Raw genomic sequence first — 57,671 nt, forward strand, 5'->3', positions numbered from 1 at the left:
GTTGATAACCTCTCACCACTTGATGGCTTGCAAATACTCGTTGTAGATGACAATGCCGATACGCGTGAGTTAATTGCCTTCATTCTTGAACAGTCTGGAGCGCAGGTGACGGCGGTTAGCTCAGTAGGTGAAGCCCTGGAAGCGGTAGTACGATTAAAACTAGATGTTCTAGTTAGTGATATCGGAATGCCAGATGAGGATGGTTATTCTCTGATTCGGAAAGTGCGGGCGCAGGAAGCAGAGCAAGGGGAGAAAATTCGAGCTGTAGCACTAACGGCGTTTGCTAGAGATGAAGAGCGCAGGCTGGCTCTGCAAGCTGGATTTCATGTTCATCTATCCAAGCCAATCGAGCCAGATGAGTTGGTGACAGTAGTAGCGAACCTTGTCAAAGGCAGCAAACAAGCTTAATGCACAATTGAAGAAGAATTCAGAATGCAGAATTCAGAATTCAGAATTCTGAATTCTGAATCAAGATGCTTGCGGACTCACTCTCTGTGGCGCTATCCGCCAGTACTTCGACCCAACTCTTGGAGACGCTGCGCGTAGCTTGCTTCCCCGTAGGGGTACGGCACTGGCTCTGGGCAGGTGTTACCCTGAGTTTGTCGAAGGGCAAGCTCAGTAACCATCGTACAGAATACCTTTCCTGTATTCTGACGACTGATACCGTTTCACTTTAATAATGATACAAATACGTTGGTAGGGGCACAGCAATGCTCATTGGTGTTAACTTAAGCCTAAACTTGTTTAAAATCTCGTTTCCAGCCTCTTGCTGGAAATGCAGCTGATTGCGGCTCTGTCGCAAGTCTTGAGGCGGCAGCCCCCTCGGAATGCATTCCCAGTCTCCGACTGGGAACGAGACAATCTCTAAATGCTGCTTCTAGACTCGCATGAGCAATGCTGTGCCCCTATGAGAAATCTATATGTATTAGGGTTTGTCTGAAATGGTATGTCTCCTGAATTCTGTTCGATAAATAAATTTGTAGAGACGTTGGATTACAACATCTCTACACGCCGGAAAATCTCACCAATAACCTTAACTAAACAGTAAGGAATTAGAGTTTCTGAGAGTTCTTGCCTAAGTAATGGCTTAGTACAGTTTTGCGTAAAAGCGTAGCGTTTCTAATTGCAGAGGAACGCATTGGCATTATCAGCCGACGCATTGGCATTATCAGTCAACGCATTGGCATTGTCAGCTAACGCATTGGCATTGTCAGCTAACGCATTGGCATTGTCAGCCAACGCATTGGCATTGTCAGTCAACGCATTGGCATTGTCAGTCAACGCATTGGCATTGTCAGTCAACGCATTGGCATTGCAGGGTATTGCCAAATAGAATTCGCTACGAATTAATCAAATGCTGTACTTAGTTAAGGGAATTTAGCGTGATTTCATTCTACGACTGTTACTGAAGCCGCTTCATTTGATGGAGCTATACCGGGTAATTCAAGACAGTATCCAGCACCATACACTGTCTTGATATAGCGAGGGTGGCGGGGATCTGGTTCTAGCTTGGTTCTCAAGTGGCGAATATGGACTCGAATCGTTTCAATGTCGTCATCAGGATCGTAACCCCAAACTTCTCTGAGGATTTCGCTGGGGGAAACTGTTTGACCGTGGCGTTGCAGCAAGCAGTGAAGTAGCTCAAATTCCAAATGAGTCAATTTCACTGTCTCATTGAACCATATTGCCTCAAATCTTTCGGGAACGAGGGTGAGTGAGCCATAGTTGAGAATCTCACTATGCTTTGCTGCTTGGGGAATGCGGTCAGTACGCCGCAAAAGTGCCCGCACTCGCGCCAGCATTTCTTCAACTTCAAAAGGCTTGGTGAGGTAGTCATCTGCGCCAGCATTGAAGCCTTCTACCTTATTCTGAGTTTGGCTCAAAGCCGTCAACATTAACACGGGAATCTCAGAGGTGCGATCGTCACGACGCAGGCGTTGGCAAACGGTAAACCCATCTACCCTGGGCAACATCAAATCGAGCATGATCAAGTCTGGTTGTAACTGGAGAGCCAGTGCTTGACCTTTAATGCCGTCTTCAGCTTGACTAACATCGTAGCCAGCCATTTCCAAGTTGACGGCAACTAGTTCTGAAATCGCTGGGTCATCGTCTATGACTAGAATCCTCGGCATTCTTAAAAATTATTACTACTGATTAAGGATAAATAACAACCTTTGTATAGATACAAAGATTTTTGAGTCGATTATCAAAAGGTTTTTAAATCTTACATAAATATTAAGATTAAATGACTGTGAAATCAAGACTCAACTACACGAAATCTTATAGTCTATGATGTGTTATACTCCGCCCTACAATCCGTCTTGGTTTTTACAAAACGGTGTGATCATGACTGTATACACCGCTTTGTGGGGAAAACGTTTCTGGGAAAGTACTATTCAATTACCAGAACCGTCTTATCATGAGAAAATTTTTATTGGTGGCCAAGGTGTGCCAATTTTTGGCTTGGTTGCCATCCCTGAAAATGCTCATAGCACCATTATCGGTACTTATGGCATCACTGGGGAGTTAGAGACAGAATGGTTTTTGAGAGTGCTAGGACGTAAGGCTTACGCTCAAGGATACGCTGTGGTGTTATTTGATTGGCGTGCCCACGGCAAAACTGCCCAATTTTCGCCGACTCTGACTTCTGATGGTTTGTATGAGGGGGAAGATTTTGTTCGCATCGCCGCCGCAGCTAAGGCAATGGGATGTCCGGGAAAATTTTGGTTTACAGGATATTCTTTAGGAGGGCAATTGGCGCTATGGGCGGTGAAGGTCGCTCTTGAGGTGATTAGGGAGCATGGAGATTTAGGACTAGAAGATAGTGATATTGGTGGTGGTATGGTGATTTGTCCCAGTTTGGATTCTGAGCGATCGCTATCTTATCTAGTTAAAAAGCCCTTCGGCAGATATTTGGAAGCGGGGATTGCACAGAATTTAAAAAAACTGGCATGGCGAATACATGATGCTCATCCGGGAAGCATTGACCCAGCAGCAATTGAACGGGCGAACAGTATCTGGGGTTTTGACAATGAACTAGTAATTAACCGACTAGGTTTTCCTTCTGTGGAAGCATATTACCAAGCTAGTAGTGCTTTACAAATATTGCCGCAAATCTCGAAACCGACTTTGATTTTATATGCTGCTGATGATCCACTTTTTGATCCAGCCATCATCCCAGAATTACAAGAAGGCTGCGATCGCAATCCCGTAATAGATTTGTTGCTCACTCAGTACGGCGGTCATGTTGGCTATTTGAGTAGCAAAAATTGCCAGCGCCAAGCACAAGATTCTGACCCTTGGTGGGCATGGAATCGGGTTTTACAATGGTTGGAGAAACAGCGTAATTCGTAATACTCGCCTTTGGCAACAGGCAAGCTACGTAATTCGTAATTAAGATTAGTCAGATTAAATCTAATGGGGTATCCTTGGTACGTCTACTGCGTATACAAATGTAAACATGAGAGAGATGGTGAAATAAGAAGCTGGATACAACCAAATCCTAGTTTGATTGCATTCAAACTCTATGCCCTGCCGTATACACTTGCCTACTAATAGCAGCGTGATATTCTGTCCGTCAACATTCTTTAATTATGTTGATTTCTAATTTTTTTACGCCAAGCAATTACTGGCTTTTCAAAACAGAAAAAACCTACTGCTGAAATAAATGTAGAAAATAATAGCATTAGCAAAATCCATTTTGAGTTCCACTGTATCTCTAGTTTCTCAAATTCAAAAATAACTAAGTAATGAGATAAAAATAATCCGTAAGATAGGTTGCCAAAAAACTCATCGAAATATGTTTTTTTAATTTTTATTAATAAAGGTATCATCAGAATCCCCAAGATTAATCCTATTAATACTTCTCGATTGTAGGGCAATATTAAAGGGGTATGTAAAAAAGTTGCTGCCAATAATAAACAAGAAAAAATTAATGTGTACTTTACTGGTTGATTTGTAGTAATATTGTTATTTTTATATAAAAAGCTCCCACAAAAAAATATAAATATTGTTCCAAATATTAATCTATAACCAAAATAATCTGTGTTAATAATTCCTAAGTAAGCCATTAAAAAAATCATATATGATAATAAGAAAAAAATCTTTTCTAATTTATATATTAAAAAAAAAGGAATTAAGATATAAAAACATCCTTCAAGACCCAGCGACCATGCAGGTGGAATAATCATGAATTTCTCTCCTACCCAAGGAATCATATAAAATCCCATAGGTATTATCAAAAGATTTTGTAATAATCCAATCTCTGTAGGTTTACTAAGATAATGTGAGTTTAATCCAAAAATAGAATAAATAATTAAAACTGCTATTATGTTAAATAAATACTGCGGATAAATTCTCAAAATCCTATCGAGATAGAACCAAACAATTTTTTTAGGATCAAAATAATTTTTAGATATCAAGGCTGTCATTACATATCCACTTATAATCAAGAATGAGATTACGGCTATCACCCCGGGGTTTAAGCCGTTTATAAGTACTCCTGTATGACTTATGGCAACAAAGATTGATAATAGGAAACGATAGATTCCCATTAGACGTCTCCAAAAATAAAATTACTTAGTATTATTCTAGTATAAGTTTACGATCGCACAAATATTCAGGAGGCAGGAGGGAAAAAGGAAGAGGGTTTTAGCCTAGTTTATCTTTATTTACATAGTTTGGTTTTATTATGCCAACTTAACTTAATTACAAATTACGAGTTATCATGACTGCTGATCATCTCTGGCTACCTGCACCGACAGATTTAACTTTGTTACAGGATGAGATTCATGTTTGGCGCATAGAACTTGACCAACCAGAACCACAGCTGCAAAATTTAGCAGCGACTCTTTCCAGTGACGAAATAGCTCGTGCTGAACGGTTTTATTTTCCAAAGCATCGGCAGCATTTCATCGCTGGTCGCGGTATTCTCCGAACTATATTAGGTCGCTATTTGGGTATCAAGCCGTCACAAGTGCAGTTTAATTATCAACAGCGTGGCAAACCAGTATTAGCAGATAAATTTGCCGATAGTGGACTGGCGTTTAACTTGTCTCATTCCCAAGAGTTAGGTTTGTGTGCGGTGAATTGTACTCGCCCAATTGGTGTAGACCTAGAATATATTCGCCCGATGTCTGATTTAGAAGCTCTTGCCAAACGGTTCTTTTTACCGAGAGAATATGAGATGTTGCGATCGCTATCTCCCAACCAACAGCAAGAAATATTTTTCCGTTACTGGACTTGTAAGGAAGCTTATTTAAAAGCAACTGGAGATGGACTATCCCAGCTAGAGCAAATTGAAGTATCGCTGACTCTCACAGAACCAGCCAAGTTAGAGATAACTGAAGACTGGAGTCTTTTTGAACTAATACCTGCTAACAACTATGTTGCTGCTATTGCTGTAGAAAATTTTGGCTGGCACTTGAAGTCTTGGCACTATTAATCCTAGTTATTAGTTATTCTTCCCCAATGCCCCATGCCCAATGCCCCATGCCCAATGCCCTCTATTTATCTTCCTGCATACTTCTAACAATTTTTGTCACCAGGTTTCTGGGTACAAATCTGACGCTTTTTGCAAGTATTGCATTGAGTAAACCAGGAATGACAATGGTTTGACCCTTCATTAGGGCGCGAAAACCAACTTCGGCTACTGTTTTTGCATCCATCATCTTCTTGCCTTTGAGCAACTTAGAGTCTGCCATTCCGGTTCTTTCATGAAAAGCAGATGCGGTTGAGCCTGGGCAAAGAACTGTCACAGTCACACCTGTACCTTCTAATTCATTTGCGATCGCTTCTGAAAAAGATAAGATATAAGCTTTACTAGCAAAATAAACCGCCATCAAAGGGCCTGGTTGAAAAGCAGCAGCCGAGGCAACGTTTAAGATTTTTCCCTCACCTTGCTTTACCATGTGCTTCACGAATAGCTTAGTTAAATGGGTGAGACACACCAAATTTACCTGTAGCATTTCCAATTCAGTAGCTAGGTCTGTTTCGTGAAATAATCCATAAATACCAAATCCGGCATTGTTCACCAGTACATCAACCTTAATATCGGCTTTTTGCAACTCTGTGAAAATTTCTTCAGGAGCTATTGGTATAGATAGATCCTTAACAATAGTTTTAACAAGAATTCCAAATTCTTTTTGGAATTTAACTGCAATTTCTACAAGCTTTGCCCCGTTTCTGTCTACTAAGACAAGATTGTAATCATGAGCAGCAAAAATAGATGCTAATTCGTAGCCAATTCCACCGGCTGCCCCAGTAATGAGAGCAGTTTGTTTGCTCTGTCTTTGATGTGTTGTGTTCATGTAAGAATGTTAGTGGATTCAACTTGATGAAGCTGCATTGCATTTACAGTGGTTCCCGCTCTACAATTAAGTACGCGTAATATCTGAACCGACAAGAAATATCTTGAGTTATTACCCTTTGAAATGCTTGTGTGGTGCATTCAATAGATGTAGCAGTCCAAAGCTAAATTTAGGACTTATGCATCGAAAAAATTTGGACTTAAAGGAGTTCAGTTATTTCAGACTGCTAGCGATCTGCTCTATGTACACGTATTTGATTACTCACAATAGTGGGTAAAATCAAACTTTAATGCCTGACACTAACCATTCTATCCTCGATTGCTTCTGTCAAGGTGTAACTTCTAAAAATTTACATTATTGAGCATAAAAAAACAGGGCAATCATATTGCCTCTGGTGGTGTATGAGTTGTAAACTGGAATCTTAAATATTGGCTGTTCAGTAGTACTGAGTCCTAAAGAACATGGGTTAAACAAAATTTTTGTAGGGTGTGTTATGGCTTCGGTAACGCACCGAAAATATCCGGGTTAGGAACGTCGATTAAATAAAATGCAAAACTTCATCCTGTCTCTAGCTTCCCTCTCCAATATATCGGAGAGGCATTGAGGGTAAGGTAAGCCAGGGACATTGTATGTTATTTAATTCTTATTCCTTAGTGCGTTACGTTACTAACACATCCTACGCAAATTGTGAATTATTAAGCGATATTTAAGAAACCACTTTGAATCAAGTAGGCGGTATAAGTCATAAACAATTGAGAGTCAATTGGAGGACAAGCAATAGAACTACCTGCTAGTGCATGAAGAGTATCTTGGCAGCTAATATGGGGTCTTCTAGCTTGTAAGTATAAATCAGGAATAGTCAGTTGTTCATCAGACCAACGTTCCAGTAAAAAGGGTCGCAGAGTGTACAAAGGATTGTCCACAGAAGACACATTATTGATTAACTCTGATTGCCATTTTTCGTAGGGAATCATCTCAACTGAATAACCAAATGAGCGTATCCACTCAACTAGCATTTTCAAAGCGGCAGGTTGGGGATGTTGTAAATTGAAAGCTTTACCTATGGATTCTTTTTGGCGTGATAGATAAACGATCGCTTTACTTACATAGTCCACAGGAGACATATCTAACATATAATCTACATCAGGGAAATATCCCATTTGTAGACAGCCCTTAGTCATCAAATTGATAAAGTCATGTGTGTTACAAATGCCTGTTTTGCTATCACCTGAAATCAGTGGCGGTCTATGGATAGTTACAGGAAGTCCCCGGTCACGAGCAATTTTTACTAGCTTTTCAGCTACCCATTTGGTTTGTGAGTAACCCAGATAAATACCTTCCCAATGATTGAATTCATCCTGCTCTTTAACAACCTTGCCAGCATAAGCAGTCGATTCAAAAACAGCTACACTAGAAACGTAATGTACAGGCTTGACTTTAATTTGACAAGCTAATCTCAAAACTTCTTGAGTTCCTAAAACATTGGCTGCCTTCAATGCTGAGTATGGAAAAACATAATTCAACAAAGCACCACTATGATATATAGTATCAATATTGGCAGCTAAAATTTGAAACTGTTCAGAGCCAACACCTAACAATGGCTGAGATAAATCGCCGACAATTGGAATAATTCTGGAGTTAAATTCTTCCTGCCAAATTGCATACTGTTGCAGATTTTTTTGGAGTTTGCTTTTGCCTTCTTCGGCATTGGCAGCACGCACTAAACAATAGATATCCGCATTGGTTTCTTGTAGCAATTCCCGGATGATAAAAGCTCCTAAAAAGCCTGTTCCTCCAGTTAAAAAGATATTCTTGGGTTCACCTACAGGCGCATTAGATGCAGCGCCGGGATGGATAGTAGGGTCAAGAACAGCCTCGGCACTTAAATCTAGAACAGAGGGTGCAGCATTGGCATTAGAAGCTGTTACCTTTGTATCTTGAACTGGTGAACCTTCTTGCACTTCTTCAGCTAAACGCTGTGAAAGAGCTTCAATATTTGGGTAATGCCACAGAAGCAATGGAGATGGTTGAAATCCTAGCAACTTTTCTAAGTTACTTACTAGAATCATTGCTTGGGCTGAATCTAACCCATAGTTTTCTAAATGTTCTTTGACATCTATTTCATCAGTTGCTACTCCTAGCAACTTAGCTAAGTTAGATACCAAAAATACTTGAATATCGTCTGCTGTGAAAGACTGTTTTATAGTCATTTTTAAATCTCCAACAATGATGTAGAACGAACAGGGTGATACTGACTGTAATAATCGCCAGCTTGCAGCCCTTGAATTTTCAAATTTTGGACACGATATAAAAAGGCTGCACCAGTCATAATTTGATTAGCAACATCAACTACCTGACGATTATTTGGTTCAGATAGATAGGAACCGCGTACCCAGTCATTGAAACCGCCCATTGCGGGACCACACCAAATTTGATAATCTACTTCTCTACCTTTTTCACCAGAACTAGACCAACGAGAAGATAATCCTAGATACCAGCGGAAAATCAACGCCATTTTCAGTTTAGGATTATTGACTGCTTTACCCAGTTTTTCAGGATTCTTTTGGGACAAATAAGCCGCAGTTCCTTCCCATACCTCGGCGATACTTTTGCGAAAAACTTGTTTTTCTAATTTCTCTCTTTCTGCCAAAGGAATCTCTTCAATCGAATTATAAGCGCGATAGAGTTCAAATAATTTCTGCGATCGCATGGGAAACATCGTACCCCGTTTGAGAACTTGGAGTTTCACTCCCATTTCAAACATATCTGCTGCTGGGGCCATCATCATATCAGCCATTTCTGCCTGAGCTAATAATTTTTTGGTGTGTTCACAAGCCCCAGATTCAACGCATGATTGATTAATTGAACCAGTCATTACATAAGCAGCACCCATCATAAAAGCTGCTAATGCTGATTGTGGTGTACCAATTCCCCCTGCTACTCCGATTCTAATGGGTATTTGGTAATGATATTGTGCTTGAATTTCATCGCGCAAGGCAATAATAGAAGGTAACAAACAAACCAAGGGACGGTTATCTGTATGACCTCCAGAATCAGCCTCGACGGTAATATCATCAGCCATCGGAACTTTGGCTGCAAGGGTTGCTTGTAACTCAGTAATTAATCCTTGTTCAAGAAGTTCTTTGATAATTCTGGCTGGTGCTGGTTGCAGAAATTTAGTAGCAACTTCTCGGCGAGAAATTTTGGCAATGACTTTATTTTTGATTTCAATTTGATTGGCGTTATTCAACCCCAATCCAGCAACACGGTAATAAACAATGTTGGGAGTTAAGTCGAGAAATGCAGATGCTTCTACTGTTCTCACTTGATATTTGAGGTATAAATCCACAGCCCGACGTTCATTCGCAGGTTCATTCGGACTGTGAATTAAATTAAATGCATAAGGCCCTTGAGGTAAAGCTTGTTGAATGCGATTTATGGCTGCTTCCAAACGTTCTGGAGTTAAACCACCTGCACCAAAGGAACTCAAAATTTGTGCTTTTCCGAGTGCAATTACCATTTCTTCGGAAGCAATTCCGCCAGCCATTGCGCCGGTAACGTAGGCATATTTCACTCCATGAAAGGAGAGAAAATTGGGATCTCCAAACTGTTGAATGCGGATTGGGGCTGCAAATGTTAGCAGTTCTACTTGTGCTGTTGTGCCATTATCACCTGGGGATAAATACCCCTCATTTGTGACACCGATTTTTCCGGCAACTTTCACGATGTAGCAGGGTTTATCTAATACCATCAATTTATCTTTGATGGTTTGTTGCTCAAAAGATACAGTTTCTAAAGAACCTTTCCAAACCTGGTTTTTGTTATAAGACCAGGCAGAGAAGTTAAGACCATTATCGTGTTTACTTAGTACCGTATCTACGGTTGTCACGGCAGTTATCCCTCGGATTACAAGCAATGGATGATAGATGTAGATTCTGTAAAGAAGTCTACGTTTTATTTTCTTTTAACGAACCGCAGAGGCGCAGAGAACACAGAGGAAGAGAGTAATGCCAATTCTCTAGAAGCTGCACTTAATCTCTTTTAAACGAACCGCAAAGGAGAGGCAGCGCGTTGCGGGGGTTCCCCCCGTTGTAGCGACTGCCGTCGCAAAGGACGCGAAGTAAGAGAAGGAAGAGATAAGTTAAGCAGTTGTTGAGTGCAAGTTGAGAGAGAATTGGTATGATTTATTAGGATTCTTCGTTGAGCAAGTTTTGGGCGCAAGTTAGTTGCAATTGAATGATTTCGCTCATTTGTTGACTATAATCTTGTCTAGCTTGTAAAAAAGCACTGTGCGCTTTAGTTATCTTTGAATTATTAGCATTGAGCTTTTGATACTGAGTCTTATTTAAATCAAACATGCTGATGATGCTACTAATTTTTTGAGTGATGACAGGTGGGGAAGAAAGAAGAATTGGCTGTCTAATTGCACTTGACTCAGAAGATTGTAATTGTTCTCTCGTTTCAAAAACGTTATCAATGATATTTTTCGGTTTTACTTCTTCTGGCTGAGGCAAAATACTATGGGAATAACTTTCTTCTTGGGTTATCTGGTTGGAAGTGTTAAGAGAATCTGTGATTTCAGATTGTTGGAGATTAGGTATGTTTAGAGGCTGTTTTTTGAAGCGATCGCACTTAATATCCTCAACCAAATCTTTAACAATTTTACGATTTTCGTCGCTCAAAATTGTAGCAGCGATCGCTTTTCCACCCAAGGTAACTGTTCTCAATGTTGCTTTGTTTGAATTAGCAGTTTCTTGAGCTTGACTGTACAACGGTGATAAATCCACGTTCACCTGATGACTGAGTAATTTTGCTAATGCTTTGACCATTGAAGCATGGTCATCCATCCCTCTACGATTCAGAGAAACTGTGATGTGGTCTTTGTTGCCGAGAATTTTATCAATCCATCGAGAACAAACACTACCAGCACCCGCCTCTAGAAATATTCGGACACCATCACCGTAGACACGGTTAACTAATTGCGGAAAATCAAGTTCTTGGCACAATCCTTTGGCAATATTATGCGCGATCGCATCACTTTCAAGTACGATCGGTTGATAATCGGCGGCAGAATAAAAAACAATACCTGGGAGAGTTTGCGATGGTAATGTGTTTACCTTCTTAATTTCCTCGTACTGCGATCGCATCGCTTCACAATGTATCACATGGTCGAAGGGAGCCGGGAAAGCGTTGCAGCCTAAAGTTTCAATCACTCGCTTACAGGCTGCATCATCACCAGCAATTAATACTTCTTCTGGTGTGTTGATTTGAGTTAAGTAGACGCGGTTCTCATGTTTCAGGCATTCTCTAACTTGTGTTGGAGTAGCCATGAGAACATAAGTATTCCAAAAATTGTTGTTTGGTGAATCGGTTAATCCCCAATATTCACGCACAGCATTTTTCGGCCCCGATAATTTATCACCAAATAAAGGTGATGAGTTTAAGGTGTTACTTCCACCCTCAAAATCACTCCAAACTCCTTGAGCAACCATCATACTAGTTTCACCCAAGCTATACCCAAATACAGATTGCGGCTTGACTTGAAAATCATCTCTAAAAATTGCTGTCATGTATCTGGCAAAGGCTATTTCACTTTCAAACATTGCCAGTGAATCATCTAACAATTGCTTTTCGAGTGTTTCTAGTTGCCTAGTTGTCAATTTAGGTAAACTTCTGGGATAAACCAACTTTTCAACGTCGGCAGCCCGGTTGTAGAGATTGTTACTTTTTAAGTCCTCGAAGACTTTAGGAAATAAGCGGAAGACACTGCGACCAATGCCAATATAAGAATTGACTGCGGCGGGGTAAACATAAGCAACTGCTCCAGTTTTACCTAATGGTTTCGCTGTGAAATAACTTCCTAAAGGTGTTTGCCAATCTGTGCCGTTTTCAAAGGCATTATTTACACCTTTGCGGGCAGATTCAATTTCTTTGAGTAAATCTTTTGTGTTACGTCCTGTGATTGATAAGACGTATTTAGGATTAGAATGGTGTTCAAATGTAGCGAATGTTTGGCTGGCGGTAGCTGATAAAGAAGAACTAGCTTCAATGGATTTTTGAAGATGGTTTAGGATATCGGGTATAGTGGAGCGATCGCTAACTGCTATAGGAAACAGATGAAAAGGCATTTGTTGCAAATATCTGTTGTCGCGCTCCTCTTGGCTAGGTTCCTCCGATAAGATTAAATGGGCGTAACTCCCATCTATACCCATGCTATTAATTGCTGCTATTCTGCGTGTGCCGCCTTTATCGACAAACCAAGGTCTTGATTCCATTGCCACATAGAAGGGGCTACCTTCCCATACTTGCGGTGTTTTGACACCAGACCATTTGGGGGTGGCGGGAATATACCTGTAATAAAGACAGAGGGCGGTTTTGATTAAGCTAGCGATTCCTGATGCTGTATAGGTGTGGCCGATATTGGCTTTGACGCTGCCCAATGCACAGTGCAAACCATTGCCCACTTTCGGATAAGCTTGCAGTAAACCTGTGATTTCGGCTTCATCCTGCTGGGAAACGCCACTACCGAAGACTTCTACATAGTTAACCTCTGTGGGTTGAATATCTGCCATCTGGAAAGCTTGTTTGCAGACATTGCTGATAGCTGAAGCATCAGTTTTTACTAGAGCGTTACTGCCAGTAGAATTACCTTGTGCGAAACTCATGGCATCAATGACTGCATAGATGCGTTCATTATCTTCCTTAGCAGCTTCGTAGCGCTTGAGGACAACTGCACCAGCACCTTCGCCAATAGTCCAGCCATTAGCTTGTTGGTCATAACCCAACGTATTCACACCCGTATTAATTGGGGCAAATTGGTTGCGGAATAAGACATTTTCCACACCACCGGACAAATCTACTGCACCCACAACCACTGCATCAACTTCACCCGTAGCGAGTAGCATTTGTGCAACTTCCAACGCTTTGAGGGCAGAATTTTCGCCAGCGCTGATGGTGAATGCAGGACCAGTGAAATTCCATAAAGCTGAAATTCGACTCGCCATGATGTTGGCGATGTGACTCACATATTCGCCGATTTCTACTGGTTGGTGAATGCTATCTTTAACGATGGTTTCCAGTTGTGCAAGCTGTTCAGCAGGTAAAGAAATTCCTTGGTTGAGTAAGCCGTCCTTAACTTGCCAAGATAGATTCCATCTTTGTTGTAGCTGATGCACAGAGAATTCTGTCTCAGCAGCGACAATCACTGCAACATTGCTTCCCTCCTGTAGTTTCGCATCTTTCACGGCGCGATCGCTAACTTTCAGGAGCAATAATTGTTGTGGGTTTAACTTTTCAATTTCATTCGGTGGGATTTTGCACGATAAAGTATCGATTTCAAAATCTTTGATATATGCCCCTACTGGTGCTTTACCATCTGCTAAACCGTACTCTTTCAGGACATTTTCTTGGTTTTCTATACCGTGCCATCTTTGAGGCGGTAGGGAAGTAAAATGCTGTGTTCCATCATAAATACTGCGTTCAAAAGCATCTAAGCCATTGCAGTTACCAAAAAAGGCATCCATGCCGACAATGGCGACTTTTACAAGTGGAACAGGTGGAGTTGATTCAACTGATTGTGTTGTATTTCCTTGTTCTAAAATTAGATGAGAATTAGTGCCGCCAAAACCAAAAGCGCTAATAGCTGCCCGTTTAATTGGTGCGTTATTATTTGGCCATGCCGTAGCTGTTCTAACAATTTTGTCAGCAGAAATTGTACTATTTTCTGAGGCTAAAGGTTCTGAAACATTCATGGTTGCTGGAATTACACCATGAGACATACTCAAAATTACTTTAGTCAAGCCAACCATGCCAGCAGCAGTTAGCAAGTGACCAGTATTTGCCTTAGCAGAACCCACCAGAGGGGCAGCTTGATTTTGACCAAAGAATGTTTCTATGGAGTTGAATTCGGTTGTATCTCCTAATAATGTGCCGGTGGCATGACACTCTAAATAATCGATAGTTTTGGGACTAATTTTCGCCTCGTTATAGGCTCGTTCAAAAGCTAGAATTTGTCCTTTAGGATTAGGACTCAGTAAATGTTTACCTTTGCCATCATTCGAGAGTCCATTACCGCAAATGGTAGCCAGAATATTATCGCCATCTCTAACGGCATCTGAATATCTTTTCAGCATCACCATCCCAACACCATCGGCGGGAATTAATCCTCTAGAGGACTTATCTAAGGGGCGGCTAATGCCGTTTTCTGCATAGCCTTGAACACCCGAAAATAACATCCGCACAAATAGGGAATCTGCACAACTTATAGCTCCAGCTAACATGACATCAGCTTTGTGTGACCATAGGTAATGAGATGCTAGTTTGATAGCATAAAATGATGATGAACAAGCAGCATCCAGACATAAATTAATCTGGGATAGAGATAGAGCTTGAGCAATGATAGATGCTGGTAAACCAGATATCATCGCATTGTATAAAGAGGCTTTGGTTGCACTTGGGAGAGTAGCTAAATCAAAGTCTTCATACTGTAAAAGTTCTCTGACAGCAGGGGTAATAGATTGCTGGTAAATTGGAGAGAATAGCTGGTTAGATAATTTTGTTGGGAATGACAAATTACCTAAAATTACGCCGCATTTTGCAAGAACAGTTTGATTACCCCAATAACCACTCTGTACAATTGCTTGTTTAGCTGCATACAATGACCATTTGAAGGTGTTATCTAAACCAGTAACAAATTCTGATGGTAGATTGTATTCAGATGGATTAAATTGAAAGTTGCGGATGTATCCGCCTTTGAGGGAATAGGTTTTGTCTGGTGTACCTTTAACTGGATTGTGAAAGATTGTCGGATCTACTCCGATTTCTTCGACTGTTGCAGAGGATGTGGAATCTTTTTGATTAAGGATGTTCTGCCAGTATTCTTCAGGATTTTTTGCATCGGGGAATAGGCATGACAATGCGATGATGGCTATTTTTTCCACGATTTATATGCTCCGAGTTTGGGTATTAGGCAAGAGATAATTTAAAAGGCAGGATTTACGCTGTTCCCCAAACTTTGAAGTGGCAAGTTATAGCAATCCTATTCGAGTTGTGAAATTTACTGTTTTTAATCGAACCGCAGAGGGCGCAGAGAGAAGAATAAAGAGAGTTTTTTACAACTGATTTAGGAATGCTATAGGTGTTGAGTGTTAAAGGAAGATTATTAGCTTCTGAGCATTTTCATTGACCAAATAATGGCGTGGGCACCGAGCATTCGTGAATAGATTTTACCTTGGCGATCGTGTATGATAAAGTTTGCGATCGCACTACTTGGTGTCTTAGCTAGCACTTCACAAGAAACGTAAAATGTTTCGTTATGTGGTATCGCTTCAAATTGCTCAAATTTTTCGACTTTTCCAGGTAAACAACCTTCTTCATGAAAGTGTTGTGTCCAAATCCATAAGGCGTGCATACTCAAGTCTGTTGTATAAGGATTTACCCATTGGACAGGGAATTGTCCTTGTTCTTGTGGACTGAGTTCTGGCCACAGACATTCTGTTGTGATTTTTTCAGGGCTGATGTTTAAAACTCTCTTAACTTCTTGAAAACCGGGGCCGTGAAATAATGTAGCCCCACCATTTTGGTAAAAAGCTTTTCCGGTAGCGGTGATAATATTATCTTGTTCGAGATTGAGAGATTCATAAGTGGGTGCAACTGGGATTTCTCGCTGGAGATTGAGTTGAGCGCTAAAATGAAAATGGATTTTTCCTTCTGGGTTTTTACTCGAAATTTTGGCTTTAAGTTCGATTCTTTCAAGATTAACCTTGGAAATTTCTTCTATTTCTAAAATATGTTCCTTAGCTAATGTCTCATTGAAAGTAATTCCCTTTAAAACTTTGAAATCTTGGTAATTGAACAAGCGATAACCGGGATATAATTGTTCAGAAGCATTGATAATCCAGGTCATTGCACAAGTTGCTGGCAAAACTGGAGAACGAGCAATAGTATGATCGTGTAAAAATGGATTAGCTTCCAATGTCATTTGGCGACGAATACGATAAGTTCGTAGTTCTGAATCTAGCTCTGTAGCCATTGGAACTAGTGGGCTACCAATGACAACTTGTGCAGTTGCATGATTGGTATTATCCATTTCTTTAACAAGCATTTGTGCGCCGACTGCAATCGGAATTATTTCAATTTTTCGCTCTTGAAAAATCTTCTTTAATTCTGCTGTCACCATCCCACTATCCCAAGCGCCCCAGTTGATCGCGACTACATGACATGAGGGATAACTTTGCTTAAATATATGGGCTGATTTGTTCAGAATTTCATTAGCGATCGCATAATCAGATTGTCCAGGATTTCCATAAAAACCTGTTACTGAAGAAAACAAAACTAAATGTTGAAGTTGATTAGGATTAACGCAAGCCAACAGGTTTTCTAAACCTTGAACTTTGGCGGTGTAAACTTTTTCAAAATCCTCTTCTGTTTTCTTTTCAATTAACTTATCAGCTAAGTTTCCCGCGCCGTGGATGATTCCTGTAATTGGGCCAAGATGTTGCACAGCATTGGCAAGTTTTTCTTGTAAAGCTGGCGTATCTGTAACATCGACGCTGATATATTCTGCTTTAGCTCCTGTTTTTTCAATTGCTGCTAGAGTCTTTTTAATTTCGCGGCTGGAGGTAATTTTGTTATATATTTTTTGCACATTCATGGGTGTGGGCTTCTCTCCTTGGGAAAGAAGATTTTCCATGATGCATTTTTTCAATGCGGATTCATCGGAATTTTGAGCAAAAGCTGGCTCGGTTTCTAATAGTTCCGAGCGACCGAGTAGGATAAATTTGCAGGGTTGCTGTTGTGCTAATCTGATAGTACACTCAGCCGTAATCCCTTTTGCACCGCCGCTCACGACAAAGACAGATGATGGACTAAGCTGGGCTGTTTGTGTCATAAATCCTCGTGAATACCTGCATAAATTGGGTTTTTTGATATACGAACCGCAAAGGGCGCAAAGGAGAGGCAGCGCGTTGCGGTGAATCCAGCGCTGTAGGCGGGTTTCCCGCCGTAGGCGACTGGTGAACCCGAAGGGGGGTTCCCTCCGTTGTAGCGACTGCCGTCGCAAAGTAAGAGAAATAGGCAATATTCTTGTAGTAGCAAGAAAGTAAAAACATACTAATAGCAGTCTTAAAAATTTGTGAAATTCTCTGTTTATTTCTTTTCTTTGCGCTCTTTGCGTCCTTTGCGGTTCGTTAAAAACAGGAATTTTCACAACTCAAATAAGACTGCTATATCAAAGAACTAATTAATCGGCGATAATGGTGACTCTTCCTTGTGCGCCGTAGCCAACTTCACTAATATAAAGATTGGGGTCGTGAAGCTCGGCAATTATATTTTGTACTGACTGTTTAGCATCAAGTCTGGGACTTAGATCGATCGCACGAGTAAACACCTTTGTCCATTCCCATCTCAGAGTTTTGGTTAACCCGAACAAACCAGCACCGATCGCACCAAAGTTGACTTTGTACTCTAACCCAAAAGCGCCATCCAGATGAGCAACTGTACAGAAACAACTACGTCCATGACGTGCGGCTTCGTTTAGAGAAGGTTTGAGGTGTTTCGCCATCAAAAATACGTGCTTGACGATCGCCTTTTCTTGTTCGTTATAGGAAATACTCCCGGTGTTATTTGCTACAAACATTGGATGTAGATGGATGAAAGCCCCAATCGCTCCGCAGTGAGATGCGATCGCTTGTAGTTGTTGTTGGAGATGTTCTTCACTCAAGTTTGCTAAGGTGACGCGGGTTACTCCTGTGGGTAAGGGCGCTTGTTGGGCGATCAGCGATTGGGGAAAGCTGATAACTACTACTTTCCAGCCTTTCTCGATTAGGGATTCAGTTAATTTATAAGTGGTGAGGGAACCATCATCGGTAATTAAACCGATGTGTCCCTCTGGTAACGTGAAATCCAAATAATCGGGCTGTGGTAAGCTTCTGAGTTTGACCGGATGGCGCTGAATATTATGCTCTAATTCCGGTGGTTGTTGGACAAACTCAGGCTCAGACTTTTTTTTTTCACCTCCAGCCAACTGCTGTAGGTAATCAACTATTTGACCGATGGTGCGGAGTTCTCCGAGTTCTTCAATATTAGGCTTAGGTAAGTTGGGGTACATTTCTTGCATCGCCCCTAGTATTTCTACTCGTTTGATGGAGTCAATACCCAAGTCGGCTTCCATGTCCATTTCTAGTTCCAGCATCTCCACTGGGTAGCCCGTCTTATCACTGGTGATTGCTAGTAGGTTTTCACCTAAGTCTGCAAATTCATCACTTGTAGCGGGTTCTGGTGTGAATGCGACAACTAGGCTTGGTTCAGGTGAAGTTACTACCTCAACTACTGGTGCAGCCTCTACTAGAATCTCAGTTGCTTGTTGTACTTCGTGAACTGCAATTTCTACAGTAATGCTTTTAGAAGCGTGGGATTGCAGATACTCTACAACTTGACCAATGGTACGTTTTTCTGACAGTTCTTCTAAATTCGGCTTGGGTAGGTTGGGGTACATTTCCTGTAGCGCTCCCAGGATTTCTACCCGTTTGATCGAGTCAATCCCTAAGTCCGCCTCCATGTCCATGTCCATTTCCAGCATCTCGACTGGGTAGCCCGTCTTATCGCTGGTGATGGCTAACAGGTTTTTATCCAAGTCAACAATATCGATGGTTGCGCCAGATACAGGTGCAGCAGTTGTGGGTGCTGGTTCTGGGGTGAATGCAACAACTTCGTTGACTGGGGGTGAGCTAATTTTGACTACAACCTCAGCTTGGGGTTCTACTACTGGGACAGGTGGCGCGACTACAGGCTCTACTGTCTCAAAAGTAGGGAGTGGGGAGAAGAGATTAGGGAGCAAAGAAGCGGAATTTTCAGCCTTATTAGAAGTGGGAGATACAGAAGTTGCAACTACAGGCTCTACAGCAGGCGAGAGAGGTTCTTGGGTAACATTTAAGCCATTTTTAGCTACAGGCTCAGTTACAGGCAAAGGCTGGCTTTCTACTATCTTGGTTGGTGCATCAGTAACAGTTGTTTCTGTGGTGAAATGATGGCGTACTTCATTTAGTTTCTCTGTTAGTTGAGTTGCTCCCTCACCAGAGATGATTTGAGAATACTCTTGCTGTATGAGTTGGAAAAAGTTTTTGGTATATTCCAGCTGCTCTTGGAGATATTGCTCATGGATGCGTAGGGTTTCACCTTGTTGGGAGTGAAACTGCATCATGCTGCGCTCTAAGCTTTCCATGACAACTAGCTTCATTTTGGCAGTTTCCTCTGTTGATTTACTTTCACTCAACAAAGAATTCTGCTGTTGCATCAGTTGGAAAAACGCTTTGGCGTATTCCATTTGATGGTTGAGATAAGTACCGTGAACTTGTAAATTCTCGGCTTGATTTTCCTGAAACTGTGTCAGCAGGTATTCTAAACTTTCTAAAAGCTGTTGGTAATTTGTAAGTTTTTCTGGTGTTGGTTGCATCTTAGATTCCTGGGCTGGTTGTGACAGGGTAACAGGATTCATTTGTTGCTCTGTTTGGGTGATGATATTAGCAGTCACACTAGCGATCGCAGGTGTTTTTTTATGTCCGTTAGTCTCGATCGCTGCGAGAGTTGGAGTTACACCTGGGCTGCTAAATAAAGGAGCCGCATCAGAATATTCAGGGGTAGGTAATGTGACTTTATGCCCATCCTGCAAAGCTAGAGCGAAGGCATTTTTCGTTTTTTCGGATCTGTAGTTGATGCCGTTTAAACGGACATTTAATGTCTTCTTCGTCTCAATTGGCGGTATAGTTTGGGGAAGTTGGTAAGGATCGAGATTATTCAAAGCCAAACCAATTACCCGCAACTGCACAACTGCTTCTCGTAAAGAGCGATCGCTATTCTTTTGAGTGCTGGGGTTCAAAGATACAGTAAGGTGTGGGCGATCGCCAAGGATATCTTTTACCAAATTGGTGAGAATTCTCCTCGGCCCAAATTCCACAAAGCAAGTACCACCCGCCGCATAAATATTTTCAATTTCCTGTTTAAACAGCACTGAGTTAGAAAGGTGGGTTTCCAGGATTTTTTGAATACCTTGGGGTTCCTTGGGATACTGCTTACTCGTGACGTTGCTGTAAACAGGAATTTTCGGACTTTCAAACTTGACTGACTTAGTAGCGATCGCAAAGGATTTTTGAGCAAAGGCGATTAGCGGTGTATGGAAAGCTGCTGAAACAGGTAACAATACAGCTGTATATCCTTTCTCGTGTAAAGTCTCTCTAACTCTCGCTATTTCTGCGGTGGGGCCAGCCAAGACAAATTGAGTGGGAGAATTTTGATTAGCGATCGCAACTTGGGGAAAATGTCTCAGCACTGCTTCCACTTTGCTGATGTCTTCTTTGACAGCCAACATACTACCCGCATCATGATCTGGGTCTTCGGGTGCAGCCATTGCTTGACCTCTAGCTTTCACCAGGAACAAGTAATCTTCAGTACTCAAAACCCCCGCAGCCCATAAAGCTGTCAGTTCCCCAAAGCTATGACCCGCCACAAAATCTGACTTAAACCCAGCTTGTTGCAGTATGCTGTACATCCCTGCACTCAACACCCCGATAGCTGGTTGAGCGTATTCTGTGCGTTGTAAAGCAGCAACTTGGGCATTTTTTTCTGCTTCCTCAAACACAGGATGAGGAAAAACGATCTCTGAAAGCGGCTGCAAATTATCTTTGATTAACAGACTATCCATATAGCCATGAAGACGCCGCATCAAAGGAAAATTCATCACCAGTTCGCGCCCCATCTCCAAGTATTGCGAACCTTGACCAGAAAATAGAGAGACAACTTTTCCACCCAACTCCATACCAGAGGCGCGATAATAAATCCCTTGGGGATGCTCCCAAGATGCTGCTGTTCCTTTGTTTTTCAGCCAGTCAATGCTAGTTTGCAGCAACTTGCAAGCGTCTTCGAGATTCTCAGCTACAAACCCAAATCTGGCAGCAGAGAGGGGAATTTGTGGCGATTTGCATTCCTTGACTAATTCTGCATAATGTGTTCTTGCTTCAGGCGATACTCCTCCGGAGTCACTTCGTGAACGCAACTTACCTAAAATCTCTTCAGACTTGCTCAACAATTGGTCTACTGTGGGAGCAAACAACAGCACTTCACTAGCATCACTGTGTAAGCGGTAAGCGTGGTTTTGGTCGGCTTCATATTCTTCCAAAACGACGTGATAATTGGTGCCGCCAAAGCCGAAAGAACTTACCCCGGCGCGTCTGGGTGCTTCCCCTTCAGCACGAATCCAAGGTCTAGTTTCGGTATTCAAATAAAACGCCGAATTTTTAATATTTAGTTTGGGGTTCGGCTCAGTGATGTTAATTGTCGGCGGTAATACTTTGTGATGTAAAGCCAAAGCAGTTTTAATCAAACTCGCCGCACCCGCAGCCGCTTTTGTGTGTCCAATTTGTGATTTTACACTACCTAAAGCGATGTGCTGCTTTTTGTGATCATGCTCGCCAAAAAAGTCTTTTAAAGATCCGAATTCTGTTGGATCTCCAGCCATTGTACCAGTGCCATGTGCTTCCATCAAACCAACAGTAGCGGGAGAGAAACCGGCATCTTCATAAGCACGTTCTAAGGCTTTAATTTGGCCTTCTTTGCGCGGAGCATAAATGCTCTTATAACGCCCATCGCTGGAGGTACCAATACCTTTGATTACGGCATAGATTTTATCGTTGTCGCGTTCAGCATCTTCCAGGCGTTTGAGTACAATCATCCCGATACCTTCACCCAGCATCATCCCATCGGATTTAGCATCGAAAGGTTTGACATTTTCACTAGGAGAAACCGCCGGTGTTTTGCTGAACGATATGTAAGCCATGATGGTATTGTCGGTATCAACACCACCAGTCAGCATCATGTCAGAACGATGCTCAACTAGCTCACTAATTGCCATTTTTAAAGCACCGAAGGAACTAGCGCAAGCGGCATCAACTACGCAATTCATCCCGCCAAAATTCAGGCGATTGGCAATTCGTCCGGCGACTACGTTAGCTAACATTCCAGGGAAAGCGTTCTCATCCCATTTCACATAAGCGCTTTTGATTTTATCAACGATTTTTTGGGTATCTTCGTCAGATAAACCACTGCTTTTGAGTGCTTTTTCCCAAATCGGATATTCCAACCTCGCAGAAAGTGGCATTCCTAATTGCTTGGCCATCGCCACGCCTAAGATTACGCCAACAGTCTCGCGGCTAAACTCACGTTTTTCGCCATAACCTGCATCTTCCATCGCTTCTTTCGCAACCACTAAACTTAATAGTTGCGATACATCTGTGACTTCCAAAATGCTGGGTGGTATGCCGAATTCCATCGGGTTAAAATCAACCTCTGGAAGAAACCCACCTCTTTTGCAGTAGGTTTTATCTTCAGTAGTTCTCGGATTCGGATCGTAATAATCTTCGACGCTCCAGTGAGTCGAGGGAACATCAGTAATACAGTCAATTTTGTTTACTATATTTTGCCAATATTCCCGTAAATTTCTGGCTTTAGGCAATAGAGAAGCCATCCCAACGATAGCTATAGGATTGTGTTGTAATTGTCTGTTAATTTTGTTGATAGACACTGATTTATCTGACTTCATTTTTTTTCCCTCAATAGACCTCATGACAGCCTGTTCACAATTATTGACAAGGCTCTCTAACTCCGCTAAGGCAGTATCAATTGAATAAGCAGACATAGGGCATAGTTAGTACTGTGGATTCTGTAGCTACAGTAATTTCTGTTGCCTACTAAATAATGGAAAACTCTCGTTTTGTAAGCAGTTAGCTATCCTATCTGTGCTAAATGCTTTTTTCTAAATCGACACCACACGACAGATACTGCCCTCATAAAGCCCTAGATTTATAGGCGATTTTGGCACATAGCGATCGCACAAAAATGTTATACAACGCTAGACTATTGATATTGTGGCAATAGGTCAATGACGTTGTGAAAACTGCTAAAATAGTCTGGGAGTGTAATAACTGCTTGACCAGTGAATTCAATCCATTTGTAATCGTAGAGATTTTGAGCAATGGTATCCCACTGGAGTGATAGAAACTGAGGAGTAGAAACGCTTTTTTCACCTGAAATCGTTTGATTATCTAGGCTAACTACAGCAACATAGCTGATGTTAATGACAACATTCTGTATCTTGACAAATGTCATAGCCAGTTTCAACGTCCAGGATAATATATTTTATGCTACTTCACCCAGTAAAGTTGACAAGTTCGTTACAGAAAAGACACCGCCTTCAATCCGAGTTTATGCAAGTTGAAAAGTAATTAAACGATCACAAAGCAGTTATCTTTAGTTATTTTTAATTTCAAAATATCAATGAAATAACTAGTTTGTCTAACCACTTTAAAGCATTGAATTAATAAAAACACTAACATACTTTACAGAAACTAAATCATTCCTTTAAAGTTATTTTATAAATAGCTCTAAACTATTACTGATGTGAATTTTGAATAAAATCCAGCATAAAAGTATAATTTATAGCTATATAAATGTGTGAGAGATTTACCTCGTTCCCAGTCTCAGACTGGGAATGCCCTTCATTGAGGCGGAGCCTCCCTTACTTGCGGCAGCAGCCCAATGAGTAGCATTTCCGAGGCTGGAAACGAGGTTTGAATAGACCAGGCGGTAGGGGCACAGCATTGCTGTGCCCCTACAACATATATGGTTCAATTAAATGAAAATTGGTGTAAATTAACCAGGACTTACCCAAAATACCTCTCAAACTCTTATTTCTCCGTGTTCTCTGTGCCTCTGTGGTTCGATTTTCTGAAGCCCTTTTAACAATGCAAATCTGTTGTCTAGTAAGTAACAATTCAATGAATACATAGATAAATTGAATAACCATAAGTATTTTTTCTCAGAGAAACATGATAATTGAGTCAAAGTTTTTGGTTATTTTTCAATATAAATCAAGTTAAGAAGCAAAGCGGTTATTTATAAAGCAAATGTTAATTTTTAGGATGTTGCTTAATAAACATAATATAGGTTAAATGAGTCTTTAGTAAAAAGTGAACCGAAGCAAAGCTCAGATTTTGCATCTACCAACCAATCCGCTCTGCAATCAATTGCCCCTACTAGGAATCACTATAAGAATGTCTTATAGTACACAACCTTGCTAATAATAATCTGTTAGTAATATCAAATCTGCTTAATAACTAACTATTTGTTGGTATTCAATTGCTAGACAAGGAATTAGTGATGAGTAAAATCTTCAGTCTCTAATCTGACTGTGATGAAATATTTCAGTGAGAGAATCAGGACTTATGCGAATTCAATTGGTTGACAAAATGCAATTTATCCGCCATACTGAATGACAAGTTTATCCAACTTTTGATTTCATTTTTATTAGCGCTTCGTTGTGATTGAAAGTTAATTTTTCTGGTTAGCGCTATTGTATTTTACGCTACGGGATTAGATATCAAATTAGGATATAACTTAGGAAGCTTTGAAGTAACACCACCATTAATTTTCACGCCACAAGAGCGAGTTTGGGCGGCAAAAGCGTACAACAATTCATATAAAACCAATTTAGACGCATCCACTTGATTAAGGTAGAAACCCTAGAGGAAAAGCCCTCTTGGTAATTTGCGGATGAGTCTATTCTAATCGACTAAATATAACCAGGCTATCCTCTAAAAAAGCAGAATTGGAATGAAAATATGGCAGCAAATAAAGAAAGCCGATTATTTACAAAACCCGTAGGCCGATCGCAAGTAATTTTAGCAGCTTCTCTGACTTTAGCGGCTGGATTAATCGCTTTCTATAGTTTGGCACCGTTTTCGTCTAAACCGAAAGTTCAGACGCAGCCAGCGAATCCTCCAAAAGCTGCCACACCTGCGAAAGTTGCTGTGACTGCCTTGGGACGTTTGGAGCCAGAAGGCGAAGTTACTACTTTGACTGCTCCCACTTCCAATAATGGGGTGCGAGTAGAGAGATTGTTGGTGAAAGAAGGAGATGCGGTTAAAGCAGGGCAATTATTGGCCTATCTCGAAAATTATGGTCGTTCTAAAACCTCATTGCAACAGGCTTTAGACCAGCTGCAAGTTGCCAAAGCTAAACTAGCGCAGGTGAAATCTGGAGCTAAAACCGGAGATGTCGATGCTCAAAAGGCTGCGATCGCCCGTTTAGAGCCACAATATAAAGGAGACGTTGCTACCCAACAGGCGACAATCGCCCGCATCCAGGCGGAAGTAGACAATGCTCAAGCTGAAAACGATCGCTATCAGCAATTATACAAACAAGGTGCGATCGCGGCTTCCATAGCAGATACCAAAGCTTTGCAACTAAAAACTACCCAACAGCAACTAACAGAAGCCCAAGCTACTCTCAAGCGAACTCAAGACACATTCCAAGAACAACGCAAGCAAGCACAAGCACAACTTAAGAGTATTAGCGAAGTGCGTAGTGTAGATGTTCAAGTAGCACAAACCGAAGTCAACAGTGCAACAACTTCTGTTCAACAAGCAAAAGCCGACTTAGATTTAAGTTACATCAAATCTCCCATAGATGGCAAAATTTTGAAAATTCACGCCAAAACCGGAGAAGTCATCAGCACCAACAAAGGATTTGCTGAAATAGGTAAGACATCTCAAATGTATGTGATTGCAGAGGTGTATCAAACCGATATTCAAAAAGTGCGTGTAGGACAAAAAGCCACTATTAGCAGCACTGCATTTACTGGAAGATTACAGGGAACTGTAAAAGAGATTGGTTGGCAAGTTGACAAACAAAACGTCTTCAGCATTAACCCCGGTTCCGATACAGACCGCAGAATAATTGAGGTAAAAATCTCTATTGATAATCCCGCAGATAGTAAGCGGGTAGCTCGTTTAACTAACTTACAGGTGGATGTTGCCATTCATATTTAGTCATTGGTCATTTACAAATGACAAATAACACCTAACAAATAAATCCATGATTTTCAAAATTCCTTTAGCATGGCTACAGCTAGCCCAGCAAAAAGTTCGTTTACTGGTAGCTGTAGCCGGGATTGGTTTTATTGTGCTGCTAATGTTTGTGCAACTTGGTTTTCAAGATGCTCTCTATTCCAGTGCAACCGCAGTGCATCAGCATCTCAAGGGAGATTTATTTTTAGTTAGTTCCCAATATAAATCTTTGACCTCAAATCAAAGCTTTTCGCGGACTCGTTTATATCAAGCATTGGGGTTCGATGGCGTAGAGTCAGTTAGCCCGATGTATTTGCAATTTGCCAAACTTAAAAATCCGGCAACTAGTGAGAAATATTCAATATACGTGATTGGTTTCGATCCAGGTAGACCTGTGATGAACATCCCAGAAGTTGAGAAAAATTTAGATAAACTGAAAATTCCCGATGTCGTGCTTTTTGACCGGAGTTCGCGTCCAGAGTTTGGCCCAATAGCTGAAAAATTTAATGCGGGAGATACTACACAGACAATTGAAATATTTCCCTACAGTTCATTAATTGGCTATAGAGTGAGAGTTGGTGGTTTATTCAGCTTGGGGCCTTCCTTTGGGGTAGATGGCAACTTACTTGTTAGTGACTCAACTTTTTTGAGGATAAATCCCAATAGTCGTCCGCCAGATATGATAGATATCGGTTTGATTTCCCTCAAACCTGGTGCTAATGCAGAAACAGTACTGAAAAATTTACAAGCAAGTTTGCCTAATGATGTCCAAGTTTTTACACGTCAAGGCTTCATTGATTTTGAGAAAAAATATTGGGCAGTCAGAACACCCATTGGTTTTATACTTAACTTGATGTTGACAATGGCTGCGGTTGTTGGTGTAGTTATTGTTTATCAAATTCTTTACAGCAATATTGCTACACAGTTCGTTGCTTACGCCACTTTAAAAGCCATCGGTTATGCCAATAGATATTTATTGAATGTGGTATTTCAGCAAGCTTTAATTTTGGCAATTTTAGCTTATATCCCAGGATTTATTACTTCTGTGTTGCTATATAGTTTTGCAGCAGAATCAACTAAATTACCAATAGTTATGACCACTAATAATGCGATGATTGTCTTAACCTCAACAGTATTAATGTGTATAACATCAGGAGCGCTTGCTATTAATAAACTCCGCTCCGCAGATCCGGGAGATATTTTCTAAGCAAGACAATTTGCTCTAAGCCGCTTGTTAAAGATAGGCAAACTTATTCACCCATTAAAGTTGGTGTGATGGACTACTAAAGCTTTTGTTTTAATCCAAAATCGTTCGACTGAGCTAAGTCGTACCCCTCCGGGGAAACAAGCTACGCGTAGCCTTCCGCAGGAAAGTCCAAAATCTAAAATCCAAAATTGGTATAATCCCGACTTTATGAACCTCAAAAACAAAACCATCCTAATTACCGGGATTAATGAACTTGTCGGTTTGCGTACAGCCGAGTTAGCCATAGCGCAAGGAATGAAGGTTCGTGGACTGCAAAGTTCTACAGAACAGAACAAACAATTACAGAATTTAGGTGTTGAGGTAATTATTGGTAGTATCACCGATGCTACTATTGCTCAAAAGGCTTGTCAGGAAGTAGACATCGTTTTACATACAGATCAAATTGCCGAAGAAGCTGGCGCAATTAACCATTTTCGTGATGTCAATGTTGGTGGTACTGTCAACATAGCTAAAGCCGCTAAACAAGCTGGCGTCAAAACATTTGTGCATCTTTCCAGTGTGATGGTTTACGGTTTCAACTATCCGAATAATGTTACAGAATCCGGGCCACTCTCTGGCGAAAATAATCCCTACTGTCAAACGAAAATAGAAGCGGAAACAGCACTATTAGAACTAAATAATCCGCCAGATTTTGGCATCATCGTTATTCGAGCCGGAGATGTTTACGGGCCAGGAAGTATTCCCTGGATAGTCAGACCAATTCTAATGATGCGTCAAAAATTATTTGCTTGTGCCAACGATGGTAAAGGAGTAATCAATCATGTATATATAGATAACCTGATTGATGGCATCTTTCTGGCGATTGAAAAAGAAACCTACGGTGAAATATTTAATATCACCGACGGACAAGAAACTTCCTGGAAAGAGTATTTTATGCGTTTAGCAGCAATGGAAGGTTTATCAGCACCCCTTTCATTATCTAAAGATGAAATCAAGTTGTTTCTAAAGCTACGTGTTCAAGGACAAAAACTTTTTCGACAAAAAGTTGATATCTTACCAGAGTCTATAGATTTTATGACTCGTCCCTATGCTTGTTCTATTGTCAAAGCAGAAAGTCTGTTAAATTATAAACCAACAATTGACCTAGAAGAAGGAATGCAGCGAACACATGAATGGCTGCAAAAAACAGATATCCAAAAATTGATCAAATAGTCCTTTGGGAGTGGGGAGTGGGGAGTGGGGAATAGGGAGTGGAGAGTTATAAGAATTAGAATAGTAGGTTAAGTTTCGCTGTCGCTCAACCCAACCAAACCTTGAGAATGTTGGGTTTTGTTCCTCAAGCGCCACATGCTTCTCCCAAGGGGAGACGCTGCGCGAACAAGTCGGGAAACCCACCTACTAAATTCTGAATTATTCCGTTGCATCTGCCTAAAAATTATCTGCAATTAAGCATAAAATAATCCCCAGATTTTCCGAATACTTGTTTTCTATGAGTAGCAATCAGCCACGATTGAGCATCGGATTACCTGTATATAATGGTGAAAAATTTATCAAAGAAGCCATAGATTCACTCTTGGCTCAGACCTTTGAAGATTTTGAGCTAATTATTTCAGATAATGCATCTACAGATAAAACTGAAGAAATTTGTAGAGCATACGCCGAGCAAGACCAACGTATCTGTTACTACCGCAATGAGAATAATATCGGTTGCGCTCGTAACTTCAATCGCGTATTTGAATTGTCTTCAGGTGAGTACTTTAAGTGGGCAGCCCATGATGATCTACATGCTCCAGATTTTATCAAGAAGTGTGTTGAGGTGCTTGACCAAGATCCTACCATAATCTTGTGTCACTCCCAGACAAATTTCATTGATGAACAGGGGAATTTTCTCCAAAACTACGATATCAAACTCAAGGCTGATGCACTAAAACCACACGAGCGGTTTCACGAATTGCTGACCAAACATTTATGTTATCAATGTTATGGAGTAATTCGCGCCAATGCCCTGAGAATGATACCGCCTATGGGTGGTTACGGTAATGCAGATGGAATTCTCTTGTTAAGACTTGGTATTCTTGGTAGGTTTTATGAAATTCCTGAATACCTGTTTTTCGCCAGAAGTCATCCGCAACAATCAATGAGTATGTATTTCCCTAATTATCTGTTGTTTGCTAACAATAGTAAACAACACTCATTGAGTATGCTGCCTGATTTCTACGCATATTCAGTGTGGTTTGATTCAGCAAAGAAAGGACAAATTTTATTACCACATTGGAGAATAATCTGGGAGTATGTACTCTCTATATGGCGTAGCCCCTTGAGTTTTGATGAGCGGCTGTGTTGTCATATAAGTCTACATCAGCAGTTAAAAGGGACAGAATATCTTTTGCTGAAAGATTTGCTAAGAGTGCTGCAAGTACTTTGGAAAAGTTGGCAACCTGCATCAATTCAAGAACAGCAAGTTACACTTTGAACGAATTACTTCAGAAAGAAATAAAAGCTAGCGATGGCTGCGCCAACGTCTGCGACGAACGCCGCTTTTTATCAGGGAGCATCTCACTTGCGTAAAAAGCCTTGTAAAACCTCACCCCAACCCTCTCCTTACTAAGGAGAGGGAGCAAGAATCTTGTTTATCATCTGGTATATTTGCAAAACTAAGATGCTCCCTTTTTTTCAGCCCTAAAATCACCTATTCTGAGTACAAAATTATGCTGAAACTATCTCAACTATCTCGTGTTTTGCTTGCTACTTTAGTGAGCATCAGCTTTGCTAAAACAGTGAATGCCGAGCCAACTGCAAAACTGACTGTTGTGGTAAATGGAATACACCACAAAAAAGGTGAGATTTGCTTCCGAGTTTACCCAAGTGAACGAGGATTTCCGATGAGTGGTAATAGCGAAGATCAAAGTGGCTGCGTTAAGATTACTGGAAGTTCTGTAACAAAAGAATTTTTTGGTTTGAAGCCTGGAACTTATGCTGTTGCCGTAGTTGATGATCAGAATGGCGATCGCAAACTCAATAAAGACTTTTTCGGTATTCCTAAAGAAGGTTTTGGGATTTCCAAAAATCCAACTGTGTCCATACAAACAGGTACACCAAAGTTTCGTGATGCCAGCTTTGTTGTAAACAAAAATACAACAGTCAATATTATCATCAAATATTCGCTGGATTCGTAAAGGGAATGGGGAGTGGGGAGTGGGGAGTGGGGAGTGGGGGGATGAGGGGGATGAGGGGGATGAGGGAGAAAGAATAACTAATATTTAATGCCCAATGCCCAATGCCCAATGCCCAATGCCCCATGCCCAATCCCCAATGTTCAATTCTTCAGAATTACGGTTTAGATCACATCTACATATAAACAAGCCGAGATTCTACCGGAGATTAAAAATTTAATGGAAGATTTGGCGATATTTCTCTCTAAGTCTTTGATGGGTTGGTTGGTTATTCAGGTGTGTTTTACGCTTGTCTTTATATGGTATCTGCGCTCATCTAAAAAAAACTTATTACCAGATGATCAGTTGCCCAAAACCGCAGTGATTCTTTGTCTACGCGGAGCCGATCCGTTTTTGCCTAGATGTTTGCGATCGCTCCTAAATCAGAATTATCCACAGTATGATTTAAAGTTGATCGTTGATAGTCACGAAGATCCCGCTTGGAAAATTGCTAGTGAAACCATCACAGAGCAAGAAGCTACCAACGTTCAAATCAGCCCTTTGAGAATAGTACGCAATAATTGTAGTCTCAAATGCAGTTCTTTAATCCAAGCTGTCGGTGAGTTGGACGATTCTTACAAGGTGGTTGCCCTAGTAGATGCTGATACTATAGTTCATGTGAATTGGCTGCGAGAATTAGTCAGTCCTCTAGGGGATGCTAAAGTGGGGGCAACAACAGGTAATCGTTGGTACGTACCTACAGGTAAGTATTGGGGATCTTTAGTGCGCTACATCGGCAATGTATCCACAGTAGTGCAAATGTTTATCTTCCAGATTCCTTGGGGTGGATCTTTGGCTGTGAAAACAGAAGTGCTTCGCCAAACAGAACTACTAGATAAGTGGGGACAAGCTTTAGGCGAAGATTTTATGATGCACGACATTCTCAAAAAACATGGGTTGCAGGTAAAGTTTGTGCCTTCGCTGTTGATAGTAAATCGTGAAGAGACTGATTTATTCAACTTAATAGACTATCTCAAGCGCCTAATGCTGTATTCTCGACTGTATCACCCACGTTGGTTAGCTTTAGTTAGTGAAGCTGTTTCTAGCATTTTGTTTCCGACTTTAGTCGTCATGTTAATTCTAGAGTGGTTGTTAGAGGCAAAATGGGAAGCTGCGACTCTTTTGTTAGGTTGCTATGGTCTCTATACTGTAGCATTACTCTTGATAATGCTCGTGTTGGAATTAGAGATACAGCGAGTGGTTCGCTCTAATGACCAGGCGATCGCTAAATTATCAGCTGCTACAATCATCAAAATGTTAATTGGGATTCCTCTGACACAATGGGTTTATGGGTTAGCAATACTATCGTCACTGTGGATTTCAACAGTTACTTGGCGCGGTGTCAGCTATCGGGTTCAAAGTCCCTGGAATATCCGGCTAATTGAATATCGCCCTTATCAATGGTTGGATCAGCCTATTGATAGCAAGGTTTCTCTTTGAACTTAATCGCTAAATTATCAACTAGGGCATGAAAGTTATTACGCTAAACATTCCCTAGTCTTCAAATTATATTATCTTATATTTAGTAGAACTATATTAGCTATAACCCTTGTCAAAATACACGCTTTGGCTTGTTGATTACCAAAATGTATTTGGATGAATGGCAACGGTTTAGACAAATATATTAAGGGGAATTTTAACTTAGGAGTTTGGATGTTTTGATAGTATCTAAACAAGGTTTATAAACATCCGCTTCACAATCGACAATTTCGGCTATTTGAAAATGCGTAAATCCTTAGTCTAACTGTATTATATCATGTCCGCTAAATTACCCATAAAGAACCCCACCCCCAACCCCTCCCCGCAGGCGGGGAGGGGAGCTAAAGCGCAGCTTTGGCGGGGTGGGGTTCCGGGTATTATGCTTACCCAGACATGATATTAGTGGGAATTTCTGAGCCAAAGAATCAGGATGTTCATGAAACATTTGCTGCGTAAATCCTAAATTTAAAACCAGCATTTTCGTGAAATATTCCCCTTTTCTATGACTAAGCAAAAACTTCGCATTGCACTGTTTACAGGATTGTACGCTCCTTTCTTAACTGGAGTTTCCGTCGCAGTACATCAACGGGTTCGTTGGTTGCTAGAGCAGGGACATGAGGTTTTTCTAATCCATCCGCAAATCAACGATCGCTACCCCAAAAATGTTGGCGATCGCCCCATGCCAGGTTTAGATGAAATTCAGTCTTTCCCTAATTTCTCTGCTTACGCATTCCCCACACAACCACTGCTATTCTACAAGTCTCTTCCTCAACCATTGCACTATCGACATTGGAGTGATACCAAATTATTGGAGAAATTCAAACCCGATATTATAATTGTTGAAGAAGCGGCGCAAATGAGAGGTTTATACTCATTTTTCTTGCAAGGTTATGGTCGTCCTATCGGTACAGAATACGCAAAACGAACAGGCACGCCAATAATATCACTCTTCCATACAGATATCGTTGCGTATATCAAATATTACTTTGGCGATCAGTTCTTCAGCTTGGTTCGTCCGATCATTCCCACTTTAGTCAAGCAATTTAGTGAGTTTTATGACTTTAATTACTTCTCTTCTAAAGAACAACTCACTAAATACGAAGAACTGAAATGCCAACGCGCCGAATACGTCGCTTATCAAGGCATCGATTGTGAAAAATTTCACCCGCGAAACATCTGTTACGATCCGATTCCTAATGACAACCGACCGACTCTTTTATTTGTCGGACGCATCACTCCCGAAAAGAATGTCAACCAACTGCTTGATATATTTCCAGTCATAGCTGCCAAAATCCCTGATGTTCATCTGGTGATTGTTGGTAGTGGCCCTCTAGATGAAGAGATTCGTCAGCGTGCTAAAAAGTTTGGATCGGGTATTACCGTCTGGGGTGAGTCTCACGGTACACAACTTTTAGGTTGGTTTGCCAGAGCGGATGTTTTTGTCAACCCCTCCGTCACCGAGAACTTCTGCACTACAAATAACGAGGCATTAGCGTCTGGAACCCCTGTAGTTGCTGTTGTTGCACCCTCAACCTCAGAACAGGTATTTCCTGGTCGTAACGGCTTTCTTGCCCAACCTAACAATCCCACAGATTTCGCCCAAAAGGTAATTGCGATTCTGGAAAATCCCGATTTGAAAGCAGATATGACTCGGCACGCTCGCCCTTCCATACTCGAATTTGATTGGTCAGCATGTATGCAAAAATTAGAAGACAAACTTTACCAAATCGTTGAAGGATCACAGAAGGTAGAGGTAGGTACAGGCAGTATAAGACCACAGCGATAGCAAACATGACGATCGCTAGTATCTACAGTACTAGCGATCGCTAATTAGTGACTTTGAGTTTGACCAAGGCTGTTAGTCCAATGGTGCGTAGGCATAGCCCGTCGTAGACATCGCATGAAAGTTTTTCAACTTTGGATACAAATGCGATCGCATATCCTAAGTTAGTACGATTTGTGTTAAAGATTCTGTAAAATCATCATAAATTTGCAGTGAAATTACTCTGATAACTTTTAATTAATATGTTAATAGCTGTATTATCTTGATGTCATACTACGGTTAGCAAAGTAATTTTTATGACATACGCACAAAAGTTGAGAGTGTCTATTTTTGGAGCAGCTTTAATTTCCTTGGGCACAGGGCAAATAGCGCAAGCAGTATTATTAGTTGAATCAGAGTCAGCCGTGGTAAATCCTGATGCCAAAGAAGTGTTATTCACTATAAATTTTAATAAGATGCCGGACTTTTTCACAGTTGATAAATTTAATCGGCGCGCCGGCTCTTTCCAATATTTTATTGATCCGAATGGGGAATTGCCTATTTTGAATGCATCTCCTATCTATAGTAACTTTTCCTCAATTATTCGCGGAGAAGAAATTTACGTTCAAGGTGACGTTCGGATACGTGATGTTTTTTCAGTTGGTGCATCGGAACCAAATTCAGGAGGCTGGGGTAAAATTCGTGGTTCAGTACCATATACCCTTGATGGCAATGTCCTGAAATTTTCAGCACCTCTGCAACTTATTGGAGATTCAGATGGGCTATTTAGCTACCAATTGCTTTTGACTGAGTTTGGTGCTTGGAATGGTATTACAAATGAAAATAAGTCTATTGTAGTGGCTCCCGACCTGGAGAGGTACGTTTTCAAAGCTACTAACCTTGGTAAAAAAGATTTGGGTGTACCTCAGTTGCTTAGTAAACCCGATATTAGCAGTGTTCCCGAACCTAATTTTGCATTGGGTGCATTAACTTTTGGAGCCTTAAGTGTAGGTTTACGGCGGAAACGTAAACTTGAAGAAGAATGCAGAATCCAGAATTCAGAATTCAGAATCAATCAGTCGGGGATTCAGACCCGCCACTGAATTGTTGCACCACCAAATCTACGATTTGGTGGTGCAACAACTGCGGTTATTCATCCGCCAGTCATACAGAATTCATTCTGAATTCTGACTCCTGACTCCTGAATTCTGTTCGATAAATCAGCCGTTAGTTAACCCTCAGTCCTGTAAATTAATACTGTTGAGTTAAGGATTCTTTGTGGAGATTTGCTAAGTGTAGAGATGTTGCATTACAACGTCTCTACTAACTGCCGGAAAACCATTTCTACAATTCATGCAAGCTAGTTTTAGCACCATGCCACCCGTGCAAAATAGGCATAGTAAACAATCCCCACGCCAAACCCGTAATTAACCCAAAAGGCGTAACCAGATAATTATTAAAACTCCACAAACCAAAAACCTGTGCTGCCAATTCCAAAGGATAAGCCATCATCAGCACACTAGCTAAAGCTGCACCACTCCAGCCATACTGACTTAACCAGTAAAATCCCTTACTACCAGTTACCCCATACAACAAACGAGTAATCAGCAAACCCGTGACGGTGCCGTAGCAGCGCATACAAACAGCCATAATAAACGGTGGTGCCAAATCTAACCCCATAGTTGGTTGCGGACAGACATGATTACCCATAAAATAAATGATGTCCGCAATTCCCGCAAGCAAAGACACCCCAGACGCAGCTAAAAAGGGAGCAATTGGCGGGCCAAAAACCATCCCCGCCAACATAAAATCAGCAATCCAACTGACCCAATTAACCTGCAACTCTTCACTAAAAGCTACTCTTCTCATCTCCCTTTCTCTGCGCCCTTTGCGTCTTCGCGGTTCGTCTCCCTAACCTATCTTATTAACATACGGACTTGTCAACTTATCCAACTGCTGAATCAACAAACTAAGGAACAAACCCACATCCGTCACCACACCCACCGATTCCACAGAACCGCGATCGCTTAACTTAGTCACCACAGCTGGATTAATATCCACACATACCATTTTCACACCCGCCGGAGTCATATTCCCCACCCCAATGGAGTGCAGCATTGATGACAGCATCAAAATCATCTCCGTACCTTCTAAATGTTTGGCGTATTCCTCCTGTGCTTTAATCAAATCCATTTGAGTATCAGGCAAAGGCCCGTCATCTCGAATCGATCCCGCAAGCACAAAAGGCACATGATTGTGAACACACTCATACATCACGCCACTTTTAATCGCTCCCGCCTCCACAGCTTTGGGAATGCTGCCATAACCACGGATAGTATTAATTACCTTGAGGTGATGACGGTGTCCACCACGGACAGCGATACCCCGCTTCATGTCTACACCCAAAGAAGTGCCCATGATATTTTGCTCGATGTCGTGAACTGCGATCGCATTCCCACCCAGCAACGCCTGTACATATCCTTCCCGAATTAGTTGCGCTAGGTGTTCACCGCCACCAGTGTGAATCACCACCGGCCCTGCCGTGACAACTACCTTACCACCAGCATCGCGGATTTTCCGCAATTCCCAAGCCACTTGCTCAACAACCAATTCCACGCGCCGTTCGCTGGAAACCCCCGCCGACATAAAGCTAAATTCTTGGGTGCTGCGTAGTTCCCGCGATTCAGTTTTGCGGATGGTGCGGATACCTAACACATCTACAATTACCTGTTCGCCAACTTTTAAATCGCGTAATATTTTACACCGAGCGACGAAACTATTGGCAGTTTGAGTAATAGCGATCGCGCCATCCATCCGTTGATTTTCTACCTTCACCCACCGGCCATTAATTCGGACTTCAGTGGGATAAATCGTACTGACGTAGAAATCATCAGGCGCTACACCATCTTGAATTACCGGCTCTAGTTTCGCGTCTCGCTCATCTTGGGGTAAATCTACAGCACCCAAATCAATCAACAGCGAGATGATTTCTTCCATCACCTCATGAGATGGTGCTGATACCTTCACTTCGGCAGCTGAAGTACTTTGTCGTTGTTCTCCCAAGTTGAAATTCAGGACTTGGAAACTTCCCCCGGCGTCTATAATCAAATCCAAAGCGCGGTTAATTAAACCTGCGTCCAGCAAGTGTCCTTCCATGCGAATGATCCGGCTTTCTACCGAGACATTGGCATGAATTTCATCTCTAACTGGTTCCGTCACTCGCAGGGTTAAGCATTTAGCCGCGCCACCAGCTTTGAGAAATTCGGTAAGCGGCGTTTCCAGCACTTGGAAACCTGCATCCACAAGGCGGGTTTTCAAAGCATCACTCGCCTTGTTCATGATCACGATGCTGTCTACATTCACCGTATTACAAGCGAAGTTAACTGCATCGGCTTCTTCAATTGGGATGAGCTTTTCTGGTGCAACTCGCATCTCAATTAAGCGGTTGGAGTAAGAATCAAAAGCGCCGGGATAGTACAGCAAATAGCCATTTGTTAGGGGACAAAAGCAGGTATCCAGGTGATAGAAACGTTCATCTATGAGTCGCAGGGAAAGCACCTCAATATCCAGCCATTTAGCTAGATAAGGGTGAGAATCTAATTCTGAGCGGAAACCGTATCCCGCCCATAACCAGCGTCCTTCTCGATCCAGCAGTGCGTCCCCTGCTCCCTCAAAGGGTAAATCTTTGGGAAGTTCATTGACTGTATAACCATTTGCCTCAAACCATTGTTTGAAGAAAGGCTCCTCTCCCTGACGTTCTTTGTGTAAAAAGCGACTGAGGACGACGTTATCCCCCAGTACTAAGCCAGCGTTGGCGGTAAAAACCAAATCAGGCCAGCCTTTTTCAGGTGGTACTAAGTCTACAGTTGCGTGTTGTTTAAGGATCTGGTGTAATCCCTGCCACTGTTCCACGGCGCGATCGCGCGATGATTTGTGAATATTCCCTTCCATCCAGGGATTAATCACATAGTCCACGTCGTAGTGGTCAGGGGGACACATTAAAAAGCGAATACGGGAAGTCATAAAAATCTTACAAGCGTTTTATATGCTACAAGCCTACTTTGAATACAGATTTTCGTTTTTCTACATTTTGTCAAATCTGCTAGTAGAGCTTCTATCTTTTGATAGTTGAAGGCTTTACAAAGGCTTCGTTCTTAATTCTATTACTGGAAGAGACAAAGTGAGGAGAATAAGTAGAGAAGGTGACAAAACAGCATGGATCTCTTGGCCATGACTGTTTCATACCGTTTCACTTTAATAATGATACAAATACGTTGGCAGGGGCACAGAAAAAGCTCATTGGTATCAACTTAAACCAAAACCCTTTTGAAACCTCGTTTCTAGCTAGAGGCTGGCAATGCTGCTCATTGGGCTGCTGCCTCTTTTCAAACCTCGTTTCCAGCAAGAGGCTGGAAATGCTCTTCAATTGCGGCTCTGCCGCTAGTCTTGAGGCGGAGCCTCTAATAGGCATTCCCAGTCGGAGACTGGGAACGAGACAAACGAGACAATCTCTAAAAGCTGCTTAGACACTGGCTTTCAGCTTAAGTTGACACCTATGAGCATTGCTGTGCCTCTACGATAAATCTATATGTATCAAAGTTTGTGTGAAATGGTATCAGTTTAGGGGCAATTCATGAATTGCCCCAGAGCGCGTGTAGTTTTGCGTAAATCCTAAAATAGTTGTAGCGTCTGGCAATACGTCTTAGAGTAGCATGGAAACCAAAATGTCTGCTAAAAAACGATTCTAGCGATAATTAATCAGAAAATTTTACCACCGTTTATTAACGCTTTGAGGAGATTGAAAGCTGCATGAAAAAGCAATTGTCACAGAGAGGGCTTATTTCTAAATCTTGGTTACGTTTTTTAATGATCATTTTATTAGTAATAGGTGTATTTTTTCGCTTCGTCAATCTTGACAAAAAAATTTATTGGGGTGATGAAGTTTTCTCATCATTACGCATATCGGGCTATATGCTGTCAGAAATGAATGAGCAGTTAAGTAATGGTCGTTTGTTCAGCATAGAAGATTTGCATAAATATCAGTATCCCAATCCGCAAAAAAACACAATTGATACAATTAAAGGGATTATCTTAGAAGACTCCCAGATTTTGCCGCTATACATCTTGATGACGCGGTTTTGGGTAGAATGGTTTGGCAATTCTGTCGCAGTGACAAGAAGTTTTTCAGCATTTATTAGTCTGCTTACCTTTCCTTGTCTTTATTGGCTATGTCAAGAATTATTTGAGTCTTCACTAATAGGATGGATAGCGATCGCGTTGGTAGCGGTTTCACCTGTTCATGTCGTGTATGCACAAGAAGCAAGAGCATACAGTTTATGGATAGTAGCCATCTTAATATCAAGCATAGCACTGCTGCGAGCCATGCGACTTAAAACAAAGGTTAGTTGGTGCATTTATGCAGCAACATTATCACTAGGGTTTTATACTCATATATTTTTTACCTTCGTTGCTTTTGCACAGGGAATTTATGTAATTGCAATCGAACGGTTCCGATTGAGTAAAACATCGATTTATTACTTGTTATCATTGCTTGCGGGGTTTATAACTTTTATACCTTGGATTTCGATTATTATTACCCATCCTCAGCCACAAGCAGTAGATTGGGCAAATGTTAAGCAAACATTATTTGCCTCAGCTGCAAGATGGGCTGGTATCTTTAGCCGGACGTTTCTTGATTTAAGTATTAACTCTAGCGAGCCAGGAAAACTTAAGATTGCCTTAATTCCTTTTATTTTAATTATTTTAGCTCTAATCATCTATTCAATTTATGTTCTTTGTCGAAGAACCTCTAAAGAAGTTTGGTTATTTGTCTTAACCTTGATTGGGTCTGTAGGGCTTCCCCTACTGTTAGTGGATTTCGTTTTTCAAAAGCGATACGCTACTAGTCGATATACACTTCCTTCAGTTTTAGGTATACAGTTAGCTGTTGCTTACCTATTGACCACTAAGATCACGTCTATTTCTACTCAAGTTTGGCAAAAAAGGCTCTGGTCACTTGTAACATTCATGCTAATTATGGGCGGAGTTATATCTTGTATGCTCTACTCTCAAGCCCAGATTTGGTGGAACAAATACCCGGAAAAATACCAAGAATATCCTAAAATTGCTCAGATTATTAGTCAAGGGAATAAACCACTTATAATTAGTGATACAGCTAACATACTTCCACCAATACAAGTACTTGGTTACTTAGTTGATCCAAAAGTGCGATTTCAAATCGTTGAGAAAAATCAGTTACCAGAGATTACGAATGGCTTTACTGACATATTTTTGTTCTTGTTTGAACCGTCTGACTTCTTAAAAGCTGGAATTGAAAAAGTTTATAACTCAAAGTTACAGCAGATAAACCACTTTGTCTGGAAAATAATAAAATCGACTTAACGGGACTTCTTAAACAAATATCCTAATTGTCGGGTGGGATGTCACTTGTTTAAGCAAAAGCCCAGATCCCCGACTTCTTCAAGAAGTCGGGGAAATCCAGCTTACAGCAATTTTCAGGTAAATAGACCACGCGGTAGGGGCACAGCATTGCTGTGCCCCTACAACATATGTGGTTAAATTAAATGAAAACTGCTGTAAGTAAGTGAGATAAAAATTAATATCAGTTAGCCTAATAAATGGCACAATTAAAGCCAAAATATACTTTAATTAAACCCATGATTTAAGTATATACTTATACTGCTGCCGCTTATGCCATCACCCCTTGAGCGCCCGCTAAAATTTGAAATCACACTGCCATCCTCCCATCCTCAATTATTAGAAGGACTAGATATCTGGCTGCGCTTAGGTTTGATATCCGATACCCAAGTTAGGCAGCTATGTCAAGAGTTTCTGGTGTGTGCGGTGGTGTTGCAACCCCAGCCGGAAGCTAAAACAAAAGTAATATTTGCAACTTCTGAGTCTGTGCAGCAGTTGCCCGTAGCAGCTTTAGAATCTAGTAGCCGTAGACAACCGCAACAAAAACCAGCTAAACCCAACTTTATCAGCACAATGTTACAGTCCTTGGGGGCAGAACTGAGTGTGCGTTGGCTGCTTTTTCTAGGGGTATTTCTGGTAGTGGTGTCCTCTGGGGTACTGGCTGCGAGTCAGTGGGAGAGGTTTCCCGCTTCTGGACAGTATGGAGTTTTATTTGCTTATACTTTGACTTTTTGGGGATTAAGCTTTTGGGCAACTAGGCAAAGCAACCTCAGATTGACGGCTCAAACTTTGCTAATTGTCACCCTTTTGTTAGTGCCAGTAAACTTTTGGGCAATGGATAGCTTTCGATTGTGGCAAAATCCTCTGGATTGGATTGTAGTTGCGATCGCCTGTCCTACCCTTACTGCTATAACTGTTTTACTCTCCAAAAATCGCACCATTTTTGCCAATTTACATACCGACAAATTACCTCTAGCAAATATTCTGGGGCTGAGTTATCTGCATTGGGGTTGGCAATTATCAGGATTTCCCTTGATTGCCGTTTATCTGGCAATGATCGGCACAACTATTATTACCATTTATCACAATCTTTACCAACAGCCTAATTCTGTCAGCAAGGAAGATAGGCGCGATGTCTACGACGGGCTACGCCTACGCCATAGCTTAAGTATTAGTCTACTTTCTGCTGTAATTATTTATGCGTTGATAGTGTTATTAGTGCGGGCGATTTTTGTTGCTGGGGTAAATGTCACGCAGTTGGGATTAGCTATTGGTATTTGCGGCTGGTTAGTGACTTGGTTAGCACAGCAAGGAGGGGAGAGGGCAGGGGGCAGGGGGCAAGGGGCAGGGGGAGCAGAAGAAGTAACAGTAATATTCTCCCCATCTCCCTCATCTCCCTCATCCCCCTCATCCCCCTTACTCTGGGAAAAACTCGGTAGCATTTTACTCTTCCTGGGTTGGCTGGTATCAGTAGTAGATTATCCTTGGCAAGCGATCGCTGTAAGTGGTTTGAGTTTGTGGTTTATGGTAAATCGCTTGCGGCAGCACAGTTTAAAGATTGACTTCGCGGCAGTTTTTGTTATCGGCTTACAGACGATTTGGCTCTTTTGGCGGTTAGTACCTGATAGCTTACAGAAATGGGCGATCGCAATTGGCACCCAACTCACCAATTCTCAAAATGAACCTGGGGCATTGCTGAGTATAGCTTTATTTCCCTACGTAGTTTTGATGGTGGCGCTCACAGATAGCCTCTATCGCAGCCAAAAGCGTGAATTAGCTAAGTTTGGCGAACTGCTCACCCTCTTATTTGGAGCTTTTTTAACAACGATCGCTCTCATAAATCCCACATTGCGATCGCTAAATCTGCTATTTTCCACAATCACTCTCGCATTCGTCACCCAACGCCGCTCCCCCTCATCTCCCTCATCCCTTCCCCTGATATATTTAACTCATATCATGGGTGTGCTGACCTTTTGCTCTACCATTAATTGGCTCTTACCAACCCTGACTCAACAAGCCTGGGCAAGTATTTTATTAGCTTTAATGGTTGCAGAATGGGTATTTAGCCTGGAGGAAGGTTTATGGCGACGTAGTGCATGGGACATCGGTTTAGGATTAGCCGCCGCTAGTTTTTTCCTATTGTGGATGAATGCAGAATTATCTTGGTATGGCCTGGCTGATAGCCAAGCTTATTGGGGAGCTATTTGGCTAGTTACGCCTTTAGCTCTCACAGGTGTTGCCAATTGCACAATTATAGAGCGTCGGACTACTAGCCGTTACTTAAGCGTTTTGGGTGTGGGAGTTGCCCAGCTACTTACTTTACAGCTACCAGGAACCAGATTAATCGGTTTGGCTGTGGCTGGGGGACTGATGTTTGTAAACACACGCTATTTGCGAAACCAAACATCTGCGGTAATTACAGAAGGATTTATTTTGAGTTTCATTGGGGCGCTGCTGTGGACGGGTGTACCTGGTTTACCTCGCCTCGCGCTAGCAGGTTGGTTTATCGTGGGAGCGATCGCTACTCTCAGTCTATGGTTAGCGCGGACACTTCTGAGCCGACGCGGTAACGAATTAGCAGTTATATATGCAGCCGCCAGTGATAAATGGGCGATCGCTTTGTGTGGTTTTGAGTTGTTGAGTTTGACGTTGCACTCAGTACTAATTTACCAAGGGTTTACGACTTCGGGATTTTTGTACTTAATTGCCACTGCAATCGCCTTGGCAGCCATTGTTTATCGCAGTTGGCGAGAACCGACAAATTGGGCATTTTATAGCATCGGTTGGTGTTTGGAATTGTTGACTGCCCAAGCGCTAGGATTTGGGGAACCTTCAACTGTTAAAATAGCGTTCGCGGAGCGTGGCTTGCCAATCGCAAATATCGCCTTGGGTTTAATCGCTCAACTTGTTGGAGAGTGGTGGCGACGACGACATCAATTAGAAAAGCTTCCTAGCAGTTTTCACATTCTGCCATTAATTTATGGTGCATTTAGTGTATTGCTGCGTTTGGACACCTTCACCCAATGGACTGGTTTGTATTCTTTAGGTGTAGCTTTAATTATCATTGGCGTGGGGCGACGGCGCGAGAACTTTAAACCCCTGCTGTATTTAGGAATCATTGGCGTATCCATTTCTGCCTATGAACTTTTGTTCTATCAAATGTTACAAGCTTCAGGAGGAGCATTAGGTGATGGATTGATTGCCATGTCTGCCCTTGGTGCCACTATCATGTATGCTTACCGCATCTTGTCGCCAAGGCTAGTCAGCTACTTACGTTTAACTCTGCAAGAACTGAAAGGAATTGCCCATATTCACTGGGTTTGGAGTAGTTGTTTATTAATGGCTGCCATTATTACTCCCATTGGAGTTAACCGTTTGGTGGGATTGGGAACGGGGGTATTTTTGATTCGTTATGCCATCTTTCAGGGACAAAATTCGCGCACTTCCTCCAGCATCTTGGGAGGAATCACAATAGGCGAAATGTGGGTTTACCTTGGCTTATTAGAAGTAGCGGGTATGAGGATTTATTGGCGCGAGACAGCAGTCGGGAAATTTTGGGCTGGAACCTTAGTTCCTTGGAATGGTGCGATCGCTTGTGTAGTAGCCTATTTTCTATACATCCTACCTTGGGAGGATTGGGGTTGGTCTAAAAGACCTTGGCAACAAGCTGCATACATTGTACCACTGATCATTTTATGGGAAACCAGACTGCAAACTTACCCCATCACCTTGCTACTCGCAGCTGGATTTTACATCTTCCTAGTAAAGCTTGGTGAAAACATCCGTTTTACCTATATTAGTGTGGCGTTGATTGATTGGGCGCTTTACCGTTGGTTTAATTCCTTACATTTAACTGATGCTTTGTGGTATGTAACACCCATTGGATTATCACTGCTTTATATTGCTCAAGTCGATATCCAACTAAAGCTACCAGAGTATAAAACCGCTCGTCATATTCTGAGAGTGCTAGGTAGTGGTTTAATTTGTGGGTGGGCTATTTTATTTCATCAACATACAGCCTGGATACCGGGGATTTTCAGCCTCATCGCCATTTTTGCCGGATTAGCTTTACGAGTGCGGGCTTTTCTCTACATTGGTACAGCCACTTTTTTAATTACTACAATCTATCAATCGGTAATTTTCAGCTTGCAATACTCTTTCTTAAAATGGGTTGTTGGCTTGCTAGTTGGCATTTTACTAATTTATATTGCCGCCAACTTTGAAACCCGTCGCGCTCAAATAACTTCCTTAATTCGTAGCGCCATTGATGAATTTCAATCATGGCAATAGGGGTTTTTGACACTCCCACACCTTGAAGGTGTGGGATTCTTGTTTCATCCAGCCAACTTACTTAAAGCAGTTTCCCCACAAAAGCCGAGGTCGTTCTGTCCACAAGCGTGGATTTCGGTATGCCCTACCGTATTATTTAGTCCTTTCGTCAGTATTTGTTTAGCTGCATTGTGGTCACGGTGCATCACTGTTCCGCAAGAATGGCATTTATGAGTATGGGTAGACAAAGATTTTTTAACTCTTGTCCCACAAACAGAGCAGTCAAGACTTGTGTAGTGTGGTGAAACAGCTATCGCCTAAGTATCAAAAACTTTAGCGTAATAGTCCACCCAATCAGTGAACAATGACCATGATGCATCACTAATAGATTTAGCTAAATGGTGATTTTTGACCATATTCTTTACCTGCAAGTCCTCATAGACTACCAAATCGCTAGATTGGACAAGCGCTCTTGCTGTCTTAACAACAAAATCTTTACGCTGTCTACTTACCTTGAGGTGCTTTTTAGCTAATTTATTAACAGCTTTGCGGCGATTATATGAACATTTTTTACATTTTGATGCTTGACGTTGCTTGCGTTTTAAAGACTTCTCGGACTTGCGTAGTAGTCTTGGATTCTCTACTGTCTTACCATCAGAATCAGTATAGAAAAATTCCAGACCTACATCAATTCCTATTTGATTTCCATGATGTTGATGTTGTTCTTTATGTTCAATATCAACACAGAATTGGCAATAATAACCATCAGCACGCTTAACTATTCGGACACGCTTAATCTGTTTAACATCAGGACTTACGCAACTGGCACAAAGCGCGGGTGGGTAAGCCTTGAGCAAACATATCTGAACATAACTTGGGCGGTTGTAGTGTGAGAGATTTGCGCTTCAAGGCATTCTGACTCCCAGGCGATCGCTAATAAAGCATTTTAAATTAGACCAAACACATCTGAACGTCTGGACGTTTTAGTTGCTGAATTAAATAATTGTCAAGTAAGTTGTGCTTGATTCTATAAATAGTTTGACTTGTTTGATAAGCTAAATGTTTCAGTCTCAGCCAAACTAACATCGCACAAGCAATATGATTTCTCTCTTATACGACCTTTACGGCATTGACAAGATTCAATGCCAGTTAATTGTTACATACTTATAAATTTTCTCCACGACTTACTTAGTTTAGCCTTTGCCTATGATCCATCCAAGATGCGATCGGTGAATTACTACTATAAGATGTACCAGTTATGATCACCGGCATATTCATAGCAGCAGCAAACTTAGAGTAGAACTGATGCCTTAGTTCGCTAACAATATGTTTAACTTCTGGATTCATGGTTGCTGCACCTGTTACAAAAACGATACCTACGGTAAGCTATGCTAACGCATGGCTTTATAAGAGACAGTTATTATCAATTGCGGAAACTTCTCTTACGCTGTTTGTGCTTGGCAATTGCTTTAGGTTTGCACTTTTGCAGGGGCGTTTCAAAGTGACGGTATTTTCTGATATCTGGAAAAACAAAAAAAGGCAGACTCCTTCTCTGCCCTCAAGACCTTAGAGTTAAAATAATTCGTAATTCGTAATTCGTAATTCGTAATTCGTAATTAAGTTTTGTGTAGGGGTAAAATCCCTACACAAAACGTGGTACCTGGAGAGGCAGGGGAATTAAACTGAACATACTTTGTTAAATTCTTGGTTTTAGACTTTAATCGCGGCGAGAGGAGTCACCTCGTCTACCACCAGAGGAACTTCCGCCTATCTTCGGCTTTGCTTTATTAACTTTTAAGCTTCGACCCATCCACTCAGCATTATTAAGGGCCTCAATTGCTGCTGTTTCTTCAGCATTTGATTCCATTTCTACAAAGCCGAAACCCCTCATCCGATCTGTTTCTCGGTCGATAGGCAATTGAACATTTTTTACAGTTCCGTATTCTGCAAAGACTTGCCGGAGGTCATCTTCTTTAACCTCATAAGATAGATTACCAACGTAAATTGACATAGAATGTCTCCAGAATCAGGGTGTGTAGAGATTTACATCGGGAGAGGTCTGTAATACAAATATATAAAAACAAACTATACAGCCGAATTTAATCTTTCATGCCTACTTTAACATAAAATTAGAAGTTATATTTATCAGCAATACTATACTTCTCTGTTGATCTAAATACTCAAACAGTTGGCAAAACTCGTTTAAAATCAACTTACAAGCGATCGCCTGAAATTTGAAGTCACCAAAAAATTCCATCAGTGAATATTTTCTCTTCAGATAGTATTAGTAATTTTTAAATTTTATCGAAACAGAATAAAGGCATCAGTCGTCAGAATTCAGAATAAATTCTGTAGGAATGGTGGTCTTCAATCCGTGGGGGATTCAGACCCGCCACTGATAGCGCCACAGAGAGCGAGTCCGCGAACGTCTTGATTCTGACGAATGTATTCTGACTCCTGAATTCTTCTTCAATCACTCAAAATTTTGAGAGAATGCAATTAAATAAAACCAGTGCGATCGCTTGTAACGTAAAATTAATTTCCATCCAGCATTTGCTAACACCTTGACGCCCATGTTTTGCGACTACCTGATCCAAATCCTCACTGCCCGTGTGTATGATGTTGCCCAGGAAACACCATTGGAGTATGCCCCAAATTTGTCTGCGCGGCTGAATAATCAACTCCTGCTGAAACGTGAGGATATGCAGTCAGTATTTTCCTTTAAACTGCGAGGTGCTTATAATAAGATGGTGCAACTGCCACCAGAGATATTGGCGCATGGTGTAATCGCCGCGTCTGCGGGAAACCATGCTCAGGGAGTTGCCCTTGCAGCTCAACGCTTGGGAACTAAAGCGATTATCGTCATGCCAATAACCACACCCCAAGTCAAGGTAGACGCGGTGAGAATGAGGGGCGGAGCAGTCGTGTTACATGGAAACACCTACGACGATGCTTATAGCTATGCCCGTGAATTAGAACTAGAAAAAGGATTGACCTTTATTCATCCCTTTGATGATCCGCATGTGATTGCTGGACAGGGAACAATCGGGATGGAAATCTTACGGCAATATCAGCAACCCATCCATGCGATTTTTGTGGCAATTGGCGGGGGCGGATTAATTTCTGGAATTGGCGCTTATGTGAAACGGTTGCGTCCCGAAATCAAGATTATTGGCGTTGAGCCAGTAGATGCTGATGCGATGTCTCAATCACTCAAAGCCGGACATCGGGTGCGCTTGTCCCAAGTGGGGTTATTTGCTGATGGTGTAGCAGTGCGGGAAGTAGGTGAAGAAACCTTCCGTTTATGTCAGCAGTATGTAGATGAAATCATTCTGGTGGATACAGACGCTACTTGTGCTGCGATTAAAGACGTGTTTGAGGATACGCGATCGATTTTAGAACCAGCCGGTGCATTAGCGATCGCAGCTGCCAAAGCCTACGTAGAACGAGAACAAATCGAGGGACAAACCTTAATTGCGATCGCCTGCGGTGCAAACATGAACTTTGATCGCCTCCGCTTTGTGGCAGAACGGGCAGAGTTCGGCGAACGCCGCGAAGCGATCTTTGCAGTTACAATTCCTGAAGAACGGGGAAGTATTCGCCAGTTTTGTGAATGTATTGGCAACCGTAATCTTACCGAGTTTAATTATCGCATTGCCGATGAAAAAACAGCCCATATTTTTGTCGGAGTGCAAATTCAAAACCGTGCCGATGCTGCAAAGATGGTAGAAACCTTTGAAGCTCAAGGATTTGAAACTCTTGATTTAACAGACGACGAACTAACTAAATTACATCTGCGGCACATGGTAGGTGGGCACTCTCCTCTAGCTCACAATGAATTGCTTTATCGTTTTGAGTTTCCCGAACGTCCCGGCGCATTGATGAAGTTTGTTACTTCCATGAATCCCGCCTGGAATATTAGTCTTTTTCACTACCGCAACAACGGCGCAGACTATGGGCGAATCGTTGTCGGTATCCAGGTTCCCCCCCACGAGATGGAAGAGTGGCAAGCTTTTCTCGATCACCTCGGCTATCGCTATTGGGATGAAAACAAGAATCCGGCATACAAGCTGTTTTTGGGATAGGTGGGGAGTGGGGAGTGGGGAGTGGGGAGTGGGGAGTGGGGGGATGAGGGGGATGAGGAGGACAAGGAAAATAACGATGCCCAATGCCCAATGCCCCATGCTCAATGCTCAATGCCCCATGCCCAATGCCCAATGCCCAATGCCCAATTTACCGAGACAATATTAGATTCGAGTCCCAAGTATAGAAGCCAATTTGGTTAGGAACCCTAGAGAATTTGCCTGTCCGATGGCCTCTAGATAATTCATTTAGCACCTTATTTTTGATCTCTCTAACTTGGTGAGAATCTATTTCTCCATAGATTCCGGCGATGACTTCAGCGACGCTGAAAACTTTACCTGGATTTTGTTCTAACAGAGAGGTGAGCGCATCAATTAAGAATAGACCCTCAAAGTATTTGAGCATTGGTACTGTTTTTGTCAGGGGTACGAAAGGTTTCTTCTTTTTGTTTTTGATGCTTTGATGAGCATTATTGCCATTACTTGGGACTACCAAACTTAAATCTAGAGTATAACAACCTGGCTCATCGGGAATAGTTACCCAGTAATTCCTTTCTCTGCCTTGGGTGAGGGAAGATTGAACCCTACCTTTAACTACTTTGAATAGATTGGAATCTAACTCTCCATAAAGCGATCGCACGATAAAATCAATATGACAGACAGTGCCTCTTTGCTCTTGCAATAGCTGTTTTATGGCTTCCATGCGCGAGAGAGCGTGCTGATATTGAGGTAGCATGGGGATTTCTGCCACCTTCGTTGAACTATCGTTGTTCTCCGTGGATACCTTTGGATCTAGCGATGTAGTTAGAAATTGACTCTCTTTTGTATCAACAGCAGCAGAAAAGGAATTATCTATCCCAACCAAGTCTTTGTCTTTTCGTTCTGACTGTACAGACTTCACCAAGTTGATTTGGTCGATGTCATCAAGGGGTGATAAAAACCGCAGAAAGCCTTCTTGGGAAAGATTTGAGGTTTCATCAGCCGCCGTCAGTCTTGATATCTGTTTGTTGGCATCAGAAAAAGACCAGTTAGATAATAACGCTTCTACATGATCCAGCTGCGATCGCGCCTGCACAAAGAGGCGTTCATACTCTTCTGTAAGGCGAGCATAATAGTCTCGTAATTCCAACAGTGGTGAGACAAAGGTGCCCGGAGGTGGTTCTAATTGTCCATTTTGAGTCATAAGGCTTCAATCAATTTAAATCGATGTCACTTTTGTAAGACATTGCTCTAGGTTTTGCTTTGTGAGATGTTGGCTGGGATTTCTTAGGCGGTTGGGGAGGGCGACATGTCTCACAATATAAGGGTCGAGGTCCGAAAGTCTCGCGTTTTGTCAGTTCGTTACACTCTTTACAGACAAACTGAAAAACACGAGTATGAATCTGTCTTTTGTGCGCCCTGACAGTATATTCCCTAACATCAATGGATTTACTTGCCATAATTAGAATTGTAAATTGCCGTCGGATCAATGTCCTATCAATATAGCTATTCAAGCAAATCAAACTGCATCAGTGTGTGTTTATGTAGAAGTTTTATTCAAATCAGGGAATTTGACACCTAGCATAAAGTGCAGATGAGCGACTTGAGGGTTAACTATTGACTATCCTCTCAGCATATAATTAGTGATGAGCAAACACTACTACCATTTCTTAGCCGCAGGCGACTTTCATCGCCCTGATTAGAGAGATTGGGGATGGGGAAGTCCGGGATTATTCACTTGCACTGATTGACAACTCAAGCGAATTTATCGAAATCAAAGGGTTTAAGACCCCAACAATACAGGTAGCGCCAGTTTCAGTCGGGGTTTAAATCCCCGTCTGAAAATGTCTAAAATGTCTAAAATGTTTGAATTTTGAATTGTTAATCGGTCATGGTATGATTCAATTCAGTGGGCATGGCCACAAGTCCATTGGGCTAGATGATATAAGACGGATTATACCTGCAATCATTGTTTGACCCCAGAATCCCTCGTTTTGTAAACGGGGGAGTGTGTCAATGCAGTCCTAACCTCTCTACCATCAGGGAAGAGGGGTGATGCTTAACGAAGCTATTCCTATCCAAAGAAAAACCGCATCCTAAAAACAGGAAGCGGTGCGATCGCTAATCAAAGCATGATTCCAATAAGTTTTTTCCCTCTACTAATGTTCATGTGATTAATTTTGATGAGTTGTGAAAGTTCGTAGCGGCTTTAGCCCTTAAAGTTGAGCGATAAATCACTCACTACGAACTGATCAATTTCAACTTGATAGACTACTGCTGACTGGGAGCAGCAGGTTGTGATTGAGGTTGTGGGCGTAAACGGCGCAAAGACTCGCGCAATTTGTTTTGACTGGTGTTATTTCTTCGCCGTCGCTGATTTTTGGTTGCTTGCGGCTGTTGTGATGAATCGGGAACCGCTCGTTCACGCTGGATACCGCGTAAGGACTCTCTTGGACTTCCTTGAGTACGAGTTGTACTAGCTCCAGATGATGACCTTGTAGGAGTATTTTCCCCTGTTTGAGGTTCCAGTCGCCGACTAAATCCAGATATTGCTGGTCTTGTGGCTCTAGCTTCATTAGATGAGGGTGTCAACTCTCGTCGCCTACGTCTTGGAGTTGACTCTGTGGAGTTAGCAGCCGTTGTCTGCTGGGTTCTCTCTTCTGCTTGTCTTTGTGCTTGCCGTTCTTGAACTTGGCGCGATCGCCGTGAACCTTTTATGGCAAATTCAGTGGCGATCGATACCCCTTGTCTACCACCATCTGCGGGTTTTAATTTCCACTCACGCGCTTGTCTGGCGGTTTCTTCATCTAATTCGCGGTTTCCACTGGAGCGAGCAATCCGCACATTGGTAACATTGCCTTGTGCATCAGTATCTACAGCTACTTCTACTCTACCTTCAACTCCTCGCCGTCTTGCTGCCTCTGGATACTTGGCATTACATTCGCGGCAGGCTGCACGACCATTACCATTACCTGAACTGTTAATTTTTGGAGGTGTTGGCACTGTTGGCGCTGTTGCTACTGTCGGACGGTTTCCTACTCCATTGCCTATACCACTGCCAGAGCCAGAGCCAATTCCTGAGCCTGTACCAGTACCAGAGCCACTACCAATTCCACTGCCAGTACCGCTACCAGTTCCAGTGCCAGTTCCACTGCCAATGCCACCGCCAGTGCCAGTGCCAGTTCCTGTGCCAGGGCCAGTACCGCTGCTTGTACCTACAGCAATACCACTACCTGAGCCTAAACCAACACCAGAGCCGCCACCGCCACCACCGCCACCCGCCGAACTTGCTTTGGAATCTTCAGATAGAGGCGATCGGGGAATGGGTGCAGATTTCACAGGAACTTCTGGCTTGGGAGTAATCGCTTTTGGCGGCGTATTTGTCGGCTGTGGCTTCTGAGCGACTGCTGTAATCTTTTCTTGCTGCTGAAATTTTTCTACTGGTGGAGTTTCTATAGGCTGTTTTTGGACAATAAGTGGTTCTTTTTTGATTTCTTCTGGAATCTCTGCAATTGGTTTTTCTGGTTCCGCAGTTGGAGAATCCACGATCGCCAACTCTATTGGTTCTTCTTCTGGTGTGGACACTCTCGTCAAATAATTACTTATGCCTGAGGACAGTACGCCGATATGCAGCGCCAGTGAACCGATCAGACTGTAAGTCAGAAAAGACTTGAGAGCCTCAACTTCTTTGGAACGTTGCTCGACAGTAGTGCCGGAAAAGCTCATCGCTATTGCTACCTATTCTCACTAACCTAGCTATCTTAGAATGCAAGGTTACAAATATCAAGTAAAAAATTAAAATTATTTTGGGCAGTGTTAGAGGATGTTTGAAAAGTATTGGGCGAATAGAATAGAGCCTCCGGCACGCTACTACACAAGCTAAGTCCACCGACCTGGACTAATCCAAAATCAAGGGTCTTCTAACCCACGGAGGTGGGTAAAGTCTCGTGTAGCCGTGAATTATATTTGCTCGGCGAGTTATAAATTAGACTTTTCAAACATCCTCTTCGGGTAGGGAATATGATACTTAATCATCAAAATATCTTTGAAAAATACTGTTAACTCATCCCCCGGCTTGAAGCCGGGGGCAAATCGAACTCATTAGTCATTAGTCATTGGTCATTAGTACCAATGACCAATGACTAATGACTAATGACTAAATCGGCGGGCGGCTATCCCTCCCACCCCTTCAAGGGGTGGGAGGGATAGCCGATTTTTGTTGATTATGACGATTTCTAGATAAAATTAATTTTTGTGTTATGTCTTAATTAAATTAATTTATGTAAAACAAAAAAAGATTTAATAAAATTAATGATAAGTAGATTTGAAAAAAGTATCATTGTATCTTAAACTCTATTGAGAAAAAGTTTCATTTTTAGCTTGATTCTGGTAGTCTGATTTTGTATTGTTGATGAGTTTAGAGGCACTACATGGGAATTCAGAATTTGTTTGAAGCAGGCGGCGTGGTCATGTTGCCCCTGCTAGCGTTTTCGGTGTTGGCAGTAGCACTAATGATTGAGCGGGCGAAGTTTTGGATACAGATTGGTCAGCGTCAAAACCGGGTGGTGCGAGAGGTTTTAAATCTTTATCGACTTGATAATGTCGTTAGTGCTGTGGATAAGCTGCAAAAAAATGTAGATTTACCCATAGCACGCATTTTTCTGGCTGGACTACAGCTAGAAAGACCGACTCCAGAAAAATTTCGTTTGGCTTTGAAAAGCGAGGCGCAAGCAGAAATCCCTATGCTCAAGCGGTTTCAAGCTGTATTTGACACCATTATCGGTTTAGCGCCTCTGTTGGGACTTCTCGGCACAATTTTAGGATTAATTCGCTCATTTGCTGGACTGAATATTGGTGATGTCGGAGGTAGTAAAACTAGTGCAGTCACTGCTGGTATTAGTGAAGCTTTAGTTGCTACCGCCTCAGGATTGGTTGTGGCTATCTTTGTGCTTTTAGGAGCCAGTATCTTCCGGGGACTATACCAACGGCAGATAACAATGATTCAAGAATACGGCGGACAGCTAGAAATACTGTTCCTCGATCGCTATGACCAACTTGATCGCCACGAACAACAGGAGAAGTCTTATGGATCTAGATGATAATGAACCAGATTTACCACCATTTATAAATGTAGTACCTCTGATTGATGTAATGTTTGCCCTTTTGACATTTTTTATTATGTCAACACTGTTTTTAACCCGCTCAGAAGGATTACCAGTAAATTTACCGAAGGCCACCACAGCGAAACAACAGCAAGTTCCCACTAAAATTACGATTACGGTAGATGAAAAAGAACAGATAAGCCTGAACCGTAAACCAATTGCAGTTGATGATGTGACAGCGCAAGTACGGGCTTTAGTTGGTTCTAACCCAGAAGTGTTGGTGATTATTAATGCTGATGAAAAAGTTGATTATGGTCGGGTAGTGGCTGTGATGGATCGGGTTCGTCAGGTTCAGGGGGCAAAATTAGCGATCGCTACCCAAAGACAATAAGTACAAATATTAGTTCAGAGAGTCAGGAAAATTCTATATTCTGACTCCTAACTCTTTTTTGTGTGATCGCTATTACCAACTATGGTTACTCATCTGCAATTCTTGAGATATAAATTTAAATAATAATTGTTGGTGTGAATGAATAAAAAAGTGGTCGCCGTCAAACATTTGTAATGAAAAAGTAGCGATCGTCTCTTCTCGCCATGCTTGCAGTTCCTCATGACTAACTTCTTGGTCTTGCAAACCACCAAAAACAGTAATAGGACACTTCAGTGGCTGTTTTTGAGTGTAAATATAAGTTTCCAGAACGGCAAAATCTGCCCGCAAAATCGGGAGGAATATCTGCATCAGTTCCATGCTCTCTAATACTGCTTTGGGTGTACCGTTAAGACTGTATAGCTCGTCCTGCAAATCAGGGTCTGATAGGACGTGGAGAGGTGGTTTTGTCAACGGAATTTGCGGGGCGCGACGAGCAGATATGAACAGGTGAAAGGGAGTAAGACTATACTGAGAGCGAAGTAAACGGGTTAACTCGAAGCTAACTAATCCGCCCATACTGTGACCGAAAAACGCGAATGGTTTGTCTAAATATGGTATCAGAATTGGAGCGATCGCTTCAACAAGAGATTCTAATCGCGTCAAGGGTGCTAACTTAATCTGTCTTCCCCGTCCTGGATATTCCACAGCACAGACTTCGACATTACTAGGTAGATTATTAGGCCATGTGCGAAAAATTGCCGCGCTACCACCAGCGTAGGGGAAGCAGAATAAACGCAAGTTTGCTTGAGGATTTGGTTGGGGACAGATAACCCAGGAATTTAAGTTTGGTGTAGTTATCATAATAGACCCGGAATTAGCTATTTCACCTTTTGTAGCTTATAGAAGCTGCTTCATATCATACCAAATGACCGCACAAGCGCAGGTATTTACTACTATGAAAAATGTAAAAGATGTAATAGTGTATTCGTGAAGCAGACATCTTGCTTATTTTATAATAAGGAATCTTTGATGAGCGTTTACATTATTCGACCCAAAGCAACATCATTAGCGCGATCGCTAAAACTTGCATCTAGAAAATTTACACCCGAAAGCCGTCCGGCGCAAGTTGCAGAAGTTGTAAATTTTTGGCGGGAAGATCCAGTACACCAAGAAATTGAACAGTGGTTAGAAGATGCACAAAACGAAACCAGCCAAGTTTCAAAGCACCCAGATTACTCAGGGATTACTGGGGCAAGTATTGTCGAAATGACTGAACAAGAGGCTGAACGGATGCATCGGGAAGTTCCCAATGCCTTAATTTTACCCGATCAGCCGATTGAGTTGATTCAGCCACAACAAAGAAATAGAGATACTAAAGATCAACTTACCAAAGATGAATTATGGCATTTGGATGCGATCGCTCTCAACATAGCACGTCAAAATGGATTTACAGGCACCGGGAAAAACATCACTATTGCTGTACTTGACACAGGTATCGACTCAACCCACCCAGAATTGCAAGGCAAAGTAACTGAATCTTATAGTTTTAATGATAGAAGTAAGAAAATCCAGTTAACACCTTCTCAAGATACTGCTGGTCATGGCACTCACGTAGCTGGACTAATTTGTGGTAAGCAGGTTGGCGTTGCACCAGAAACTAAACTGATTGACGGCGTATTAATACCAAAAGGTGTTGGCAGATTATCAGACTTGTTTTCATGGCTGGACTGGCTGGGAAAACGAGTGGACGTGAGTATTGTCAATATCTCAGCTGGCATTCCCACATATTCAGATGCACTTAGTGTTTCAATTGATACCCTCTTGGCGGTGGGGGTATTACCTGTTTGCGCCATCGGCAATGATGGATTTAACAATCATATTGCGCCAGCAAATTGTAAGAATTCGCTTTCAGTGGGTGCTATTAACTCAAATCGTCAAATTGCTTCATTTAGTGGCAATGCCAGAATAACTATCAATAACCAGTTATATAACGTTCCGTATTTGGTTGCGCCTGGAGAAGAAGTTTATTCATCAGTTCCGGGTGGTGGATATAAAGCTGACAGCGGAACTTCAATGGCAACCCCAATCGTTTCTGGTGTAGCAGCGTTAATCTTAGAGAAGTATAACAAGCAAATTACGGTAGCGAGTTTAACTGACGCACTGCTGACAAGTTGCCAAGATTTAGGACATGACAGGGAACGCCAAGGTAAAGGTTTAATTCAGGTAACCGCAGCCCTATGAAACTTAACGAAAGCCAAATTGCCAAAATCGACCCCTTCCTTGAAGATGTTCTGATGCGGGCTAAGGGGGATGAGGTAATTCGGGCAATTATGACTTTGGGCAACGAAAATCAAATCAACTCAAATGCCAGCAATTCATCGCTGGAACCTCAGCAATTTGCATCATCTGAGGCTTATCGACAGGCATTAATTGATCAGCGCAAAAGCCAAGTTGCCGAAGTGCTGGGTGATACTATCGAAGAACTCCAGCAACTTTCTTTGAAACCTGTTGGAGGTGGACTCAGCCGCGTTGTGGTTGTAGAAGGTTCGGCTGATGCGATTTTGCGCTCATTAGCACTATCTGGAGTTAACCATGTCACTTTAGATCAGCTGATTGCACTACCAGAAGTTGCACCAGATGCAACGGTTAAACATTTTGCTGACATTTATATAAACATACTTGACCGCCCTTTAGATGAGAAAACCACAAAATTAATTTATCAAGCATCTGAGCAATATATTATTAACTACCACAAGCGCCATAACAAGTTGCAAATATTGGGGATGCAACAGTCTGTAGATTTGGATTCAATCTACATAGCTGTGCAATGTTTGCAGCCAAGTGATATTTGGCGATTTGAATCAATTGAAATTTTACACAATCTTTTCTCCGAAGCTGGAAAACACGGATTTCAGCTTGAAGATCCTGATAGGCAAGAGGGCATTAAAGTTGCCAATCAGAAGCAATATCTGATGGTACTTGGGGCAGCAGGTGCAGGTAAGTCTACATTTTTGCGGAAGATAGGATTAGAAGCACTCAAGGGCAAATCTGGTGAATTACAACATGAATGTATTCCGGTTTTCATTGAATTACAACTATTGACTGATAGAGAAATTAATATTGAAGAAGCTATCAGGCAAGAAATGCGGTTGTATCAGTTACCATTTGACGCAGAATTTACTACCAAAGCCTTACAACAAGGGAAGTTATTAATTTTGCTTGATGGTTTGGATGAAGTCCTAACCGTAAACACCGATTTATTAATTAGGCAAATTCAAAGCTTTGTTGAGCAACACAAAGATAATCGGTTTATTATATCTTGCCGGACTGCTGCTTATAAATCTCAGTTTATGAAGATGAGCGAAATTGCGTTGCTTGCCGCCGTAGGCATCGCAGATTTTGATGACGCTCAAATTCAGCAGTTTATTCAAAATTGGTTTTCATCAGAGGTAGATAGACAAGCCGGAACTGCTGACAAGTGCTGGGAGTTAATCAAAAATGAAGAATTAACTAAAGAATTAGCTAGAACTCCTGTATTGCTAACTTTTCTTTGTTTAGTGTATGACGCATC

37 protein-coding genes and 2 pseudogenes (2 of these 39 cut by a window edge) are annotated in these 57,671 nt (G+C 41.8%); 19 read left to right on the top strand and 20 right to left on the bottom strand.

The features are described from left to right. Positions 1–408: the 3' portion of a PAS domain-containing hybrid sensor histidine kinase/response regulator gene (locus V7L05_RS16230; protein ID WP_335165431.1), read on the top strand. The gene continues 1,878 nt to the left of window position 1, outside the view; 408 of the gene's 2,286 nt are visible here — the last part of the coding sequence; the start codon falls outside the window, past its left edge; the stop codon is at positions 406–408. Between the two features lie 711 nt (positions 409–1,119). Here V7L05_RS16230 and V7L05_RS16235 read toward each other — a convergent pair. After that, positions 1,120–1,329: a hypothetical protein gene (locus tag V7L05_RS16235; protein WP_335165433.1), complete on the bottom strand. Its 210-nt coding sequence runs from the start codon at positions 1,327–1,329 to the stop codon at positions 1,120–1,122. Between the two features lie 59 nt (positions 1,330–1,388). Further along, positions 1,389–2,132, bottom strand: a complete 744-nt coding sequence (locus V7L05_RS16240; RefSeq protein ID WP_335165435.1) for a response regulator transcription factor — start codon at positions 2,130–2,132, stop codon at positions 1,389–1,391. Positions 2,133–2,289: 157 nt separating this feature from the next. On the opposite strand from V7L05_RS16240, the gene V7L05_RS16245 reads away from it, so the two are divergent. Then, positions 2,290–3,354 (top strand): YheT family hydrolase, encoded by a 1,065-nt coding sequence (locus V7L05_RS16245; protein ID WP_335165436.1) that lies wholly within the window; start codon positions 2,290–2,292, stop codon positions 3,352–3,354. A 233-nt stretch (positions 3,355–3,587) separates the two neighbouring features. Here V7L05_RS16245 and V7L05_RS16250 read toward each other — a convergent pair whose 3' ends face one another. Next, positions 3,588–4,553 carry an acyltransferase family protein gene (locus V7L05_RS16250; protein ID WP_335165437.1) on the bottom strand — a complete coding sequence of 322 codons (966 nt, stop codon included), beginning with the start codon at positions 4,551–4,553 and terminating at the stop codon, positions 3,588–3,590. 173 nt (positions 4,554–4,726) lie between these two features. Between V7L05_RS16250 and hetI the strand changes: the two genes are divergently transcribed. Beyond that, complete coding sequence (gene hetI / locus V7L05_RS16255; RefSeq protein ID WP_335165439.1) at positions 4,727–5,443, top strand: 4'-phosphopantetheinyl transferase HetI; 717 nt, start codon at positions 4,727–4,729, stop codon at positions 5,441–5,443. Between the two features lie 61 nt (positions 5,444–5,504). Here the strand turns inward: hetI and V7L05_RS16260 are convergent, their stop codons facing one another. The 7 genes from V7L05_RS16260 to V7L05_RS16290 form a co-directional block, all read right to left on the bottom strand. Beyond that, positions 5,505–6,308, bottom strand: a complete 804-nt coding sequence (locus V7L05_RS16260; protein WP_335165441.1) for an SDR family NAD(P)-dependent oxidoreductase — start codon at positions 6,306–6,308, stop codon at positions 5,505–5,507. A gap of 695 nt (positions 6,309–7,003) precedes the next feature. Further along, a complete protein-coding gene (locus V7L05_RS16265; protein WP_335165443.1) occupies positions 7,004–8,518 on the bottom strand; it encodes a thioester reductase domain-containing protein in 1,515 nt (504 codons plus the stop codon). Positions 8,519–8,520: 2 nt separating this feature from the next. Then, positions 8,521–10,197 (bottom strand): PfaD family polyunsaturated fatty acid/polyketide biosynthesis protein, encoded by a 1,677-nt coding sequence (locus V7L05_RS16270; protein ID WP_335165445.1) that lies wholly within the window; start codon positions 10,195–10,197, stop codon positions 8,521–8,523. Positions 10,198–10,495: 298 nt separating this feature from the next. Continuing rightward, positions 10,496–15,247, bottom strand: coding sequence for a PfaB family protein (locus V7L05_RS16275; RefSeq protein WP_335165447.1), 4,752 nt, complete (start codon positions 15,245–15,247; stop codon positions 10,496–10,498). A gap of 221 nt (positions 15,248–15,468) precedes the next feature. After that, positions 15,469–17,196, bottom strand: coding sequence for an SDR family NAD(P)-dependent oxidoreductase (locus tag V7L05_RS16280; protein ID WP_335165449.1), 1,728 nt, complete (start codon positions 17,194–17,196; stop codon positions 15,469–15,471). A 351-nt stretch (positions 17,197–17,547) separates the two neighbouring features. Then, complete coding sequence (locus V7L05_RS16285) at positions 17,548–22,992, bottom strand: beta-ketoacyl synthase N-terminal-like domain-containing protein (RefSeq protein WP_335165451.1); 5,445 nt, start codon at positions 22,990–22,992, stop codon at positions 17,548–17,550. Between the two features lie 218 nt (positions 22,993–23,210). Beyond that, positions 23,211–23,462, bottom strand: a complete 252-nt coding sequence (locus tag V7L05_RS16290; protein ID WP_335165453.1) for a hypothetical protein — start codon at positions 23,460–23,462, stop codon at positions 23,211–23,213. Between the two features lie 1,511 nt (positions 23,463–24,973). Here V7L05_RS16290 and V7L05_RS16295 point away from each other — a divergent pair. The 8 genes from V7L05_RS16295 to V7L05_RS16330 all read left to right on the top strand — a co-directional run bounded on the left by V7L05_RS16295 (position 24,974) and on the right by V7L05_RS16330 (position 34,963). Continuing rightward, positions 24,974–26,182, top strand: coding sequence for an ABC exporter membrane fusion protein (locus V7L05_RS16295; RefSeq protein WP_335165454.1), 1,209 nt, complete (start codon positions 24,974–24,976; stop codon positions 26,180–26,182). Positions 26,183–26,228: 46 nt separating this feature from the next. After that, positions 26,229–27,407, top strand: a complete 1,179-nt coding sequence (gene devC, locus V7L05_RS16300; protein ID WP_335165455.1) for an ABC transporter permease DevC — start codon at positions 26,229–26,231, stop codon at positions 27,405–27,407. A gap of 207 nt (positions 27,408–27,614) precedes the next feature. Then, positions 27,615–28,619 carry an NAD-dependent epimerase/dehydratase family protein gene (locus tag V7L05_RS16305; protein WP_335165457.1) on the top strand — a complete coding sequence of 335 codons (1,005 nt, stop codon included), beginning with the start codon at positions 27,615–27,617 and terminating at the stop codon, positions 28,617–28,619. A 277-nt stretch (positions 28,620–28,896) separates the two neighbouring features. Next, entirely contained in the window at positions 28,897–29,880 is a 984-nt protein-coding gene (locus tag V7L05_RS16310; protein ID WP_335165459.1) for a glycosyltransferase family 2 protein, read from the top strand. Positions 29,881–30,115: 235 nt separating this feature from the next. Further along, the gene (locus tag V7L05_RS16315; protein ID WP_335165460.1) at positions 30,116–30,583 is read left to right on the top strand and encodes a DUF2141 domain-containing protein; all 468 of its coding nucleotides are present in this window, start codon (positions 30,116–30,118) and stop codon (positions 30,581–30,583) included. 216 nt (positions 30,584–30,799) lie between these two features. After that, positions 30,800–32,059, top strand: coding sequence for a glycosyltransferase (locus V7L05_RS16320; protein WP_335165462.1), 1,260 nt, complete (start codon positions 30,800–30,802; stop codon positions 32,057–32,059). Positions 32,060–32,600: 541 nt separating this feature from the next. Further along, positions 32,601–33,884 carry a glycosyltransferase gene (locus V7L05_RS16325; RefSeq protein WP_335165464.1) on the top strand — a complete coding sequence of 428 codons (1,284 nt, stop codon included), beginning with the start codon at positions 32,601–32,603 and terminating at the stop codon, positions 33,882–33,884. A 293-nt stretch (positions 33,885–34,177) separates the two neighbouring features. Next, positions 34,178–34,963: a hypothetical protein gene (locus tag V7L05_RS16330; protein ID WP_335165465.1), complete on the top strand. Its 786-nt coding sequence runs from the start codon at positions 34,178–34,180 to the stop codon at positions 34,961–34,963. Between the two features lie 241 nt (positions 34,964–35,204). Here V7L05_RS16330 and V7L05_RS16335 read toward each other — a convergent pair whose 3' ends face one another. Together V7L05_RS16335 and argZ are read right to left on the bottom strand one after the other, a co-directional pair. Continuing rightward, positions 35,205–35,729 (bottom strand): DUF2085 domain-containing protein, encoded by a 525-nt coding sequence (locus tag V7L05_RS16335; RefSeq protein WP_335165467.1) that lies wholly within the window; start codon positions 35,727–35,729, stop codon positions 35,205–35,207. A 42-nt stretch (positions 35,730–35,771) separates the two neighbouring features. Next, entirely contained in the window at positions 35,772–37,883 is a 2,112-nt protein-coding gene (gene argZ, locus V7L05_RS16340; RefSeq protein ID WP_335165469.1) for a bifunctional arginine dihydrolase/ornithine cyclodeaminase, read from the bottom strand. A 786-nt stretch (positions 37,884–38,669) separates the two neighbouring features. Between argZ and V7L05_RS16345 the strand changes: the two genes are divergently transcribed. Both V7L05_RS16345 and V7L05_RS16350 read left to right on the top strand, forming a co-directional pair. Further along, entirely contained in the window at positions 38,670–40,262 is a 1,593-nt protein-coding gene (locus tag V7L05_RS16345) for a glycosyltransferase family 39 protein (RefSeq protein ID WP_335165470.1), read from the top strand. A 309-nt stretch (positions 40,263–40,571) separates the two neighbouring features. Continuing rightward, on the top strand, positions 40,572–44,588 hold the full coding sequence (locus V7L05_RS16350) for a DUF2157 domain-containing protein (RefSeq protein ID WP_335165472.1): 4,017 nt from the start codon (positions 40,572–40,574) through the stop codon (positions 44,586–44,588). Between the two features lie 44 nt (positions 44,589–44,632). On the opposite strand, the pseudogene V7L05_RS16355 reads toward V7L05_RS16350, so the two are convergent. The 4 genes and pseudogenes from V7L05_RS16355 to V7L05_RS16370 all read right to left on the bottom strand — a co-directional run. Beyond that, positions 44,633–45,373: pseudogene (locus tag V7L05_RS16355) on the bottom strand (RNA-guided endonuclease InsQ/TnpB family protein); the annotation flags it as partial. A gap of 145 nt (positions 45,374–45,518) precedes the next feature. After that, positions 45,519–45,723: pseudogene (locus V7L05_RS34725) on the bottom strand (IS701 family transposase); the annotation flags it as partial. A 32-nt stretch (positions 45,724–45,755) separates the two neighbouring features. Then, positions 45,756–45,914, bottom strand: coding sequence for a hypothetical protein (locus V7L05_RS16360; RefSeq protein ID WP_335165474.1), 159 nt, complete (start codon positions 45,912–45,914; stop codon positions 45,756–45,758). Between the two features lie 370 nt (positions 45,915–46,284). Continuing rightward, entirely contained in the window at positions 46,285–46,578 is a 294-nt protein-coding gene (locus tag V7L05_RS16370) for an RNA recognition motif domain-containing protein (protein ID WP_335165476.1), read from the bottom strand. A 562-nt stretch (positions 46,579–47,140) separates the two neighbouring features. Between V7L05_RS16370 and ilvA the strand changes: the two genes are divergently transcribed. Both ilvA and V7L05_RS16380 read left to right on the top strand, forming a co-directional pair. Next, positions 47,141–48,652, top strand: coding sequence for a threonine ammonia-lyase, biosynthetic (ilvA, locus tag V7L05_RS16375; protein WP_335165624.1), 1,512 nt, complete (start codon positions 47,141–47,143; stop codon positions 48,650–48,652). A gap of 7 nt (positions 48,653–48,659) precedes the next feature. Further along, the gene (locus tag V7L05_RS16380) at positions 48,660–48,818 is read left to right on the top strand and encodes a histidine kinase (RefSeq protein WP_335165478.1); all 159 of its coding nucleotides are present in this window, start codon (positions 48,660–48,662) and stop codon (positions 48,816–48,818) included. On the opposite strand, the gene V7L05_RS16385 is transcribed toward V7L05_RS16380, so the two are convergent. From V7L05_RS16385 to V7L05_RS16395, 3 genes are all read right to left on the bottom strand, one after another. Further along, on the bottom strand, positions 48,801–49,832 hold the full coding sequence (locus V7L05_RS16385; RefSeq protein ID WP_335165480.1) for a hypothetical protein: 1,032 nt from the start codon (positions 49,830–49,832) through the stop codon (positions 48,801–48,803). The genes V7L05_RS16380 and V7L05_RS16385 overlap by 18 nt on opposite strands. Positions 49,833–49,842: 10 nt before the next feature. Continuing rightward, positions 49,843–50,088, bottom strand: a complete 246-nt coding sequence (locus V7L05_RS16390) for a hypothetical protein (protein ID WP_335165482.1) — start codon at positions 50,086–50,088, stop codon at positions 49,843–49,845. An 811-nt stretch (positions 50,089–50,899) separates the two neighbouring features. After that, positions 50,900–52,354, bottom strand: a complete 1,455-nt coding sequence (locus V7L05_RS16395) for a TonB family protein (RefSeq protein WP_335165484.1) — start codon at positions 52,352–52,354, stop codon at positions 50,900–50,902. Positions 52,355–53,058: 704 nt separating this feature from the next. Between V7L05_RS16395 and V7L05_RS16400 the strand changes: the two genes are divergently transcribed. Both V7L05_RS16400 and V7L05_RS16405 read left to right on the top strand, forming a co-directional pair. Continuing rightward, positions 53,059–53,727 carry a MotA/TolQ/ExbB proton channel family protein gene (locus V7L05_RS16400; protein WP_335165486.1) on the top strand — a complete coding sequence of 223 codons (669 nt, stop codon included), beginning with the start codon at positions 53,059–53,061 and terminating at the stop codon, positions 53,725–53,727. Then, on the top strand, positions 53,714–54,121 hold the full coding sequence (locus tag V7L05_RS16405; protein WP_335165487.1) for an ExbD/TolR family protein: 408 nt from the start codon (positions 53,714–53,716) through the stop codon (positions 54,119–54,121). The genes V7L05_RS16400 and V7L05_RS16405 overlap by 14 nt, the downstream gene beginning before the upstream one ends. A gap of 72 nt (positions 54,122–54,193) precedes the next feature. Here the strand turns inward: V7L05_RS16405 and V7L05_RS16410 are convergent, their stop codons facing one another. Further along, the gene (locus V7L05_RS16410) at positions 54,194–54,961 is read right to left on the bottom strand and encodes a thioesterase II family protein (protein WP_335165489.1); all 768 of its coding nucleotides are present in this window, start codon (positions 54,959–54,961) and stop codon (positions 54,194–54,196) included. A 168-nt stretch (positions 54,962–55,129) separates the two neighbouring features. Between V7L05_RS16410 and V7L05_RS16415 the strand changes: the two genes are divergently transcribed. Together V7L05_RS16415 and V7L05_RS16420 are read left to right on the top strand one after the other, a co-directional pair. Further along, the gene (locus tag V7L05_RS16415; RefSeq protein WP_335165490.1) at positions 55,130–56,341 is read left to right on the top strand and encodes a S8 family peptidase; all 1,212 of its coding nucleotides are present in this window, start codon (positions 55,130–55,132) and stop codon (positions 56,339–56,341) included. Then, positions 56,338–57,671: the 5' portion of an NACHT domain-containing protein gene (locus tag V7L05_RS16420; RefSeq protein WP_335165492.1), read on the top strand. The gene runs 1,177 nt beyond the window's last position; the window shows 1,334 of its 2,511 coding nt (coding positions 1–1,334); its start codon is at positions 56,338–56,340; the stop codon falls past the right edge of the window. Before V7L05_RS16415 ends, V7L05_RS16420 begins: the two co-directional genes overlap by 4 nt.

The organism is Nostoc sp. (assembly GCF_036917755.1).
Taxonomy (GTDB): Bacteria; Cyanobacteriota; Cyanobacteriia; order Cyanobacteriales; family Nostocaceae; genus Nostoc.

Bases quoted from the DNA above. Each gene is read 5' to 3' on its own strand.
- V7L05_RS16360 (WP_335165474.1), bottom strand. From the start codon at position 45,914: ATGAATCCAGAAGTTAAACATATTGTTAGCGAACTAAGGCATCAGTTC.
- V7L05_RS16335 (WP_335165467.1), bottom strand. From the start codon at position 35,729: ATGAGAAGAGTAGCTTTTAGTGAAGAGTTGCAGGTTAATTGGGTCAGT.
- V7L05_RS16265 (WP_335165443.1), bottom strand. From the start codon at position 8,518: ATGACTATAAAACAGTCTTTCACAGCAGACGATATTCAAGTATTTTTG.
- V7L05_RS16330 (WP_335165465.1), top strand. From the start codon at position 34,178: ATGACATACGCACAAAAGTTGAGAGTGTCTATTTTTGGAGCAGCTTTA.
- V7L05_RS16405 (WP_335165487.1), top strand. From the start codon at position 53,714: ATGGATCTAGATGATAATGAACCAGATTTACCACCATTTATAAATGTA.
- V7L05_RS16240 (WP_335165435.1), bottom strand. From the start codon at position 2,132: ATGCCGAGGATTCTAGTCATAGACGATGACCCAGCGATTTCAGAACTA.
- hetI (WP_335165439.1), top strand. From the start codon at position 4,727: ATGACTGCTGATCATCTCTGGCTACCTGCACCGACAGATTTAACTTTG.
- V7L05_RS16385 (WP_335165480.1), bottom strand. From the start codon at position 49,832: ATGACTCAAAATGGACAATTAGAACCACCTCCGGGCACCTTTGTCTCA.
- V7L05_RS16295 (WP_335165454.1), top strand. From the start codon at position 24,974: ATGGCAGCAAATAAAGAAAGCCGATTATTTACAAAACCCGTAGGCCGA.
- V7L05_RS16415 (WP_335165490.1), top strand. From the start codon at position 55,130: ATGAGCGTTTACATTATTCGACCCAAAGCAACATCATTAGCGCGATCG.
- devC (WP_335165455.1), top strand. From the start codon at position 26,229: ATGATTTTCAAAATTCCTTTAGCATGGCTACAGCTAGCCCAGCAAAAA.
- ilvA (WP_335165624.1), top strand. From the start codon at position 47,141: ATGTTTTGCGACTACCTGATCCAAATCCTCACTGCCCGTGTGTATGAT.
- V7L05_RS16250 (WP_335165437.1), bottom strand. From the start codon at position 4,553: ATGGGAATCTATCGTTTCCTATTATCAATCTTTGTTGCCATAAGTCAT.
- V7L05_RS16310 (WP_335165459.1), top strand. From the start codon at position 28,897: ATGAGTAGCAATCAGCCACGATTGAGCATCGGATTACCTGTATATAAT.
- V7L05_RS16280 (WP_335165449.1), bottom strand. From the start codon at position 17,196: ATGACACAAACAGCCCAGCTTAGTCCATCATCTGTCTTTGTCGTGAGC.
- V7L05_RS16325 (WP_335165464.1), top strand. From the start codon at position 32,601: ATGACTAAGCAAAAACTTCGCATTGCACTGTTTACAGGATTGTACGCT.
- V7L05_RS16285 (WP_335165451.1), bottom strand. From the start codon at position 22,992: ATGTCTGCTTATTCAATTGATACTGCCTTAGCGGAGTTAGAGAGCCTT.
- V7L05_RS16345 (WP_335165470.1), top strand. From the start codon at position 38,670: ATGAAAAAGCAATTGTCACAGAGAGGGCTTATTTCTAAATCTTGGTTA.
- argZ (WP_335165469.1), bottom strand. From the start codon at position 37,883: ATGACTTCCCGTATTCGCTTTTTAATGTGTCCCCCTGACCACTACGAC.
- V7L05_RS16290 (WP_335165453.1), bottom strand. From the start codon at position 23,462: ATGACATTTGTCAAGATACAGAATGTTGTCATTAACATCAGCTATGTT.
- V7L05_RS16395 (WP_335165484.1), bottom strand. From the start codon at position 52,354: ATGAGCTTTTCCGGCACTACTGTCGAGCAACGTTCCAAAGAAGTTGAG.
- V7L05_RS16410 (WP_335165489.1), bottom strand. From the start codon at position 54,961: ATGATAACTACACCAAACTTAAATTCCTGGGTTATCTGTCCCCAACCA.
- V7L05_RS16390 (WP_335165482.1), bottom strand. From the start codon at position 50,088: ATGGCAAGTAAATCCATTGATGTTAGGGAATATACTGTCAGGGCGCAC.
- V7L05_RS16260 (WP_335165441.1), bottom strand. From the start codon at position 6,308: ATGAACACAACACATCAAAGACAGAGCAAACAAACTGCTCTCATTACT.
- V7L05_RS16245 (WP_335165436.1), top strand. From the start codon at position 2,290: ATGATGTGTTATACTCCGCCCTACAATCCGTCTTGGTTTTTACAAAAC.
- V7L05_RS16305 (WP_335165457.1), top strand. From the start codon at position 27,615: ATGAACCTCAAAAACAAAACCATCCTAATTACCGGGATTAATGAACTT.
- V7L05_RS16320 (WP_335165462.1), top strand. From the start codon at position 30,800: ATGGAAGATTTGGCGATATTTCTCTCTAAGTCTTTGATGGGTTGGTTG.
- V7L05_RS16370 (WP_335165476.1), bottom strand. From the start codon at position 46,578: ATGTCAATTTACGTTGGTAATCTATCTTATGAGGTTAAAGAAGATGAC.
- V7L05_RS16400 (WP_335165486.1), top strand. From the start codon at position 53,059: ATGGGAATTCAGAATTTGTTTGAAGCAGGCGGCGTGGTCATGTTGCCC.
- V7L05_RS16350 (WP_335165472.1), top strand. From the start codon at position 40,572: ATGCCATCACCCCTTGAGCGCCCGCTAAAATTTGAAATCACACTGCCA.
- V7L05_RS16315 (WP_335165460.1), top strand. From the start codon at position 30,116: ATGCTGAAACTATCTCAACTATCTCGTGTTTTGCTTGCTACTTTAGTG.